50 protein-coding genes (1 of these 50 only partly in view) are annotated in these 57,671 nt (G+C 74.4%); 26 read left to right on the plus strand and 24 right to left on the minus strand.

Annotation, left to right across the window (positions count from 1 at the left end; translation table 11 throughout):
* Nucleotides 1–5 precede the first annotated feature (5 nt).
* Both OKX07_RS12605 and OKX07_RS12610 read right to left on the minus strand, forming a co-directional pair.
* Nucleotides 6–1,052: a lysylphosphatidylglycerol synthase transmembrane domain-containing protein gene (locus OKX07_RS12605; RefSeq protein WP_265628409.1), complete on the minus strand. Its 1,047-nt coding sequence runs from the start codon at nucleotides 1,050–1,052 to the stop codon at nucleotides 6–8.
* A gap of 26 nt (nucleotides 1,053–1,078) precedes the next feature.
* A complete protein-coding gene (locus tag OKX07_RS12610) occupies nucleotides 1,079–1,735 on the minus strand; it encodes an acyl-ACP--UDP-N- acetylglucosamine O-acyltransferase (RefSeq protein ID WP_322746781.1) in 657 nt (218 codons plus the stop codon).
* Nucleotides 1,736–1,908: 173 nt separating this feature from the next.
* Between OKX07_RS12610 and OKX07_RS12615 the strand changes: the two genes are divergently transcribed.
* Both OKX07_RS12615 and OKX07_RS12620 read left to right on the plus strand, forming a co-directional pair.
* On the plus strand, nucleotides 1,909–3,009 hold the full coding sequence (locus tag OKX07_RS12615) for a DegT/DnrJ/EryC1/StrS family aminotransferase (RefSeq protein WP_265628411.1): 1,101 nt from the start codon (nucleotides 1,909–1,911) through the stop codon (nucleotides 3,007–3,009).
* Nucleotides 3,006–3,980, plus strand: coding sequence for a Gfo/Idh/MocA family protein (locus OKX07_RS12620; protein ID WP_265628412.1), 975 nt, complete (start codon nucleotides 3,006–3,008; stop codon nucleotides 3,978–3,980). Before OKX07_RS12615 ends, OKX07_RS12620 begins: the two co-directional genes overlap by 4 nt.
* A 60-nt stretch (nucleotides 3,981–4,040) precedes the next feature.
* Here OKX07_RS12620 and OKX07_RS12625 read toward each other — a convergent pair whose 3' ends face one another.
* From OKX07_RS12625 to OKX07_RS12640, 4 genes are read right to left on the minus strand one after another with little or no spacing between them, the layout of a single operon-like run.
* A complete protein-coding gene (locus OKX07_RS12625; protein ID WP_265628413.1) occupies nucleotides 4,041–5,228 on the minus strand; it encodes a glycosyltransferase family 4 protein in 1,188 nt (395 codons plus the stop codon).
* A complete protein-coding gene (locus OKX07_RS12630) occupies nucleotides 5,225–5,680 on the minus strand; it encodes an acyltransferase (RefSeq protein WP_265628414.1) in 456 nt (151 codons plus the stop codon). The genes OKX07_RS12625 and OKX07_RS12630 overlap by 4 nt, the downstream gene beginning before the upstream one ends.
* On the minus strand, nucleotides 5,680–6,609 hold the full coding sequence (locus OKX07_RS12635; protein WP_265628415.1) for an NAD-dependent epimerase/dehydratase family protein: 930 nt from the start codon (nucleotides 6,607–6,609) through the stop codon (nucleotides 5,680–5,682). The genes OKX07_RS12630 and OKX07_RS12635 overlap by 1 nt, the downstream gene beginning before the upstream one ends.
* Nucleotides 6,610–6,636: 27 nt before the next feature.
* Nucleotides 6,637–7,776 (minus strand): DegT/DnrJ/EryC1/StrS family aminotransferase, encoded by a 1,140-nt coding sequence (locus OKX07_RS12640; RefSeq protein WP_265628416.1) that lies wholly within the window; start codon nucleotides 7,774–7,776, stop codon nucleotides 6,637–6,639.
* 118 nt (nucleotides 7,777–7,894) lie between these two features.
* On the opposite strand from OKX07_RS12640, the gene OKX07_RS12645 reads away from it, so the two are divergent.
* The 4 genes from OKX07_RS12645 to OKX07_RS12660 all read left to right on the plus strand — a co-directional run bounded on the left by OKX07_RS12645 (nucleotide 7,895) and on the right by OKX07_RS12660 (nucleotide 13,274).
* Entirely contained in the window at nucleotides 7,895–9,241 is a 1,347-nt protein-coding gene (locus tag OKX07_RS12645) for a hypothetical protein (protein ID WP_265628417.1), read from the plus strand.
* A gap of 106 nt (nucleotides 9,242–9,347) precedes the next feature.
* Nucleotides 9,348–10,535 carry an L-2-hydroxyglutarate oxidase gene (gene lhgO, locus OKX07_RS12650; RefSeq protein WP_265628418.1) on the plus strand — a complete coding sequence of 396 codons (1,188 nt, stop codon included), beginning with the start codon at nucleotides 9,348–9,350 and terminating at the stop codon, nucleotides 10,533–10,535.
* A gap of 88 nt (nucleotides 10,536–10,623) precedes the next feature.
* Entirely contained in the window at nucleotides 10,624–11,226 is a 603-nt protein-coding gene (locus OKX07_RS12655; protein ID WP_265628419.1) for a hypothetical protein, read from the plus strand.
* Nucleotides 11,223–13,274 carry a hypothetical protein gene (locus OKX07_RS12660; RefSeq protein ID WP_265628420.1) on the plus strand — a complete coding sequence of 684 codons (2,052 nt, stop codon included), beginning with the start codon at nucleotides 11,223–11,225 and terminating at the stop codon, nucleotides 13,272–13,274. Before OKX07_RS12655 ends, OKX07_RS12660 begins: the two co-directional genes overlap by 4 nt.
* Nucleotides 13,275–13,357: 83 nt before the next feature.
* Here OKX07_RS12660 and OKX07_RS12665 read toward each other — a convergent pair whose 3' ends face one another.
* The 4 genes from OKX07_RS12665 to OKX07_RS12680 all read right to left on the minus strand — a co-directional run bounded on the left by OKX07_RS12665 (nucleotide 13,358) and on the right by OKX07_RS12680 (nucleotide 18,940).
* A complete protein-coding gene (locus OKX07_RS12665) occupies nucleotides 13,358–15,868 on the minus strand; it encodes a glycosyltransferase (RefSeq protein WP_265628421.1) in 2,511 nt (836 codons plus the stop codon).
* The gene (locus OKX07_RS12670; protein WP_265628422.1) at nucleotides 15,865–17,070 is read right to left on the minus strand and encodes an ABC transporter ATP-binding protein; all 1,206 of its coding nucleotides are present in this window, start codon (nucleotides 17,068–17,070) and stop codon (nucleotides 15,865–15,867) included. The genes OKX07_RS12665 and OKX07_RS12670 overlap by 4 nt, the downstream gene beginning before the upstream one ends.
* Nucleotides 17,067–17,909: an ABC transporter permease gene (locus tag OKX07_RS12675; RefSeq protein WP_265628423.1), complete on the minus strand. Its 843-nt coding sequence runs from the start codon at nucleotides 17,907–17,909 to the stop codon at nucleotides 17,067–17,069. Before OKX07_RS12675 ends, OKX07_RS12670 begins: the two co-directional genes overlap by 4 nt.
* Nucleotides 17,910–18,025: 116 nt before the next feature.
* Nucleotides 18,026–18,940 (minus strand): class I SAM-dependent methyltransferase, encoded by a 915-nt coding sequence (locus OKX07_RS12680; protein WP_265628424.1) that lies wholly within the window; start codon nucleotides 18,938–18,940, stop codon nucleotides 18,026–18,028.
* Nucleotides 18,941–19,018: 78 nt separating this feature from the next.
* Between OKX07_RS12680 and OKX07_RS12685 the strand changes: the two genes are divergently transcribed.
* The 5 genes from OKX07_RS12685 to OKX07_RS12705 all read left to right on the plus strand — a co-directional run bounded on the left by OKX07_RS12685 (nucleotide 19,019) and on the right by OKX07_RS12705 (nucleotide 25,250).
* Nucleotides 19,019–20,119: a glycosyltransferase family 4 protein gene (locus OKX07_RS12685; protein ID WP_265628425.1), complete on the plus strand. Its 1,101-nt coding sequence runs from the start codon at nucleotides 19,019–19,021 to the stop codon at nucleotides 20,117–20,119.
* On the plus strand, nucleotides 20,116–21,192 hold the full coding sequence (locus tag OKX07_RS12690) for a glycosyltransferase family 2 protein (RefSeq protein WP_265628426.1): 1,077 nt from the start codon (nucleotides 20,116–20,118) through the stop codon (nucleotides 21,190–21,192). The genes OKX07_RS12685 and OKX07_RS12690 overlap by 4 nt, the downstream gene beginning before the upstream one ends.
* Before the next feature lie 108 nt (nucleotides 21,193–21,300).
* Nucleotides 21,301–22,296, plus strand: coding sequence for a dTDP-glucose 4,6-dehydratase (gene rfbB / locus OKX07_RS12695; RefSeq protein ID WP_265628427.1), 996 nt, complete (start codon nucleotides 21,301–21,303; stop codon nucleotides 22,294–22,296).
* Nucleotides 22,297–22,381: 85 nt separating this feature from the next.
* Nucleotides 22,382–23,626, plus strand: coding sequence for an LCP family protein (locus OKX07_RS12700; protein WP_265628428.1), 1,245 nt, complete (start codon nucleotides 22,382–22,384; stop codon nucleotides 23,624–23,626).
* Between the two features lie 613 nt (nucleotides 23,627–24,239).
* Nucleotides 24,240–25,250: an LCP family protein gene (locus OKX07_RS12705; protein ID WP_265628429.1), complete on the plus strand. Its 1,011-nt coding sequence runs from the start codon at nucleotides 24,240–24,242 to the stop codon at nucleotides 25,248–25,250.
* Here OKX07_RS12705 and OKX07_RS12710 read toward each other — a convergent pair.
* The 6 genes from OKX07_RS12710 to OKX07_RS12735 form a co-directional block, all read right to left on the minus strand.
* Nucleotides 25,189–26,400, minus strand: coding sequence for an acyltransferase family protein (locus OKX07_RS12710; RefSeq protein WP_265628430.1), 1,212 nt, complete (start codon nucleotides 26,398–26,400; stop codon nucleotides 25,189–25,191). The two genes, OKX07_RS12705 and OKX07_RS12710, sit on opposite strands and share 62 nt — an antisense overlap.
* Nucleotides 26,401–26,454: 54 nt before the next feature.
* Nucleotides 26,455–27,003: a 5-(carboxyamino)imidazole ribonucleotide mutase gene (gene purE, locus OKX07_RS12715; protein WP_265628431.1), complete on the minus strand. Its 549-nt coding sequence runs from the start codon at nucleotides 27,001–27,003 to the stop codon at nucleotides 26,455–26,457.
* Nucleotides 27,000–28,190, minus strand: a complete 1,191-nt coding sequence (locus tag OKX07_RS12720) for a 5-(carboxyamino)imidazole ribonucleotide synthase (RefSeq protein WP_265628432.1) — start codon at nucleotides 28,188–28,190, stop codon at nucleotides 27,000–27,002. Before OKX07_RS12720 ends, purE begins: the two co-directional genes overlap by 4 nt.
* A gap of 49 nt (nucleotides 28,191–28,239) precedes the next feature.
* Nucleotides 28,240–29,433 carry a mannose-6-phosphate isomerase, class I gene (gene manA, locus OKX07_RS12725; RefSeq protein WP_265628433.1) on the minus strand — a complete coding sequence of 398 codons (1,194 nt, stop codon included), beginning with the start codon at nucleotides 29,431–29,433 and terminating at the stop codon, nucleotides 28,240–28,242.
* Nucleotides 29,434–29,530: 97 nt separating this feature from the next.
* Complete coding sequence (locus OKX07_RS12730) at nucleotides 29,531–30,850, minus strand: ATP-binding protein (protein ID WP_265628434.1); 1,320 nt, start codon at nucleotides 30,848–30,850, stop codon at nucleotides 29,531–29,533.
* A 3-nt stretch (nucleotides 30,851–30,853) separates the two neighbouring features.
* Nucleotides 30,854–31,591, minus strand: a complete 738-nt coding sequence (locus OKX07_RS12735) for a response regulator transcription factor (protein WP_265628435.1) — start codon at nucleotides 31,589–31,591, stop codon at nucleotides 30,854–30,856.
* Nucleotides 31,592–31,753: 162 nt separating this feature from the next.
* Here OKX07_RS12735 and OKX07_RS12740 point away from each other — a divergent pair, with 162 nt between their 5' ends.
* The 5 genes from OKX07_RS12740 (at nucleotide 31,754) to OKX07_RS12760 (ending at nucleotide 41,412) form a co-directional block, all read left to right on the plus strand.
* Complete coding sequence (locus tag OKX07_RS12740) at nucleotides 31,754–33,067, plus strand: sensor histidine kinase (protein WP_265628436.1); 1,314 nt, start codon at nucleotides 31,754–31,756, stop codon at nucleotides 33,065–33,067.
* On the plus strand, nucleotides 33,064–33,798 hold the full coding sequence (locus OKX07_RS12745) for a response regulator (RefSeq protein ID WP_265628437.1): 735 nt from the start codon (nucleotides 33,064–33,066) through the stop codon (nucleotides 33,796–33,798). Before OKX07_RS12740 ends, OKX07_RS12745 begins: the two co-directional genes overlap by 4 nt.
* A 145-nt stretch (nucleotides 33,799–33,943) precedes the next feature.
* Nucleotides 33,944–34,789: an ABC transporter ATP-binding protein gene (locus OKX07_RS12750; RefSeq protein WP_265628438.1), complete on the plus strand. Its 846-nt coding sequence runs from the start codon at nucleotides 33,944–33,946 to the stop codon at nucleotides 34,787–34,789.
* Nucleotides 34,789–37,377, plus strand: a complete 2,589-nt coding sequence (locus tag OKX07_RS12755; RefSeq protein WP_265628439.1) for an ABC transporter permease — start codon at nucleotides 34,789–34,791, stop codon at nucleotides 37,375–37,377. The genes OKX07_RS12750 and OKX07_RS12755 overlap by 1 nt, the downstream gene beginning before the upstream one ends.
* A 135-nt stretch (nucleotides 37,378–37,512) precedes the next feature.
* Nucleotides 37,513–41,412, plus strand: a complete 3,900-nt coding sequence (locus OKX07_RS12760; protein WP_265628440.1) for an FtsK/SpoIIIE domain-containing protein — start codon at nucleotides 37,513–37,515, stop codon at nucleotides 41,410–41,412.
* Between the two features lie 45 nt (nucleotides 41,413–41,457).
* Here the strand turns inward: OKX07_RS12760 and OKX07_RS12765 are convergent, their stop codons facing one another.
* On the minus strand, nucleotides 41,458–41,958 hold the full coding sequence (locus OKX07_RS12765) for a hypothetical protein (protein WP_265628441.1): 501 nt from the start codon (nucleotides 41,956–41,958) through the stop codon (nucleotides 41,458–41,460).
* Nucleotides 41,959–42,470: 512 nt separating this feature from the next.
* Between OKX07_RS12765 and OKX07_RS12770 the strand changes: the two genes are divergently transcribed.
* On the plus strand, nucleotides 42,471–42,719 hold the full coding sequence (locus OKX07_RS12770; RefSeq protein WP_089803287.1) for a WhiB family transcriptional regulator: 249 nt from the start codon (nucleotides 42,471–42,473) through the stop codon (nucleotides 42,717–42,719).
* A 96-nt stretch (nucleotides 42,720–42,815) separates the two neighbouring features.
* Here the strand turns inward: OKX07_RS12770 and OKX07_RS12775 are convergent, their stop codons facing one another.
* Nucleotides 42,816–44,297 (minus strand): sensor histidine kinase, encoded by a 1,482-nt coding sequence (locus OKX07_RS12775; protein ID WP_265628442.1) that lies wholly within the window; start codon nucleotides 44,295–44,297, stop codon nucleotides 42,816–42,818.
* A gap of 121 nt (nucleotides 44,298–44,418) precedes the next feature.
* Between OKX07_RS12775 and OKX07_RS12780 the strand changes: the two genes are divergently transcribed.
* From OKX07_RS12780 to OKX07_RS12810, 7 genes are all read left to right on the plus strand, one after another.
* Nucleotides 44,419–44,952: a DUF2505 domain-containing protein gene (locus tag OKX07_RS12780; RefSeq protein ID WP_265628443.1), complete on the plus strand. Its 534-nt coding sequence runs from the start codon at nucleotides 44,419–44,421 to the stop codon at nucleotides 44,950–44,952.
* Between the two features lie 353 nt (nucleotides 44,953–45,305).
* On the plus strand, nucleotides 45,306–46,610 hold the full coding sequence (locus OKX07_RS12785) for an ABC transporter substrate-binding protein (RefSeq protein WP_265628444.1): 1,305 nt from the start codon (nucleotides 45,306–45,308) through the stop codon (nucleotides 46,608–46,610).
* Between the two features lie 93 nt (nucleotides 46,611–46,703).
* Nucleotides 46,704–47,708 (plus strand): carbohydrate ABC transporter permease, encoded by a 1,005-nt coding sequence (locus OKX07_RS12790; RefSeq protein WP_265628445.1) that lies wholly within the window; start codon nucleotides 46,704–46,706, stop codon nucleotides 47,706–47,708.
* Entirely contained in the window at nucleotides 47,705–48,613 is a 909-nt protein-coding gene (locus OKX07_RS12795) for a carbohydrate ABC transporter permease (RefSeq protein ID WP_265628446.1), read from the plus strand. Before OKX07_RS12790 ends, OKX07_RS12795 begins: the two co-directional genes overlap by 4 nt.
* A gap of 155 nt (nucleotides 48,614–48,768) precedes the next feature.
* Nucleotides 48,769–49,809, plus strand: a complete 1,041-nt coding sequence (locus OKX07_RS12800; protein WP_265628447.1) for a LacI family DNA-binding transcriptional regulator — start codon at nucleotides 48,769–48,771, stop codon at nucleotides 49,807–49,809.
* A 159-nt stretch (nucleotides 49,810–49,968) separates the two neighbouring features.
* Entirely contained in the window at nucleotides 49,969–50,436 is a 468-nt protein-coding gene (locus OKX07_RS12805) for a hypothetical protein (RefSeq protein WP_265628448.1), read from the plus strand.
* A 36-nt stretch (nucleotides 50,437–50,472) separates the two neighbouring features.
* Nucleotides 50,473–51,771, plus strand: a complete 1,299-nt coding sequence (locus tag OKX07_RS12810; RefSeq protein WP_265628449.1) for a Glu/Leu/Phe/Val family dehydrogenase — start codon at nucleotides 50,473–50,475, stop codon at nucleotides 51,769–51,771.
* 27 nt (nucleotides 51,772–51,798) lie between these two features.
* Here OKX07_RS12810 and OKX07_RS12815 read toward each other — a convergent pair whose 3' ends face one another.
* Genes OKX07_RS12815 through OKX07_RS12825 form a run of 3 tightly spaced genes read right to left on the minus strand, consistent with a single transcriptional unit; the run spans nucleotide 51,799 to nucleotide 54,240 of the window.
* Entirely contained in the window at nucleotides 51,799–52,245 is a 447-nt protein-coding gene (locus OKX07_RS12815; protein ID WP_265628450.1) for an META domain-containing protein, read from the minus strand.
* A gap of 43 nt (nucleotides 52,246–52,288) precedes the next feature.
* Complete coding sequence (gene hemQ / locus OKX07_RS12820; RefSeq protein WP_322746782.1) at nucleotides 52,289–52,999, minus strand: hydrogen peroxide-dependent heme synthase; 711 nt, start codon at nucleotides 52,997–52,999, stop codon at nucleotides 52,289–52,291.
* A gap of 44 nt (nucleotides 53,000–53,043) precedes the next feature.
* The gene (locus OKX07_RS12825; RefSeq protein WP_416220784.1) at nucleotides 53,044–54,240 is read right to left on the minus strand and encodes a ferrochelatase; all 1,197 of its coding nucleotides are present in this window, start codon (nucleotides 54,238–54,240) and stop codon (nucleotides 53,044–53,046) included.
* 244 nt (nucleotides 54,241–54,484) lie between these two features.
* On the opposite strand from OKX07_RS12825, the gene OKX07_RS12830 reads away from it, so the two are divergent.
* Nucleotides 54,485–55,366, plus strand: coding sequence for a serine/threonine-protein kinase (locus OKX07_RS12830; protein WP_265628451.1), 882 nt, complete (start codon nucleotides 54,485–54,487; stop codon nucleotides 55,364–55,366).
* Nucleotides 55,367–55,401: 35 nt separating this feature from the next.
* Here the strand turns inward: OKX07_RS12830 and OKX07_RS12835 are convergent, their stop codons facing one another.
* Nucleotides 55,402–55,926 (minus strand): flavodoxin domain-containing protein, encoded by a 525-nt coding sequence (locus OKX07_RS12835; RefSeq protein ID WP_265628452.1) that lies wholly within the window; start codon nucleotides 55,924–55,926, stop codon nucleotides 55,402–55,404.
* 100 nt (nucleotides 55,927–56,026) lie between these two features.
* Nucleotides 56,027–56,554 carry a MarR family winged helix-turn-helix transcriptional regulator gene (locus tag OKX07_RS12840; protein WP_265628453.1) on the minus strand — a complete coding sequence of 176 codons (528 nt, stop codon included), beginning with the start codon at nucleotides 56,552–56,554 and terminating at the stop codon, nucleotides 56,027–56,029.
* Nucleotides 56,555–56,830: 276 nt separating this feature from the next.
* Between OKX07_RS12840 and OKX07_RS12845 the strand changes: the two genes are divergently transcribed.
* On the plus strand, nucleotides 56,831–57,394 hold the full coding sequence (locus OKX07_RS12845; RefSeq protein WP_265628454.1) for an NYN domain-containing protein: 564 nt from the start codon (nucleotides 56,831–56,833) through the stop codon (nucleotides 57,392–57,394).
* Nucleotides 57,395–57,458: 64 nt separating this feature from the next.
* Here OKX07_RS12845 and OKX07_RS12850 read toward each other — a convergent pair whose 3' ends face one another.
* Nucleotides 57,459–57,671, minus strand: the end of a protein-coding gene (locus OKX07_RS12850; protein ID WP_265628455.1) for an alpha/beta hydrolase. It continues 621 nt past the right edge of the window; only the last 213 of its 834 coding nucleotides appear in the window; the start codon falls outside the window, past its right edge; its stop codon occupies nucleotides 57,459–57,461.

The raw sequence follows: 57,671 nt of genomic DNA on the forward strand, positions 1-57,671 counted from the left end.
GCGCGTCAGGCGGTGGCGCTCCCGGTCCCCTGGCGCAGCTCGTCGGGCACGTCGGTGGGCAGCCCGGCGGCGGCCATCCGGCGCCGCGCCACGACCGCGGTGAGCGCGGCGAGACCGGCGACGGTGAGGTCCCCGACGGTGAAGACGAGCCGCGACGCGACCGCGACCCCGGTCGCCGACCCGACGGACATCATCGTGGCGAGCGCGGCGACCAGGACCGCCTCGCGGACCCCGACGCCCGACGGCAGGAACACCGCGAACAGCCCGGCCGTGAAGCCGAGGGCGATCGCGCCGGCGCACAGCAGGAGCGCCTCCGGGCCGGGGTCGACGAGCGAGTTGGCCAGCAGCCACAGGTGCACCCCGAACAGCAGGTACGACAGCAGGGCCCAGCCCAGGGAGCGACCCACCACGCCGACGCGCAGCGTGTGGTCGAGCGGGGGCTTGCGGAGCAGCCGGAAGATCGCGGACGCGAGCCACGTCATGACCCGCGGGTGCAGGCACACCAGGCCGACGGGGAGCAGCGCGAAGAGCCAGAGCAGCTCGCGGTGCTCCCCGGCGAGCACCGGGAGGGCCGCGAGCCCCAGCACCAGCGACGCGACGACGCCGACGCCGGCGGCGAACAGGCTCGTGGCGAAGACCCGCGCGCGTGCGACACCGTGCCGCCGCCCGATCTCCATCTGCAGGAGGTACGCCCAGACGGACCCGGGCACGTACTTCCCGAGCTGGCCCACCAGGCAGATCTGCGCGCCGCGCGCGATCCCGACGCGCGGGCCGAGGTCGTCCAGGAGGGTCTGCCAGCTCATGGTGCCGGCCACGAGCCCCAGGATGACGCAGACGAACGACAGCACGGCGGCCAGGGGGTGGACCGAGACCAGGGCCTCGCGGACCTCGGTCCACTGCCGGACGACCTGCCAGCCGGCGGCGACCAGCACCAGGACGATGAGCGCCCAGCGGGCCGTCGTGATGAGGGCGGCACGGCGCGAGGCCGGCGGCACCGCGGGGTCGCCCGTGGGGGGGACGTCCGCGGGCTCGGGGCGCGCTGTCGTGGTCATCGGATCCGCTTCTCGTCCCTGCGCTCTCAGCGTGCTACCGCGTGCGCCTCGTCCCACCTCGCGAACACCTCTCTCAGCACGCCGAGCAGCTCCGGCTCCGGCGGGCGACCCAGAGCATAGGCGCGCTCAACCTCGGCGATCGCCTCCTCCGGCACGCCCTGGCGCTGCATCCCCACGACGTTCGCCCCGCGCACGCGTGCGGGGTTGCCGTACACCTTGGCGTAGGGGGCGACGTCGCGGCTGACGACCGCACCCATGCCCACCATCGCGCCCGGTCCGACGACCCTGCGCTGGTGGACGAGCGCACCGAGGCCGAGGCCGGCCCGGGCGCCCACGACGACGTGGCCGCCGAGCGCCGTGCCCGATGCGAGGGTCACGCCGTCGGCGAGCCGGCAGTCGTGGGCGACGTAGGCGCGGTTCATGAGGAAGCAGTCGTCCCCGACCTCGGTGACCGACTGCCACCCCTGGTGGATCACGACCTGCTCGCGCACCAGGGTGCGGTCACCGATGACGACGCCCCCGCCGCCGCCGCCCGTCAGCCACTGCGCGGGGTGGTCGACGCCACGCACCTCCGGCGGTGCGCCGATGGTCGCACCGGAGCCGAACCAGTTGTCGTCCCCGATCCGCACGGGACCGAGGATCACGACGTACGGGCCGATGACGTTGCCCTGACCGAGCTCCACCTCGTCACCTATCACAGCCGATGGGTGGATCGTGTTTCGGCCGTGTGTCGTCGTCGTCACGAAGGGATCGTACCCAGAACCCGTCCGGACGCCCGCAAGGCCCCTCGACGGCGGTTCTGCGGCTGGTACGGTCGTCCGCGGTCGACAGCCCCACCCACAGCACGAGGAACCCCGTGATCCCCATCTCCTCCGTCGACCTCGGCCCTGCGGTCGAGGCCGAGGTCCTCAAGGTCCTGCGCTCGGGCATGATCGCGCAGGGCCCCGTCGTCGCCGAGTTCGAGCGCCGCTTCGCCGAGCTGACGGGTGTGCGGCACGCCGTCGCCGTCAACAACGGCACCACCGCGCTCGTCGCCGCGCTGCAGGTCCTGGACCTGCAGGAGGGCGACGAGGTGCTGACGACGCCGTTCACGTTCGTCGCGACCCTCAACGCGATCCTCGAGGCCGGCGCGACCGCGACGTTCGCGGACATCGGCGAGGACGACTTCAACCTGGACGTCACAGCTGCGGCCGCCGCCGTCACCGACCGCACCGCCGTGCTCATGCCGGTGCACCTGTACGGGCAGACGGTGGACGCGGGCGCGTTCCGCGCGCTCGCCGACGGCCGCGGGCTCGCGCTCGTCGAGGACTCGGCGCAGTCGCACGGCGCCACGTTCGAGGGACGCGTCGCGGGCAGCTTCGGCGTCGGCTGCTTCTCGTTCTACGGCACCAAGAACCTCACCACGGGTGAGGGCGGCATCATCACGACCGACGACGACACGCTCGCGGACCGGCTGCGCGTGCTGCGCAACCAGGGCATGCGGGCGCGGTACCAGTACGAGGTCGCGGGCCACAACTACCGCCTGACGGACCTGCAGGCCGCGGTCGTCCTGCCGCAGCTCGACCGCTACGCCGCGACGGTCGCGCGGCGCCGGGCGAACGCCGCCCGGCTCGCCGCGGGCCTGGCCGACGTGCCCGGGCTCGTCGTGCCGCGCGAGCTGCCGGGGCGCGGACACGTCTGGCACCAGTTCACGGTCCGGCTCACGCCGGACGCCCCCGTCGACCGCGACGAGTTCGTGGCCCGCCTCACCGAGGCCGGCATCGGCAACGGCATCTACTACCCGCGCCTGGTCTTCGACTACGACTGCTACCGCGACCACCCGCGCGTGCGCGTCGGGGACGTCCCGGTCGCGGAGCGCATCGTCCGCGAGGTCGTCTCCCTGCCGGTCCACCCGAAGGTGACCGACGCGGACGTCGACACGATCGTCACCGCCGTCCGCAGCATCCTGGGGGCATGACCATGGCCGCGCCGCTCGCCGTCCTGCTCGTCGGTGCCGGGTCGATGGGCTCGCTGCACGCACGCGTCACGTCGCAGAACGAGGGCACGCGCCTCGTGACCGTCGTCGACCCGCGCGCCGAGATCGGCGCAGCCCTGGCGGAGCGCCTCGGCGCGTCGTGGCGCCCGGAGCTCGGCTCGCTCGACGGGATCGACGCCGTGATCGTCGCGGCGGCGACCGAGGCGCACGGCCCCCTGGCCCGGCAGGTGCTCGAGGCCGGTGTGCCGCTCCTCGTCGAGAAGCCGGTGACCCCGACGCTGGACGAGACGCGCGCGGTCCTCGACCTCTCGCGAGAGCGCGGCGTGCCGATGATGTGCGGGCTGCTCGAGCGGTACAACCCCGCCGTCGTCACCGCGCGGTCGATCGTCCAGGCCCCGGTGCACGTCACCGCGACGCGCCACTCCCCCTACGCCCCGCGCATCCGCACCGGCGTGGCGTGGGACCTCCTGGTCCACGACGTCGACCTCGCCATGCAGTTCCTGCCCGGGGACGTCGACCAGGTCGAGGCGGTCGTCGGGCAGTTCCACCCGTCGTCGCTCCCGGGCGCGGAGGACGTCGTGCAGGCGTCGTTGAAGTTCTCCCAGGGCGGTGTCGCGTCGGTGTCGGCGAGCCGCGTCGGGCAGAAGAAGGTCCGCGAGCTCGTGATCCACGAGCTCGACCGCATGGTCGAGATCGACCTGCTGCGGCGCGGCGTGACGGTGTACCACCACGTCGCCGCCGAGGCGTCCGACGAGGGCCGCGGGTACCGCCAGCAGACGGTCATCGAGATCCCCGAGATGACGACGTCGCGGGAGCCGCTCGCGGCCCAGCTCGACCGGTTCGTCGCCCTCGTGCGCGGCGAGGTCGACGCGGACGCCGAGCGCGACTCGATCCTGCCGTCGCACTCGGTCGTCGCGCGGGTCAAGGAGGCGGCGGCCGCCGTCCCGGCGTGACGTCGGTGCGCTGAGCCGCCTGCGGCCCCGACCCGCCCACGGGTCGGGGCCGCGGCCGTCTCAGCGTCGACGCGCCGCGAGCCGCTCGAGCACCTCGAGGTGCTGGTCGACCACGTGCGCGAGCTCGAAGCTCTCGCGCACCACCTGCTGCGCCGCGGCCCCGACCCGGCGCGCGTGCTCCGGGTCCGTCAGCGCCTCGACGAGGGCGGCGGCCAGCGCGTCGACGTCCCCGGGCGTCGTGACGTACAGGTGCTCACGGTCGCCGAGCGGGACGGTCGGGAAGTTGTCGGCACGCCCGGGCGCGACGACCGGGACGCCGGCGGCCATCGCCTCCAGGGTCGCCGTGCCGAGGCCGATGCCCTGCTCGTGGGACTCGACGTCGGCCGCCGCGAGCAGGTCGGGGACCGCGCTCTTGGGCACCGCCCCGACGGTCATCACGTGCTCGCGCACACCGAGCTCGTCGGCCCGGCGCTCGAAGGCGTCGTAGTAGACGCGCCCCACCACCGCGAGCCGCACGTCGGGGACCTTCTCGAGCACCGCGGGCAGCGCCTCGACGAGCGCGACCCGGTCCCGCAGCGGGATGACGTGGCCGAGCGAGAGCACCAGCGGGGTCGCGTCGTCGAGCCCCAGCCGCTCCCTGCCGCTCGCGCGGTCACCCCCGACCGTCCAGTCGGCGTCGACGCCCACCGGGATGTACTCGAGCCCGGCGGTCGCCCCCCGGTAGCGCGCCTTGACGTACTCGTCCATCAGGGCGTCCATCACGACCAGGTGGGGACGGTGGACGCGCATCGTGGGGTAGACCATGAGCGCGTCCAGGCCGCGGAACACCCCGTGGTAGTGCGCCTGCGGGTTCTCCAGCCGGGTGTGCACGCTGAGCAGCGTCCGCACCCCGCGGTGCCGCGCCCAGGCCCCGGTCGCCCACGTCAGGTCGAAGAACTGCCCGTGCTGGTGCACCACGTCGGGCGCGAACCTGTCGAGCAGGCGCCACAGCCGGCGGAACAGGCTCGGGCGCGTCGCGAACGAGATGTCGAAGCTCACCGCGAACCGTGACTCGGGCAGGGCGACGGCCGGCAGCCGCACGATCGTGAGGCCGTCGCGGTGCTCGACGGGCGGTGCGTCGCCGTACGCCGCGGTGACCACGAGCACGTCGTGGCCGCGTGCGGCGTACGCGCGGGCGAGGGCGTCCGACAGGTGCGAGCTGCCCCCCACCCGCGGGGGGTAGAAGTTGTTGACGACGACGATCCTCACGCGCCGCCCTCCGGGACGAACTCGGGCCGCGTGCCCGGTGCACCGAGCTCGACGCGGGCGACGACCCGCGCCGGCACGCCCGCGACGACCGTGCGCGCGGGGACGTCGCGCGTGACGACCGCACCGGCGGCCACGACCGCCTCGTCCCCGATGGTGACGCCCATGTTCACCACCGCGTTGGCACCGAGGAAGACCCGGTCGCCGATCGTGACGGGGGCGCGCTCGACCGTCGGCCACGCCCTGCCGGACACGCAGCGGCGGGCGCTCGAGTGCGTGTACACCTGCACGCCTGCGGCGATGTCGCAGCCGGCGCCGATCGTCAGCCCGCCCGAGCCGTCGATGACGGTGAACGCGCCGATCCAGGTGCCCTCGCCGATCGTCGGCTCGCCGACGATCCAGGCGTGCTCGTGGTACGGGTTGGGCGGCAGGGCGCCGGGGGTGCGGCCCGTCATCAGCCGCCGTTCCGGATGAGGTCGGTCATGCCGTCGCGCACCGTGATGGACGACTCGAAGCCGAGGACGTCCTTCGCGCGCTGCACGTCGGCCGCACGACGCGACACGAGCACGTCGCGCGGGTTGAAGATCGGCTCGACGTCCGCGCCCACGGCGTCGATGAGGATGCGCGCCAGGTCCGCGATGGACGTGTCGATGCCGGTGCCGATGTTGACGGGCACGTTGGCCTGCTCCGACGTCAGGGCGAGGACCGCGGCGCGCGCGATGTCGTGCACGTGGATGAAGTCCATCGACTGCTCACCCTTGCCGTCGATGACGGGGGGCTCGCCCTGGCGCAGCCGGTTGACGAAGTGGTTGATGACCGACGTGTAGTACGCGGTCGTCTTCTGGCCGGGACCGTAGACGTTGAAGTACCGCAGCGCGATCCACGACAGGCCGGCGCGACGCTGGTAGAACCCGAGCAGGTCCTCGCCCGCGCGCTTGGAGATGCAGTAGGGCGTGAGCGGCGCGAGCCGGTCGTCCTCGTGCATCGGCAGCCGCTCGGGGTCCCCGTACACCGACGCGCTCGACGCGAAGACGAGCCGCTCCACGCCGTGGTCGGCGGCGGCCGCGAACACGTTGTGGTTGCCGATCATGTTGATGTCCATGGACTCGTACGGGTCGGACTGGCTCTTGTTGATCGACACCGCCGCGAAGTGGATGACGTGGCTGCAGCCCTTCATCGCCTGGTGGACGGCGCCCCCGTACCGCACGTCCTGGTCGATCAGCTCGACGTCACCTGTGGCCGCCAGGCGCGCCACGGCATCCCGGTCGCCCCGGAACATGTTGTCGAAGATGCGGACCTTGTACCCCTGCTCCAGGAGCATGGGCACGACGTGCAGCCCGATGAACCCGGCGCCGCCGGTGAAGAAGACGGTCTTGTCAGCCATGTGGATGCTCCTCGGTTGCCACCGCGCTCAGCGGCGGTGTGCGGGGTCGGTGACGACGTCGCGCACGGTGGCGGCGACGCGCTCGACCTGGTCGTCGGTCAGGTTGGCGTGCATGGGGACGGCGAGGTGCCGCTGGAAGAGGTCGGCCGAGACGGGCAGCTGCTGGCCCCCGCCGTACACCGGCTGCAGGTGGGACGCGTACGTCCCGAAGTTGCACTGCACGCCGCGGGCGCGCAGCGCGACCGCGACCGCGCCCCGGTCGAGCGAGGCGTCGAGCGTCAGCACGTAGGACTGCCAGGGGTGCTCACGGTCGGGCAGCGCGACCGGCAGCGTGACGAGCGGGAGGTCGCCCAGCAGCTCGGCGTACCCGGCGGCGGCGCGGCGCCGCGCGGCCAGCAGCGCGGGCAGCCGGCGGAGCTGGACGCGCATGATCGCGGCCGAGATGTCGGAGAGCCGGTAGTTGTAGCCGGCCTCGTCGAACGACGGCACCGGGAGGTCCGCCGACCCCTCGCGGCTCAGCGCGGGCTCGATCCCGTAGGTGTGCAGCTTGCGGGCGTGCGCCGCCAGGTCGGCACGGTCGGTGGTGAACGCGCCGCCCTCCCCCGCGGTGATCCCCTTGCGGCCGTGGAACGAGAACGTCGCGACGTCCGCGAGCGAGCCGGCGGGACGCCCCCGGTACGTCGCGCCCGCCGAGCACGCGGCGTCCTCCATCAGCCACAGCCCGTGCCGGTCGGCGATGGCGCGCAGCTCGTCGTAGTCCGCGGGCTGACCGAACACGTCGACGGCCAGGATCCCGACGGTGCGCGGGGTGATCGCGGCCTCGACGGCGGCCGGGTCGGCGCTCCAGATGTCGGGGCGGACGTCCGCGAACACCGGCACGCCCCCGGACCAGAGCACGGAGTGACCCGTGGCGGGGAACGTGTAGTCGCCGACGACGACCTCGTCGCCCGGCCGGACCCCCAGCACCTCGAGCCCGAGGTGCAGCGCGGAGCCGCAGTTGGAGGTCGCCAGAGCGTGCTGCGTCCCGGCGACGTGGGTGAACTCCTCCTCGAACGCCCGGCACGAGGGTCCTGCTCCGGAGAGCCAGCCCGAGGCGAACACCTCCGCGACGGCCTGCAGCTCTTCTTCCCCGACGGTGGGTTGGCCCAGTGCGACGACGTCAGACATACCTCTCCCAGGACGAGTAGCCGGTACAGCATAGGTGAGCCGCACCGACCCGGTGCCCGGCTAGCATGCTGCGTCGGACCAGCGCGCGCTGGACGACGTCCGGACCACGAAGGACACGATGACCACCGACATCGGCACGGCGACGGAGCCGGAGCCCACCGACGGATCCGTCCGCCGACGGTTCGTCCGCCACCCCGTGGTGCAGGCGCTGCTCGTCCTGGTGTGCGCGACGGTGGTGGCCGCACCGTTCCTCGCGGACCGGATCCGCGACACGCCGGGCATCAGTCCGCAGGACGAGCTGTCCTACATCGACACGCTCGTCCGGACCCAGGACGGTCAGCTCCTCATGCGGCAGGGCGCGACGCTCGCGCCCGAGACCCTGCAGGAGCTCGGCTGCCGCGGGGTGGACCAGTCCGCGCTCGTGCCCAACGCGAAGGTCTGCGCCGGCGCCCCCTCGGACATCGAGTTCTACAACACCGCGGACATCGACCCCCCGCTCTACCACTGGACGGTGGCGGCGCTCGCCCACGTCCCGTACGGCCTCGGTCTCACCGAGAACATGATCACGGCGGCCCGCCTCCTCGGGATCCTGTGGTGCGCGCTGACGATGACGCTCGTCTTCTTCCTCGCCCGTCACCTCGGCGCCCCCGTCGGCGCCGCCGCCGCGGCCGGCCTCGCCCCGTTGTGGCTGTCGATCACGAACATCCAGTTCCAGTACGTCACCCCGCACTCCACCGGTGCCCTCGTCGGCGCCGTCGTGGCGTTCGTCGTCGCGCTGCGGCTGCGGGACCGCGTGCCGTGGTGGGTCGTGTCGCTCGCGGGCCTGCTCGCGGGGACGGTCAAGCTGACGAACCTCGTCGTCGTCATGGCGGGCTGCGCGGCCTTCCTGGTCGCCTGGCTCTGGCGGACGCCGGACGGGGCACCGCGGCCCCGCCGCCGGCTGCTCGACATCCTCAACCTCGCCGGCTGCGCGCTCGCCGTGACGCTGGTCTGGGTCGTGGTCCGCGGCCTCCTGCGCCTCAACGACGACGAGCCGTACGAAGAGGCGCTGGTGGACAGCCTCACGCCCGCGCAGGTCCTCGAGAACGTCGGCGTCTTCATGCAGCCCCTGAGCTACGGCCCGTCGCGTGGCTTCGCCCAGCTGCTGGCCATCGCGATGTTCGGCGGCGCCGTGTGGGTCGCGGCCTCGTCCTCGATGCCGCTGTACAAGCGGCAGCTCGCGGCGGGTCTCGCCCTCGCCGGCGCCCTGGCACCCGTCGCCCTGGTCCTCATGAACTTCGTCGTCACGAGCTACTACGTGCCGACCCAGGGCCGGTACGGCCTGTCGCTCGTGCCGCTCGGGCTCGCCCTCGCCGCGTCGCTCGTGCGCCCGGGTCAACGGTGGCTGCAGGGGACGATCCTCGGCCTGAGCGTCGTGTGCCTCGCGCTCGCCTGGTACCAGACCCCGTCGCTCCTGGGGTCCTGACAGGGGCCGGGAGTCCCGTCGGGGCGCGACGCACCGCCCGTAGAGTGCACTCTGCGCCGCGGCCCGGCGCCCGTCCGTCTCGAACCTCGTCACCCTCAGGAGCACCGTGGCACGCGTCGTCGTCGTCGGAACGGGGATCGTCGGCCTCGCGGTGGCGGCCCGCCTCGCCGAGCGGGGCGACGAGGTCGTCGTGCTCGAGAAGGAGGACCGCCTCGCGACCCACCAGACGGGTCGCAACTCCGGCGTGATCCACTCGGGCATCTACTACGCCCCCGGCAGCCTCAAGGCGCGCCTCGGCCGGGCCGGTGCGGCCTCGATGCGGCGGTTCGCGCTGGACCACGGGGTCGCCGTCCAGCAGACCGGCAAGCTCATCGTCGCGACGGCCGAGGCCGAGGTCCCGCGCCTGCGCGCGCTGCAGGCGCGTGCGGCGGCCAACGAGGTCGAGGCCTCGCTGCTCGACGCGGCGGGCGCCCGCGAGCACGAGCCCCACGTCGCCGCGGTCGCCGCCCTGCACGTCCCGATCACCGGGATCGTCGACTACCCGGGGGTGTGCGACGCGCTCGCCGGCATCGTCACGGGTCGGTCCGGCACCGTCAGGACCGGTGTCCGCGTGCTGCGCGCGCGCACGACGCCGGGTCGCGTGGTGGTCGAGACGACCACCGGCGAGGTGTCCGCCGACGCGTTCGTGAACTGCGCGGGCCTGCACAGCGACCGCCTCGCCGCCGCGTCGGGGCTGCGCCCGCAGGCGAGGATCGTGCCGTTCCGTGGCGAGTACTTCGAGCTGGCGGAGCACCGGACGCACCTCGTCCGTGGCCTGATCTACCCCGTGCCGGATCCCCGCTTCCCCTTCCTCGGCGTGCACCTGACGCGGATGATCGGCGGCGGCGTCCACGCGGGACCGAACGCCGTGCTCGCCCTCGCGCGCGAGGGCTACCGCTGGCGGGACGTCTCGCCCACGGACGTCGCCGACGCGATCGGCTACCCGGGGCTGTGGCGCCTCGGTGCGCGCAACGTGGTCCCGGGCGCGGGCGAGCTGCTGCGCTCGCTGTCCCGGCGCCGGTTCGCCGCGAGCCTGGCGCGGCTCGTGCCGGGCATCGAGGCCGCCGACCTCGAGCCCGCCCCGGCCGGCGTGCGCGCCCAGGCCCTGCGCCCGGACGGCGGCCTGGTCGACGACTTCCTCGTCCAGACGGCCCCGCGCCAGGTCCACGTCCTGAACGCACCCTCGCCCGCGGCGACGGCGGCCCTCGAGATCGCGGCGCACCTCGAGCGCGAGCTCGACGCGGCACTCGGCTGACCGGCGGCGACACACCGGCCGGACGCCCCGGGGGCGCGCGACGCCGGGGTTAGCGTGAGGAGCCACCCTCCGCACGGACCGAGAGACCATGACCGCGCTGCTGCCACGGACCACCCGCCTGCCCTCCCCGCCCGCCGAGCGCCGCCGCACCGGCCACCGCGCCGTCCCGGCCGTGCTCCTCGTGGCGGCCGGCCTGGTGCTGGGTGCCTGCACGACCGGAACCCCGTCGGCGACGGCCCCACCCACGTCGGGCGGCCCGACGTCCTCGGCGACGCCGAGCGCCACCGGCACGCCGTCCGGGGGCCCGTCCCCGAGCGCGTCGGCCGACGCCCCGGCGACGGACGACCCGGGGACCGACCCCGCGCCGACCCCTGACGAGCCCGCTCCGCCGGCCGCGACCGTCGACGTCGTCGTGACCTTCTCCGGCTGGAACGCGCTGACGTCGGCGGCCGAGGTCGGCGCCTACGCCGCGACGCTGTCCCCCGGGACGTGCACGCTGCGGCTGACGGGGCCCGGGGGCGCCACCGCCGAGGTCACGGCCGCCACCTTCGCCGACGCGACCACGGTCAGCTGCAGCGGTCTGGCCGTGCCGCGTGAGCAGCTGTCGAGCGGCACCTGGACGGGCGTCGTCGAGTACGTCGGCCCGAATGCCTCAGGTCGGACCGATGTCCCGCCGATGGACATCCCATGACAGATCGCCGTCGTCGCGCCCCCCGACTCGTCCTGGCTCTCGCGGCGCTCGTGACGGGCGCAGCCCTCGGCCTCGCCGGGGCGTCGGGCGCGACCGCGGCCGACCTGTCCCAGTTCCAGCCCGGGTTCATCATCTCCGACGCGGTGTTCGTCGACAGCGGCGCGATGAGCGCGGCCGCGGTGCAGTCGTTCCTCGATGCCCGCGCGCCCAGCTGCCGCCCGGGCAACGACGGCACGCCCTGCCTGCGCACCGCGCGCTTCGACACGTGGACCCGCCCCGCCGACGACCGCTGCCGCGGCACCTACACGGGCGCCGGCAACGAGTCGGCGGCCGACGTGATCGTCAAGGTCGCGCAGGCCTGCGGCATCAACCCCCGGGTCCTGCTCGTGATGCTGCAGAAGGAGCAGGGGCTCGTGACGGCCTCCGGCGGCTCGCTCACGCCGTCGCGCTACCAGAAGGCCATGGGCTTCGGCTGCCCCGACACGGCGCCCTGCGACACCCGCTACTACGGCTTCTACAACCAGCTGTACCAGGCGGCCTGGCAGCTCAACAACTACGCGCTCAACCCGACCCGCTACGCGCACCGCGCCGGCGTGGTCAACAACGTCCGGTTCCACCCCAACGCCGCGTGCGGCACCGCGCCCGTGCTGATCCGGAACCAGGCGACCGCGAGCCTGTACAACTACACGCCCTACCAGCCGAACACGGCCGCCCTCGCGGCGGGGTACGGCACGGGCGACGGGTGCTCGTCGTACGGCAACCGCAACTTCTGGAACTACTTCACCGACTGGTTCGGCCGGCCCGACGGCGCCGACCCCATCGGGGTCGTCGAGTCCGTGACCGCCACGAACACCGGGGTGACGGTGTCCGGGTGGACGCTCGACCCGGACACGTCGGCGTCGACCGAGGTGCACCTGTACGTGGACGGTGCGGGGACGGCGGCGATGGCCGACAAGTCCCGGCCGGACGTCGCGGCCGCCTACGGCAAGGGCGACCGGCACGGATTCCTCGTGACCGTCCCCGCGGCACCGGGACCCCGGTCGGTCTGCACGTTCGGCATCTCGTCCGGCCCCGGGAACAACACGCTCCTCGACTGCCGTACGGTCGTCGTCCCCGACGCCGTGCCGATCGGTGCCGTGACCTCCGTGACCGCCGGCACCGACTCCCTCACCATCGCCGGCTGGACGCTCGACCCCGACACTGCCGCGGCCACGGAGGCACACCTCTACGTCGACGGCGTGGGCGTCGCGGTGCGCGCGGACCGGCCCGTCGGCGGCCTGAACGCCGCGTACGGCAAGGGCGACAACCACGGGTTCTCGCACACTGTGAAGGTCAAGGCCGGGGCGCGCAGCATCTGCGTCTACGGGATCAACACGTCCGCCGGGGGGCACACCCTGCTCGACTGCCGGACGGTCGTCGTCGGCGCGTCGCGACCCCCGATCGGCTCGTTCGACGGCGTCAGCGTCACCGGGTCGCGCGCCACCATCTGGGGCTGGACGCTCGACCCCGACACGAAGGACCCCACCGAGGCGCACGTCTACGTCGACGGTGTCGGCGTGGCCGTCCGGGCCGACCGGAGCCGGCCCGACGTCGCCGCGGCGTACGGCACCACCGCGACGCGCGGGTTCAGCGACACCCGGACGCTCGCGCCCGGGAAGCACCAGGTCTGTGCCCACGCCATCGACACCGCCGGCGGCGCGAACACCCTGCTCGGGTGCCGCACGTTCGTCGTGGCGAACGCCGCCCCGCTGGGCTTCATCGACGTGCTCCAGGTCGACGGCCCGACGATGACCGTCAGCGGCTGGACGTGGGACCCCGACACGGCGAACCCCAACGAGGTGCACGTCTACGTCGACGGGGTCGGCGTGGCGCTGTCGGCGGACCTGTCGCGCCCGGACGTCGCCGCCGCCTACCAGACCGCACCGCAGCGCGGCTACACGCACAGCAGGACCCTGGCCCCGGGCCAGCACAGCATCTGCGTGTACTCGATCGACACCGCCGGCGGGGCCCACACGCTCCTCGGTTGCCGCTCCTTCACCACGTCCTGACGCCGCGAGGGGGACCCGAGGCCGGTGCCTCGGGTCCCCCTCGCGCGGCGTCGTACGCCGCCTCAGCGGCCGGAGCCGCCGCCTCAGCGCCCGGGGCCGCCGCCCGTGATCCGGCGGACGCGCCCTGCCGCCCGCCGGGCGACCTCGCGCACACCGCCCTGCGACATGTACTCGCGCAGCAGGTGGACGTCGCCGCGCACGGAGATCGGCGGCGGCGGCGCGACGTACATGGCCGTGGTGACGGGTCCGAGGCGGCCCGTCAGGTCGGCCGCGCGCCGGGGGGCGCGGCAGAAGTCGACGAGCGGCTGCAGCACCCGCTCCCAGCGGTAGGACTCCGCGAAGGCACGGACGTTCGCCTGCACGGCGTCGATGGCCTCCCTGTCGTACAGCATCTGCTCGAGGGCCTCGACCAGGGCGTCGACGTCCTGCGGCGGCACGACACGGCCGAGGTCGTGGGCGCGGATCAGCTCGCCGAACGTGTCGCCGCCGGTCGCCACGATGGGCAGCGACGTCCACAGGTAGTCGAGGATGCGCGTCCGGAAGCTGAAGGCCGTCTCGATGTGCTCGAAGTGCGTCGAGACACCGACGTCGGCGTCGAGGAGGTAGTCGGCCCGCTCCTCGTAGGGCACCCAGCCCTCGTTGAAGAACACGTGCTTGTCGACCAGGCCGAGCTCGGCGGCCAGCTCCCGCGTGCGCCACGCGATCTTCATCTCCGGCACGCCCGGGTTGGGGTGCTTGAGGCCCATGAAGTACAGCCGGACCTCGGGGTGCTCCCGGCGCAGCACGTCGACGGCACGGATGAGGGTCAGCGGGTCGAACCAGTTGTAGATCCCGCCACCCCACAGGATGACCTTGTCGTCGACGGAGATGCCCTCGGTGGCGCCCTTGATGGCGTGCCGCTTCTGGACCGGGTCCGTGTCGGCGATGCCGAACGGCACCACGGACAGCAGGGAGCGCAGCGACTCGTCCTCGTCGTACACCGCGGGGTTGATGCGCCCCTGGGCGGCGAGCTGCCCGAGCCAGAAGTCACGCTGCTTCTCCGAGGCGCACAGCATGAGGTCGGCACGCGCGATCTGCTCGTTGAGCGCCCGCGTCGTCTCCCGGACCGCCATCTCGCGGCCGCCGGGACCCTGGTCCTTCGCCTGCTCGAGCTGCTCGAGGTGCATGGGGTCGTAGATGTCCGCGACGACGATCTTGTCGCTCGTCTTCAGCCACGGGGCACCCTCGAGCAGGAAGCCCTGGAAGATGATGACGTCGGCCCACCCGGTCGCCTCGATGAGCTTCTTGCCGTACAGGTACTCGGCGGTGAAGCCCTCGGGCTCGATCCAGCTCCCGCTCGTGGACGCCAGCCGTACCTCGTGCTCCGCGCTGAGGGTCCGCGCGATCTCCCAGGCCCGGATCGCGGGGCCCGCCATCGTGGTCTTGAGCGGCTCCCCCGTGACGACGAGCACGCGGCGGCGGGTCGCGAAGCGCGACGCCACGTCGAACGCCTCGACGAGGACGCGGTGCGCCTCGAGGTAGCTGTCGATCGCGTACGCGGGCTCCATCGCCTGCCGGAACAGCGGGAACAGGTCGGTGTCCGGACGCCGGCGGCGCGTCTGCAGGTCCTTGCGGCTCTGGGCGAGCGACTCGAGCTGCTCGACGAAGTAGTCGATCGCGTACGGCCCGGTCAGGGCCATCTTCGACAGCTCGAGCGTGCCGACGTCGTCGTTGCCCGGGGAGCGCTGCAGGTCCAGGGTCGAGGTGTCGACGTCCGCCCGCGCGAACGACCGGCGGACCGCGAGGGCCATCGCCGCAGGCAGGGCGCGCGCCAGCGACTCGTCGTCGAGGTTCTTGTACATCGACATGAGCGCGTTGCGCTCGAGAAGGTACGTCTCGCGGAAGTTGCCGAACTTCTTCATGGTGACGTGGTGCTTGTGGTACGCCACCGAGCCCGGGACGTACCGCACCCGGTACCCCAGCAGGTTGAGCCGCCACCCGAGGTCGACGTCCTCGTAGAACATGAAGAACCGCTCGTCGAAGCCACCGACCTCGCGGAACAGGTCGGTGCGCATGAACATCGCCGCGCCCGTGCCGAAGAGCACGTCCTTCGCCGTGTCCCACTCGCCCGTGTCGAGCTTCTCGACCTCGCGCTTGTAGCCCATGCCGAACCAGGTCAGGGACCCGTCGACGTAGTCGATCCGCTCGCCCTCCCAGTCGAGGACCTTGCACGCGACGGCGCCGATCCCGCGGTCCGCGGCGAGCACGTCGACGGCCGCCCGGACCCAGTCGCGGTGCGGGCGGGCGTCGTTGTTGAGGAACGCGACGTACTCGCCGGTCGCGTGCCGGACCCCGAGGTTGCAGCCGCCGGCGAACCCCGTGTTGCCGCCCGCGGCGACGACCAGGGCGTCGGGGACCGCCGACCGGATCGCCTCGACGCTGCCGTCCTGCGAGTCGTTGTCGACGACCACGAGCTGGAGCTGCTCGCGGGGCCAGTCGACGTCGTCGAACGCGCGCAGCGCGGTGATCGTGTCCTGGGCACCCTTGTAGTTCACCAGGACGACGGTCACCACGCCGGGACGGATCTCCCCCGTACGGCCGCTCTTGCTGCTCACGCGCTCTCCCTCGTCCACGTCGCCCCCATCGCCACGATCCCGCCCGACTCGCGCGGCGACCCGGCTTCCACGTCGAACCGCACGACCTTGCGGCGCAGGTCGTACGTGTGCTGCGTCGTCCAGTCCACGACCGACGCGATGACGTCGAACGTGCCCGGCTGCAGCGGCAGCGCCGGCACGACGCAGTCCACGGTGCCCTTGCCGGACACCGCGTCGATCTCCAGGCCGCCGTCCCGCGTGTGGTACGCCCAGACGTAGACCCCCTCGAGGGTCTCGACGGCCAGGCCGAAGACGGGCTTGTCGACCCGCTCGTGCGCGTCGTAGTGCAGCCGGACGCGCATCGGGTCGCCGGTGCGGACCGTGGTGACCGGCTGGCCGTCGCCGTCGAGGAGCTCGACGCGCTCGACCGTCACCTCGCCCGAGCCGTGCCGACCGGTCTCGTGCTCGGGCTGCTCGCCCTGCACGCTGCGCTCGACGTGCGTCGAGTCGACGTACTCGTCCACGAGCGACGTCGCGGGGCCCGACTGCACGAGGCGGCCGTGGTCGAGCCACGCCGCGTGGTCGCACATCGTGCGCATCGTGCCCATCGCGTGGCTGACGATGACGACCGTCTTGCCGGCGGCGCGGAACTCCGCGAACTTCTCCATGCACTTGGCCTGGAAGTTCGCGTCACCGACGGCGAGGACCTCGTCGACCAGCAGGATGTCCGGGTCCACGTTGATCGCCACGGAGAACCCCAGCCGCACGTACATGCCGGACGAGTAGTTCTTCACGGGCTGGTCGATGAACGTCTCGATGCCGGCGAAGTCGACGATGCCGTCGAACTTGCGGTCGATCTCCCGCTTGCCGAGGCCCAGGATCGAGCCGTTGAGGTACACGTTCTCGCGTCCCGTGAGCTCGGGGTGGAAGCCCGAACCGAGCTCGAGGAGCGCCGCGACGGAGCCGCCGACCGCGATCGTCCCCTCGTCGGGGACGAGGATCCGGGCCAGGCACTTGAGCAGCGTCGACTTGCCCGACCCGTTCTCCCCGATGAGCCCGAAGGTGGAGCCCTGCGGGATCGAGAAGCCCACGTCGCGCAGGGCCCAGAACTCGTCGTACTTGGCCCGGCGGCCGCGCATGAGCGACGCCTTGAGCGACTGGTTGCGCTCCCGGTACATGCGGAAGCGCTTGGAGACGCCGTCGACCTCGATGATCTCGCTCACAGCTCCTCCGCCATCCGCGGCTCGAAGCGGTGGAAGACCCGCCACCCGATGAACAGGACGACGACGGCCGACGCCACGCACCAGATCATGTCCGTCTGGGACGGCCACGTCTCCTCGTACAGCACGGAGCGGAACGCCTGCGTGAAGTGGAGCATGGGGTTGAGCTCCCAGAAGGACACCAGGGGGAAGGAGAGGTCGTACTGCGCGAGCCGGGCGTTGAGGTCCTTCTCGGCCTCCGCCACCAGCCTCAGGGGGTAGATGATCGGCGTGGCGTACAGCCAGATCTGCATCAGGATGGCCACGAAGTGCTCGGTGTCGCGGAAGTAGACGTTCGCGACCGACAGCATCAGCGCGAACCCCAGCGCCATCGCGGTGAGCAGCACCATGAGGACCACGACCATCGGCAGCCAGGGGAACACCATCTGGCCGAACAGGGTCAGGGCGACGACCAGCACCCCCAGCTCGATCGCCGTGGTCACGTTGAGGGCGAACACGCTCGAGGCGACGAGCACCTCCCGCGGGAAGAAGACCTTCTTCACCAGGTTGGCGTTCGCCACGATCGAGTTCAGGCCCGTCATCAGCGCCGAGGAGAAGAACGTCCACGGGATCAGGGCGCACATGAGCCACAGCGCGAAGACGTGCAGGCCCGTGCGGCTCGGTTCGATCGGGACCCGCATGAAGACGCCGAAGACGACCGTGTAGACGGCCATGGTGGCGATGGGGTTGATCAGGGACCACAGGTTGCCGAGGGCGGTGCGCTTGTAGCGCCCTTTGACCTCGCGCATCGTGAGGTTCACCAGGAGCTCGCGCGTGCGGCGCGTACGCGTGGCGTCCCTCACGCCGTGGTCACCTGCGCGCACATGCCGACGGGCCCGGGACGTGGCCCCGGGGTCAGGGGACGATGCATGGGCCCGATCCTAGGCGACGTGGCGACGCCTGACGCTCACCCCGTGCCTCAGGACGGCCGTCGCAGCCGCCCGTACAGGCGGCGCGGAGCGCGCAGCGCCCGCATCGCGCGCGTCGCGTACAGCGCCTCGACCTCGGTCTCGGCGTGCTCGGCGCGCCGCTGCGCCTCCGCGACGGACCGGTGCTCGGCCTTCAGCAGGTCACGGGTCCTGTCCGCCTCGGCGCGGGCGGAGTCCCGCTCGAGCACCAGTGCGTCGACCTGCGACCGGAGCCGGGCGACGGCGCCGTCACGGTCGTCGAGGACGGCCCGCAGGACGAACTGGTAGACGTCCGCGTCCGGCTGGCGGCGCACCCACTCCAGGGCGCCGTCCGGCAGTGCGGTCGTGTCGACGGGGATCTCGGTCGCCAGGGCGTCGGCGTGGGTCGGCCACAGGTCGATGACCGCGAGCCCGGCGTCGCTGAGGAGACGCAGCAGCGTGACGCGTGTGAAGAACGTCACGTGCGTCCGGTCCAGCAGGCCGCGGTCCTGGTACTCCCAGCCGCCCTGGAGCAGGGACAGCCGGATCGACCCGTGCGCGACGTTCGGCACGGAGACGACGACGCTGCCGCCGGGACGCAGCAGGCCGACGCTGCTGCGCAGCAGGCGCAACGGGTCGCGCAGGTGCTCCAGCACGTCGCCGAACACGATCACGTCGAAGCTGGCCGGGCCGAACGTCTCGAGCAGGTCGGCCTGCTCCAGGTCGACGACGTGCACCGCGTCGAGGACGTGCGCCGCCTTCTCGACGGCTGCCTGGTCGATGTCGACGCCGACGACCTCGCAGCCGCGGCGCTTGAGCACCTCCCCCAGGTACCCCGTGGCGCAGCCGACGTCGAGGACGCGCTTGCCGGGACCCACGAGACGGACGAGGTATGCATGGGAGTTGTCCTCGAGTGCCTCGTCGACGACGGTGTCATACGTGGGCATGGTGGCCTTCCTCGGTAGGAGCAGTCGATGGTACCGAAGCGGGGAGTCCCTGGATGTCACCCGTGAGAGCATCACCGCGTGCGCATCACGCTCGACGGGACCCCCTTGCTCGGCCGACGCACCGGGATCGGGACCTACGTGGCGCGCGTGCTCGACGCGCTCCCGGCCGCAGCGCGACGCGCCGACGTCGACGTGAGCCTCGAGGTCATGACCTGGAGCCTGCGCGGCGGCCGCGTCCGCACCCTGCCCGACGGCGTGCGCCAGGTCGGCCCCCCCGTGCCGGCGCGCGTGCTGCGCGAGGCCTGGGCGCGCTGGGACGTCCCGCCGGTCGAGGCGCTCGTGGGGGGCACGTCGCTCGTCCACGGCACGAACTTCGTCTCGCCCCCGACGCGGCGGGCGCGCGAGGTGGTCACGGTGCACGACCTCGCGTACGTGCACCTGCCCCAGACCGTCAGCCCGGACGCCGCGCGGTACCGCACGCTCGTGCCGCGCGCGCTGGGTCGCGGCGCGCAGGTGGTCGTGCCGTCCGCCGCCACCGCCGCCGCGGTGCGTGACCACTACGCGCTCGAGCAGGACCGCGTCAGCGTGACCCCGCTCGGCGTCGACCCCGGCTGGGCCGACGCGCGACCGCCGGGGGCCGCGTGGCGCGAGCGGCGCACGATCCCGGAGCGGTACGTGCTGTTCGTCGGCACCCTCGAGCCGCGCAAGAACCTCCCCCGGCTCCTGCAGGCGCACCGCGCGCTGCGACGGGACGTCCCGGACGCGCCGACGCTCGTGCTCGCCGGCCAGGCCGGGGCCGGCGCGTCGCTCGGGGACACGACGGACGTCGTCCGCACGGGGTGGCTCGAGGACGACGAGCTGCGCGCGCTGGTGGCGGGGGCGCAGGCCGTCCTGCTCCCGTCGCTCGACGAGGGGTTCGGGCTGCCGGTGCTCGAGGCTTTCGCCGCGGGCAGGCCCGTGCTCGCGGGCGACGTGCCGGCGCTGCGCGAGGTCGGCGGGGGGCACGCGACGTACGCCGACCCGCGGGACGTCGAGGCCCTGGCCGCCGGGCTCGAGCGGGTCCTGACCTCGCCCGACGACGCACCGGCGCAGGACGCGCGCCGGGCATGGGCCGCGCGGTTCACCTGGGACGCGACCGCCGACGCGACCCTGGCCGTCTACCGCCGGGCGCTGTCGTGAGCGCACCGGCACCCGAGCCCGACGTCACCGTCGTCACGGTGACCTACGACGCGGCAGGTCTGGTGCGGACCTGCCTGGACAGCCTGGCGGCGCAGCGGCTCGACGGGGTGCGCATGGCGGTCGTCGTCGTCGACAACGCCTCGTCCGACGGCACCGCCGAGGTCGTCGCCGACGAGTACCCCGAGGTGCGGCTCGTCCGGTCCGCGCGCAACCTCGGGTTCGCGGGGGGCAACAACCTCGCGCTGCGACAGGTCCGGTCCCCCTACGTCGTCCTGGTCAACAACGACGCCGTGATCGCCCCCGACGCGGTGTGGGCGCTGGTCCGGGCGATGGACGCGGCCCCCGACGACGTCGCGGCGATGGCGGCGACCGTGCTGCTCGCGGCCCGGTTCCGCGCCGCCGGCCCGGACGAGCAGGACGCGCCGGGCGCGGTGCAGGGGCCCGACGGTCGCTGGGTGCCCGACCCGGCCGGCGACGTGCGGCTGGTGAACTCGACCGGCAACGAGGTGCGCACCGACGGGTTCGGCCAGGACCGGGGGTGGCTCGCCGACGCCGCGCGGCACCGACCCGCGCGGGACGTGTTCGGCTTCTCCGGCGCCGCGGCGGTGCTGCGGACGTCCGCGCTGCGGGACGTCGGGCTCTTCGACGAGTCGTTCTTCATGTACTACGAGGACACGGACCTGTCGTGGCGCCTGCGCCTCGCCGGCTACCGGGTCGAGCACTGTGCTGACGCCGTCGTCGAGCACGTGCACGCCGCGTCGTCCGGGGAGGGCAGCGAGCTCTTCCGCTTCCACGACGCGCGCAACCGGTTGGCGATGCTGACCAAGGACGCGTCCGCCGGGCTCGCGCTGACGGCGGTCGTGCGGTTCGCCGCGACGACCGCGTCGCTCGCGATCCGCCGCCGCCGCTGGGACCTCGCCCGCACGCGCTCGCGTGCGCTGGGGTCGTACGTGCGCATGCTGCCCGGCCTGGTCCGCGAGCGGCACCGGATCGGGCGCGCCGCGCGGCTGCCCCGCGCCCGCGTCGAGGAGCTGTTCGTCGCCGCCGGCGAGGGGTACGCGTACCGGTCCTGACGCGGCGCTCCGCGGCGGCGGCGCACGACCTCGCCCGGCCACGACCGTGCGCGGTAGCGTGTGGCGCTGCCACGTCCCGTCCCCCAGCCTCCCGAAGGATCGAAGTCCATGCGCATGCTCGTCACCGGCGGAGCCGGTTTCATCGGCTCGAACTTCGTGCACCAGACGGTGCGGGAACGGCCCGACGTGCACGTGACGGTGCTGGACGCCCTCACCTACGCCGGCGACGAGCGCAGCCTCGACCCGGTCGACGGCCAGGTCGTCTTCGCCAAGGGCGACATCGCGGACCCCGACATCGTCGACCAGCTCGTCCGCGACACCGACCTCGTCGTGCACTTCGCCGCCGAGTCGCACAACGACAACTCGCTGCACGACCCGTGGCCGTTCGTGCGGACCAACGTCATCGGCACCTACCAGCTGCTCGAGGCCGTGCGCCGGTACGACGTGCGCTACCACCACGTGTCGACGGACGAGGTCTACGGCGACCTCGAGCTCGACGACCCGGCCAAGTTCACGCCCGACACCCCGTACAACCCGTCGAGCCCGTACTCGTCGACCAAGGCCGCGTCCGACCTGCTGGTGCGCGCCTGGGCCCGGAGCTTCGGCGTGCGGGCGACGATCTCGAACTGCTCGAACAACTACGGGCCGTTCCAGCACGTGGAGAAGTTCATCCCGCGTCAGATCACCAACGTGATCGACGGCGTGCGCCCCAAGCTCTACGGCACCGGGGAGAACGTGCGCGACTGGATCCACGTCGAGGACCACAACTCCGCGGTCTGGTCGATCATCGAGAAGGGCCGCCTCGGTGAGACGTACCTCATCGGCGCCGACGGCGAGAAGGACAACAAGACGGTGATCGAGCTCATCCTCGAGCTCATGGGCCAGGCCCCCGACGCGTACGACCACGTCAACGACCGCCCCGGCCACGACATGCGGTACGCGATCGACGCGACCAAGCTGCGCACCGAGCTGGGCTGGGAGCCGCGGTACACGACGTTCCACGACGGGCTCGCCGCGACGATCGACTGGTACCGCGCGCACGAGGCGTGGTGGCGCCCGCAGAAGGACGCCACCGAGGCGAAGTACGCGGTGCTGGGGCGCTGACCAGGCCGGCCATCTCCACAGATCCTCCACCACGCCCCTGCCCCACTCCCCCGCATCGCGCATCGCGCTCTCCTACGATCGAGCCGTGACCACCCGCCACGCCGCACCGCGGCGCCTCCGTGCGCCGCGGCACGCCCGCAACCAGCACTCCCACGGCGTGCTGCGCGGCGTCGCCCTCGCGGTGACGAGCGTCCTGGTGTTCGGTGCGGCCGGCGGTGCGGCGTTCGCGGCACGTCTCACCAACAACGTCGACGGGCTCGACCTCGGCGGACTGGTGGACGCGGCGCCCACGCCGACGGATGCTCCGGACCCCGCGGACGCGAACGCCGGACGGGCCGTCAACGTGCTCGTCCTGGGCTCCGACCAGCGCGACGGCGTGAACGCCGACATCGGGGGCGAGGACAAGGGGATGCGCTCCGACACCACGATCGTCGTGCACGTGTCGGCAGACCGCACCCGCGTCGAGATGGTGTCGATCCCGCGCGACTCGCTGGTCGACATCCCGTCGTGCACCATGACGAACGGCGGCACGACGCGTGAGCAGCGCAACGTCATGTTCAACACCGCGTTCGCGATCGGGTGGGACAACGGCGAGGACCTCGCGTCGGCTGCCGCCTGCGCGGCGAACGCGGTGCAGGCCAACACGGGGATCGCGATCAACAACGTCGTCGTGGTCGACTTCGCCGGCTTCCAGAACATGATCAACGCGATCGGCGGGGTGCCGATGTGCGTCGCCGAGGACGTCTACGACGAGTACACGGGCCTGGACCTGACGGCGGGTCAGCACGTGCTCGACGGCGCGACGGCGCTGCAGTACGCGCGCGCCCGGCACGGCACCACGTTCGACGGCTCGGACACCATGCGGGCCGGGCGTCAGCAGCGGCTCGTCGCCAACGTCGCCAACGAGGTGCTCTCGAAGAACCTGCTCACCGACGCCGGGCAGCTGATGCAGTTCCTCAGCGCCGCCACGCAGTCGGTGACGACCGACCTCGGGCTCGTCGACCTCACCGGCCTCGCCTTCAGCCTGCGCGGCGTCGACCGTGCGAACATCACCTTCATGACCGTGCCGTGGGCGCCCGCACGCAGCGACCCGAACCGCGTGGAGTGGACCTCCGAGGCGGACGCGCTGTGGGCCAACATCGCGAGCGACATCCCGATGCTCGGTGTGCCGGAGGAGCCGGCCGCACCCCCCGCGCCTCCTGCAGGCACCGACCCGGCCGTCCCGGAGGCCCCCGTCGAGCCACCGGTGCCGACGGAGCCGACCCCGACGGAGACCAAGACGCCCGGCGTCGACCCGTTCACGGCGGCCGACGCCTCGACGAGCTGCTGAGCGCGCCCGTGCCTGCCCGCCGGGACGACGTACCCACGCCTCCGAGCTTCAGCCCCGACGGCGACCGCGCACGACCCGGCGCCGACGGCGCCCGTGTCGTCGGCGGGCCGGGTCCCCGCCCGCCCGCACCGGCGCGTGTCGTCCGGCGCGAGCCACCCGCGGCCGGCGGGGCGCCCCGCCCGGCGAGCGAGCCGCGTCCCGCTCCGGCCCGGTCGACCGGGGTCCCCGCCCGACGGGCTCCCGGCCGGCAGCGCCCCGCCCGACCTCCGCCGCCGCCGCGCCGGCAGGCTCCCGCACGCCGGCACCCCACCCGCCCGCGGCTCGCACGTCGGCCTCGCGCCCGCCGGCACCCCACCCGCCCGCGGCTCGCACGTCGGCCTCGCGCCCGCCGGCCACCCGCCCACCGGCCACCCGTCCGCCGGCCACCCGTCCGCCGGCCACCGGGTCAGAGCCGGGCACGGGAGCACCGGCCTCGATCGCCCCCGCCGGCCGGCCGCGTCCCGCGGACCCGGCCGCCTCCGCGCCGCGCTCGACGGCACCCCGGCAGGCAGGCCCGCGTCCCGCGGGCGTCCGCGCCGCCGCGGGCGTCCGCACCGCCGCGGGCGCTCCCACCGTGCCGCGGAGCGGGGAGCCCGACACCGGCACCCCCGGCGCCGGCACCCCCGGCGGGTGGCGCCCCCGGCGGGCGCGCATCGCGGGGATCGTCGCCGTCCTCGTCCTCGTCGCGCTCGTGGCGTGGCCCGTCGGGCTGCTGATCTGGGCGAACGGGCTGCTGCAGCACACCCCGGCCCTGTCCGGCGCGGCCGGGACGGACGGCACCACCTACCTGCTGGCAGGATCCGACGCCCGCGGCGAGGAGGGCGGGATCGCCGAGGACGGCACCGAGGGCCACCGCACGGACACGATCCTGCTGCTGCACGTCCCCGCGAGCGGGCCGACCGCGCTCGTCTCGCTGCCGCGCGACACGTACGTGGACGTGCCCGGCCACGGGGGGTCGAAGCTCAACTCGGCGTTCGCCTGGGGCGGTGCACCGTTGCTGGTGCAGACCGTGGAGGGCCTGACCGGGCTCACCGTGGACCACTACGCCGAGATCGGCATGGGCGGCGTCGCCCACCTCGTCGACGCCGTCGGCGGGGTCAACCTCTGCTACGACGGCGACGTGGACGACCCGGACTCCGGCATGGTGTGGACCGCCGGGTGCCACGACGTCGACGGCACGGCGGCTCTCGCGTTCGCGCGCATGCGCAAGGCGGACCTGCTGGGTGACGTGGGGCGGGCGCAGCGGCAGCGGCAGCTCATCGGCGCCGTCATGGGGAAGGTCAGCCCGCGCTCGCTCGTGCTGAACCCCGGGGCCCAGGTCGCCCTCGTGGGGGCCGGTACGGGTGCGCTGACGTTCGACGAGGACGCGGGGGTGCTCGACGTCGCCCGCCTCGCGATGGCGTTCCGCGACGCCAACGGCGAGGGCGGGATCACGGGCACGCCGCCGATCGCGAGCATGGACCACCGGCCGGGCGACATCGGCTCCACGGTGCTGCTCGACCCGGACCTGGCGCCGGGCTTCTTCACGTCGATCCGGGACGGCTCCCTGCCGCCGGGACCGGTGGGTGGGGTCCCGGGGGCGTAGCCTCCGCCGCGTCCAGCACCCGGGGTCCCGCGTTGACGCGGTCCAGCAGCCGGTCGCGCGCACGCGTGAGCGCGCGCTCGGTGCGGCGGCGCAGCGCCGGTGCGTACGGCGCCTCGACGGCCCGGTGGACGCACCACGCCAGCGCGAACGACGCGGCGACGGCGGCGAGCACCGCGACCGCTGCCGGGACGTGGTCGACGACCAGCGAGATCACCCACAGGCCCCAGTACTGGTGGACGAGGTACACGGGGTACGTCAGGGCGGCCGCCGCGACGACCCACGGCCGGTCGAGCGCCGGCAGCGGCACGAACGCGGCGAGCGCCACCAGCACGACGCACGACGCGAGCGCGATCCCGAGGCCGACGTGCGACGGGCTCACCCCGGTCACGCGCTCGAGCCCCGACACCGTGGGGGGCACGCGGATCGCGACCGCGAGCGCGGTGTTCACGGCGACGACCAGCCAGGGCAGCACCGCGTGCCCCTCGCGGCGCAGCACGTACAGCGCCATGCCGGCGGCGAACAGCGGGGCGTAGTCGCTGACGAGGAGGTGCGCGAGGTCGTCGGCGCCCGCGCGCTCGACGAGCAGCGCGAGGACGGGCCACACCAGCGCCACCGCCAGGACGCGGCGGCGGGTGACGCCGACGAGGACGAGCACACCGACGAGCAGGTAGAACCGCAGCTCGGTCCACAGCGTCCAGTACACGCCGTCGACGTGCTCGACGCCGACGAGCGACTGCAGCATCGTGAGGTTCACGGCCACCTGCCCGACCGTGACCTCCTTGCCCTCGGGCCACACCACGAGCAGCAGGAAGCCGGTGAGGAGCACCGCCACCCAGTACGACGGGTACAGGCGGCCGATGCGGGACGCGACGACGGCGGCCGTGGTGCGTCCCCAGGCCGTCATGAGGATGACGAAGCCGGAGATGACGAAGAAGAGCTCGGGACCGAGCGACCCGTAGGAGGCCCAGGCGGCGACGGCGGGCGCGATCAGCGCGTCCTGGTCCTGGCCCCACGCCGACGAGCGCCGCGCCGTGAAGTGGTAGACGAGCACGCCCACCGCGGCGGCCAGGCGCAGCGCGTCGATCGCGACGAGACGCGACGCCGGGCCGGCGACGACGGTCGGGTCGGGCGCCGGGGGCTCGGGGGGCACCCGCCGACCGTAGGTCGCGCCGCGGTGCGCCGCAGGTCGAGCGACCGGCGGTCGTCAGGCGGTGAACCCCGTGGGCGGGGCGCTCGCCCGGGCGCGCAGGCGCTCGCCCTTGGCGTCCGCCTGCTCCCGCAGCCCGTCCTGGAACGCGAGCATCGCGCTCCGCAGCCGTGCGGCCTGCGCGCCCTCGCCGGACGCGAGGATGCGCACCGCGAGCAGCCCGGCGTTGCGCGCACCGCCGACGGACACGGTCGCCACGGGCACGCCCGCGGGCATCTGCACGATCGACAGCAGGGAGTCCATGCCGTCGAGGTGCGCGAGCGGCACGGGCACGCCCACGACGGGCAGCGGCGTGACGGCGGCGAGCATGCCCGGCAGGTGGGCCGCTCCCCCGGCACCGGCGACGATCACGCGCAGTCCTCGGTCGGCGGCCGCGCGACCGTACGCGACCATCTTGTCGGGCTGCCGGTGCGCGGAGACGACGTCGACCTCGACGGGCACCCCGAACTCCGCGAGCGCGTCGGCCGCGGCCTGCATGACGGGCCAGTCGGAGTCCGACCCCATGACGATGCCGACGACGGGGCCGCCGGTCGGGGAGCTGCTCATCTCGTGCCTCCGTCGTCGATGGTCTCGCCGCGCAGCCGCGCCGCAGCGGCGCGCGCCCGGGCACGGACGTCGTCCAGGTCGTCCCCGGACACGGTGACGTGACCGAGCTTGCGGCCCGGGCGCACCGCCTTGCCGTACAGGTGCACCTTGGCGCCGGGGTCCGCGCCGAGCACGGCGGGCAGCGCGTCGGTCGGGTCGTCGAGCGTGCTGCCCAGGACGTTGGCCATGACGGTCCACCGTGCCACGGGGGTGACGGCGCCGAGCGGCAGGTCGAGCACCGCCCGCAGGTGCTGCTCGAACTGGCTGGTCACCGCGCCGTCGATCGTCCAGTGCCCGGAGTTGTGGGGCCGCATCGCGAGCTCGTTGACGAGCACGCGCGGCGCGCCGCCGTCCGGGTCCGGCACCTCGAACAGCTCGACCGCGAGGACCCCCGTGACGCCCAGACCGTCGGCGACGGTGCGGGCGACCTGCTCGGCCTGCGCCGCGGTCGCCGGGTCGAGCGCGGGCGCCGGGGCGACGACCTCGGCGCACACGCCGTCGCGCTGCACCGACTCCGCCACCGGCCACACCGCGGTGCGCCCGGACGGCGTGCGCGCGACCAGGACCGCGAGCTCACGCGTGAACGGCACCAGCTCCTCGACCAGCAGCGCGGGACCGGTCCCGGCCGCGGCGTCGGCGCACCAGGCCAGGACGTCGTCGGGCAGGGCGCCCGACCGCACGACGCGCACCCCCTTGCCGTCGTAGCCGCCCCGCGTGGTCTTGACCACCGCCGTGCCACCGGTCGTCGCCCGGAACTCCTCGAGGGCCGCGAGGTCGGCGACCGGTGCCCACCGGGGGCAGGGGACCCCGAGCGCGCCGAGCCGCCGGCGCATGACGGCCTTGTCCTGCGCGTGCACGAGCGCGGCGGGGCCGGGGTGCACCGGCACGCCACGCGCGGTCACGGCGTCGAGGACCGCGGCGGGGACGTGCTCGTGCTCGAAGGTCAGGACGTCGGCCCCGTCGACGAGCGCGAGGACCGCGGCGACGTCGGACGCCGCCCCGACCGGCGCGTCCGCGACGGCCTGCGCGGCGGGGGCGTCGGGGGCCTCGGCGAGCACCCGCAGGTGCAGGCCGAGCGCGGTCGCGGGGCCGGCCATCATGCGGGCCAGCTGCCCGCCGCCGACGACGGCCACGATCGGAGGTGTCACGGGCGCCGAGCCTAGCCGGTGACGCGCACCCGTCCGGGACCGGCTCGCCTCACGGGACGGAGGCCTGGACCAGGCGTCCGCGGCCCGTGACGGACAGCGCGCCGTCGGCCGCGGCGACGAACCCGGCCTGGCCTGCCGCGAGCGCGATCTCCGCGCCCGTCGACGCGCGCAGCCGCACCTCGCCCTCGAGGCACAGCACGACGCGCGGGCCGGTGCTCGGCAGGCGGCACGGTCCCGACCCGGTCACGCGGGTCACCGAGAGCTCGAAGTCGTCGACCGGGACGTAGTAGACGTCGGTCGCGTCGTAGACGTGCTCGGGGGCGATCCGGATCGGGGGGGCGGCGACGCAGTCGACCGCGCGCAGCAGCTCGGGGACGTCGACGTGCTTCGACGTCAGGCCCGCCCGCAGGACGTTGTCGGAGTTCGCCATGATCTCGACGGCGAAGCCGCCCAGGTAGGCGTGCACCGCGCCGGCGGGCACGAACAGCGCCTCACCGGGACGCAGCGTCACCGGGTTGAGCAGGACCGCGGTGACGGCTCCGGGGTCGCCGGGGTAGGCGCGCTCCAGGAGGTCGACCGCCCGGTCGGTCCGCGGTGACGGCGAGCCCGTCCGCAGCCGCTCGCGGAACTCGTCCGCGAGCTCGGCGACCTCCGTCGGCGTCGGGCGGGTCGTCTCGCCCACGAGCCGTGTGAAGGCCTCCTGCACGCCGGACGGGCTGGGGTCGGCGGTCACGGTCTTGTGCAGGTGGCGCGCGACGGGGTGCTCGAGCCCTCGCAGGATCTCGGCGGTGCGCCGCGGCGCGCGGAAGCCGACGAGCGCCTCGAACGTCGACAGCGCGTAGACCAGCTCGGGCTTGTGGTTGCGGTCCCGGTACGAGCGCTGCGGGTGGTCCAGCGCGACCCCGCGCTCGTCCTCGCGCTCGTACCCGTCGCGGGCCAGGTCGACGCTGGGGTGCACCTGCAGGGACAGCGGGCGGGCCGCGGCGATCAGCTTGAGCAGGAACGGCAGCTGCGTGCCGAACCGGGAGGCGACGTCGGCGCCCAGGAACGGGCCCGGGTCGCGCGTGATCGCGGTGTGCAACGACTCGTGGCCCGGTCCCGACAGCCGCGAGGACGACGACGGGTGGCCGCCGTACCACGCCTCGGCGACCGGCCGGTCGTCCGAGGGCAGACCCAGGAGGTCGGGGATGGCGGTCGAGGACCCCCAGTCGTACGGCTGGAACGTCGGCTCGAGACCCTGCACGCTTTCCTCCCCGACCCGGTGGGGCACCGGCTCCCGGTCGGCAGCCTAACCGGCAGATGAACATCCCATGACCGGTTTGGACGTTTTCATCCCCTGCTCACCACCAGCGCTCGCGGCGCACCGAGATCACCGCGCCACGCGGCAGCACGACGTCCGGCCGCAGGGATGCCGGGACCCCGGACAGGAACAGCGCGAACACGGCCGGTCGACGCTGCGCGAGCTCCAGGCGCCCGCCGTCGGCGTTCGCCAGGTTGCGGGCGAGCGCGAGCCCCAGCCCGGTGCCCGCGCCCGACGTCACGTCGCGCTCGAAGATGCGCGGGGCGATGTCGTCGGGCACGCCCGGCCCCTCGTCGCCGACCTCGACGACCACGGCGCGCGACGACCCGCCCGCGCGCGAGCGCACGGTCGTGGTGCCGGCGCCGTGCTTGAGGGAGTTCTCGATGAGCGTCGCGAGGACCTGGGCGAGCGCACCGGGCGTGGCCAGGACCTGGGTGGACGGGTCGACGTCGACGACCAGGCGCCGACCCGCCGCGGCGAACGTCGGTGCCCACTCCTCCTCCTGCTGGTGCACGACCTCCTGCAGCAGGACCGCCTCGGTCGTGCCGCCCTGGGCCCGCCTCGACCCGGCCAGCAGGTCGTCGACGACGCGCACGAGCCGCTCGACCTGCTCGAGCGCGATCCGGGCCTCCTCGCGCACCTCTTCCTCGCCGGCGGCCAGCATGATCTCCTCGAGCCGCATCGACAGCGCGGTCAGCGGCGTCCGGAGCTGGTGCGAGGCGTCGGACGCGAACTGCCGCTCGGCTGCGAGGCGGCCCGCCATCCGGTCCGCGCTGCGGGCGAGCTCGGCGGCCACGAGGTCGATCTCCTCGACGCCGGACGGTTCGAGCTGGGGACGGACCTGACCCGACCCGAGCTGCTCCGCGGACGCCGCGAGGTAGACCAGCGGTGCGGCCAGCCGGTTCGCCTGCCAGATCGCCATCGCGATGCCCGCCGCGAACGCCACGACGGCGGCGACGACCACCAGGCCGATGACCTGCGTGGACAGCCAGAAGACGTCCCACCACGGGACGTAGAGCAGCACGGTGGCGGCGGTGTCCGTCGTGGTCTGGACCGTGACGCGGCGTTCGTCGACCGTCGGCCCGGCGCGGTACGTCTCGCCGTCGGGGGTGCGGACCACGACCGTCGCCCCGAGCTCGCCGTCACCGCCCACGTAGGGCTCGAGCATGCGGTCGGACAGCGCGATCTCCTGCTCGACCCGGAAGTCGACGGTGCGCGCCACCGACTCGGCCCGGATCTCCAGGCCGCGCAGCTCGTTCTCGCGGACGAGCTGCGCACCCAGGAACGCGAGCGGGAACCCCAGCAGGACGACCGCGACCGTGACGGCGGCGATCGTCGCCTGCAGGACGCGACGGCGCACGCGTCAGACCCGGTCGAGCGGACCCGCGGCCGCGGCGGGCGCAGCGGACGCGGCGTCGGCGGCGCTCCCGGTCTCGAACCGGAACCCCATGCCCCGCACCGTGGTGATGTACCGCGGGGCGTTGGCGTCGTCACCGAGCTTGCGGCGCAGCCACGACACGTGCATGTCCAGCGTCTTGGTCGACCCCGTCGGGTCCGAGCCCCAGACCTCACGCATCAGCGTCTCGCGCGCGACGACCGTGCCCGCCGCTGCGACGAGCACGCGCAGCAGGTCGAACTCCTTGGCGGTCAGGTGCAGCTCGCGCTCCCCCTGGAACGCACGGTGGGCCGCGACGTCGACGCGGACGTTCTGCGCGTGCAGCTCGTCCTCGTCGGCCGGGTCGCCGACCGTGCGCCGCAGCAGCGCCCGCACCCGGGCGAGGAGCTCGGCCAGCCGGAACGGCTTGGTGACGTAGTCGTCGGCGCCGGCGTCGAGGCCGACGACGAGGTCGACCTCGTCGGCGCGCGCCGTGAGGACCAGCACGGGCGTCGTCAGGCCCATGCTGCGGATCGCGCGGGCGACGTCGAGGCCGTCCATGTCGGGCAGGCCCAGGTCGAGGACCACGAGGTCCGCGGTGGAGGCGCCGTCGATCGCTCCTTGACCCGTACCTTGCACGCGCACGTCGTAACCTTCACGCCCGAGCGCCCGCGCCAAAGGCTCGGCAATCGCGGGGTCGTCCTCCGCCAGCAGCACCTGGGTCATCGGGCCATGTTAGGTCACGAACTCCCCCACCCCGCCAGACCTCGGACCCGTCGTGTCGCGATCGTTGCCTGCGCCGTGTGCGCCCCGGGGTGGACACGGACCGGTGCACGGCTCCGACCGCGGGTGCACGCCGCGCCGCGCGCCCGCGCCTACGCTCGGGGGATGTCGTGGTGGGACCGGATGTGGCAGTGGGAGGACACCCACCGGCAGGGCGTGGACGTGACCCTCACGGTCCTGCTGACCCTCGTGCTCGTCCCGGTGTCCATCGCGGCGATGGGCAGCACCGCGTCGGGGCTGCGCGCCCCCGTGCTCGCGCTGTGCGTGCTCGGCGTCGTCGCACCCCTGGCCTGGCGACGCACCCGCCCCGCCGCCTCGATCGCGATCGTCTACACCTGCGCGCTGCTGCACGTGCTGGGCGGGCAGCCGCTGCTGCCCGTCGACGTCGTCGTCCCGTTCGCGCTCTACTCGGTGGCGCTGCACGGGCCGCGGTGGGCCCACCGTGTGGGCCTCGCCGGGGCGATCGTCGGCTCGCTGCTCGTGGCCGCGGTCCTGGCGCTGCCCTTCGACCTGCTCGGGGCCGCCCTGGTGGCCCTGCTGATCTCCAGCATCTTCCTCGTCGCCTGGGCGTTCGGGCTCGTGCGGCGCAGCCGACGCGACCACCTCGAGGCGCTCGTCGACCGCACGCACCGGCTGGAGGTCGAGCGGGACCAGCAGGCGATCATCGCGACGGCCGCCGAGCGCTCCCGCATCGCGCGCGAGATGCACGACATCGTCGCCCACAGCCTGTCGGTGATCATCGCGCAGGCCGACGGGGGCCGGTACGCCTCGGCGCAGGACCCCGACGCCGCGACGCGGTCGCTCGGCACGATCGCCGAGACGGGCCGTGCCGCGCTCACCGACATGCGCCGCCTGCTGGGCGTCCTGCGCGAGGCGCCGGGGGCCGGTGCGCCCGGCTCCGCGCCGGGCGTCCTGCGCGCGACGTCCCACGCCGCCACGACCACGGGCACCGTCGCGACGACGTCCCCGCAGCCGGCGGTCGAGGACGTCGAGCACCTCGTCGCCCAGGTGCGCGCCAGCGGGCTGCGCGTGTCGTCCGTGCGCCTGGGCACGCCCCGCAACCTGCCCCCGGGTGCCGGGCTGACGGTGTACCGCATCGCGCAGGAGTCGTTGACGAACGTCCTCAAGCACGCCGGCCCCGACCCGGGGGTCACCGTCCTGCTGCAGTGGCTGCCGACCTCCGTGGTCCTCGAGGTGAGCGACGACGGGCGCGGCGCGGCCGCCGACGCCGACGGGCTCGGTCAGGGGCTCGTGGGGATGCGCGAGCGCGCCGCGATGTTCGGCGGCACGGTGACGGCCGGGCCGCGCCCCGGCGGCGGGTTCCGCGTCCGCGCCACCCTGCCGACGCCCGGCGCCGACGCGGCCGCGGGGACCCCGCCGCGGACCGACACCCGACCTGCGGGAGGATCGTCCTCGTGAGCACCCCTACCCCCGACCCCGGCGCGACCATCCGCGTCGCCCTCGTCGACGACCAGCAGCTCGTCCGTGCCGGCTTCCGCATGGTCATCGACTCGCAGCCCGACCTGCAGGTCGTGGTCGAGGCCGGCGACGGCGCGCAGGCGGTCCGTGCCCTCGACCCCGCGGCGCGCACCGCCACGGGGCACGTCGACATCGTGCTCATGGACGTGCGCATGCCGACCATGGACGGCCTCGAGGCGACCGAGCGGATCGTGTCGCGCGCGACACCCGAGGCGCCCGCCCCGAAGGTCATCGTCCTGACGACGTTCGACCTCGACGAGTACGTGCTGGCGGCGATCCGTGCCGGCGCGAGCGGGTTCCTGCTGAAGGACGCACCACCGGAGGAGATGCTCGCCGCGATCCGCACGGTGCACCGCGGCGACGCCGTCATCGCGCCGTCGAGCACCCGCAGGCTCCTCGAGCACCTGGTCACGGCCCTGCCCGACGACGAGCCCTCCGCGGCCGGGTTCCCCGCGCGCCAGGCGGTCGAGCAGCTCACGGACCGCGAGCGCGAGGTCCTGGTGCTCATGGCGCGCGGCCGCTCGAACACCGAGATCGGGCAGGACCTGTTCGTCGCCGAGGCGACCGTCAAGACGCACGTCGGTCGCATCCTGGCCAAGCTGGGCGCGCGCGACCGCGTGCAGGCGGTCGTCGTCGCGTACGAGGCCGGCCTGGTCCGCCCGGGGTCCTGAGCCGGACCCACCCGGGGGCGGCGTGACCCCCGGGGCGCGTGCGGCCACGGGATGACCCGCCCGGCGGCGGGACCCACCCACGGCGGGACGCGTCGCGGCGGGGCGGGGGCGAGGCTGGGGGCACACCCCGAGACAGGAGCACCCGTTGGACACCACCGCCCCCCGCACCCCCGACCGGGCACCGGTCGACGACCCGGCACCCGCGTCCCGCGCCCGCGCGCTGACCAAGGTGTACGGGTCCGGCCCTGCCGCGGTCCGCGCGCTCGACGGGGTCGACGTGGACTTCGCGTCCGGTGCGTTCACCGCGATCATGGGCCCGTCCGGCTCGGGCAAGTCGACGCTCATGCACCTGCTCGCCGGCCTCGACGACGCGACGTCGGGCACGGTGCACCTCGGGTCGACGGAGATCACGTCGCTCGACGACGACGCGTTGACGCGGCTGCGCCGTGACCGCGTCGGCTTCGTCTTCCAGTCCTTCAACCTGCTGCCCATGCTCACCGCGGAGCAGAACGTGGTGCTGCCCCTGGACCTGGCGGGCCGCGCCCCGGACCAGGCCTGGTTCGACACGCTGGTCACGACCCTGGGCCTGCGGGACCGCCTGACGCACCGCCCGAGCGAGCTGTCCGGCGGGCAGCAGCAGCGCGTCGCGATCGCCCGGGCGCTCATCGCCCAGCCCGAGGTCGTCTTCGCCGACGAGCCGACCGGCAACCTCGACTCGCGCTCTGGCGCCGAGGTGCTCAGCTTCCTGCGCCGCTCGGTGCGCGAGCTGGGGCGCACGATCATCATGGTCACGCACGACCCGACGGCGGCCGCGTACGCGGACCGCGTGCTGCTGCTGGCCGACGGGCGCATCGCCGGCGACATCGCCGACCCGACGCCGGAGTCGGTGCTCGCGGGCCTGGAGGGTCTGCGGGTCCTCGAGGCGCCGGCGGGCACCCCGACGGGCGCGGTCCCGGTCGTCGGCGCGACGAGCACGGGGGGTCTGCGCTGATGCTGCGGCTCACCCTCGCCCAGATGCGGCGCAGCCTGCCCCGGCTGCTCGCGGCGGGCCTGGCCATCCTGCTCGGCTCGGCGTTCCTCACCGCGACGCTCACCGCCGGCGACGTCATCACGCGCGGCGGGTACGACGCGGTCACGGCGTCCTACGGCGACGCCGACCTCGTCGTCATGCCGATCGACGGCGCGCTGTCGGACGTCCTGGAGACCACGCGAGGGACGCCGGGGGTGGCGAGCGCCGACCCCTTCCTGGTGGGATGGGGTTCGTTCGAGAGCGGCCGCCGCAGCGTGTCCCAGACGCTCGTGCCCGTGCCCTCCGACTCGTCGCTCGGCTCGCTCGAGGTCGTCGAGGGCCGCGCGCCCGCGGCGCAGGACGAGGTGGCGCTGCCCGCGACGTCGGCGGAACGCCTCGGCGTCGGAGTGGGTGACACGATCCAGGCCACGTGGACGGTCTGGCCGGACGAGGTGCCGGACGAGGGGTCCACCGACTCCCCCGCGGCACCCGACGAGGGCGTCGCGGCGGACAACTCCGACGGCGACCCCATGACGACGGACGACGGTGGGTCGACCGCCACCGAGATGTCGCAGGACGTGCAGCTCGTCGGGATCGTCGAGGACCCGCGGGGCGCGTGGTCGCGCTACGGCGGGGCGGGGCTGGCGACCACCGACGCGGTCGTGAGCTGGTCGGGTGCGCCGGACCTCGACGGCCTCGGCGTGCAGAGCATGCTCGTGGCCGTCGACGGGGACGTCGAGACCGTGCGCGCCGCGCTGACGCAGGCGCTGGCCGGTTCCGAGGTCGTGACCCGCGACGAGGCCGCGGCGGTCGCCGTCGAGGAGTTCGGCAGCGGCAACCTCATCGTGATGCTCGTGCTCGGCTTCGCGGCGGTCGCCCTGCTCGTCGCCGCGCTGGTCATCGCGAACACCTTCCAGGTGATCGTCGCGCAGCGCACACGGATGCTGGCGCTGCTGCGCTGCGTGGGGGCCCGGCGCAGCCAGCTGCGCAGCTCGGTCCTGCTGGAGGCCGGGATCCTCGGTCTCGCGGCGGGCCTGGCGGGCGTCGTGGTCGGGCTGGCCCTCGTGCAGGTCGCCCTCAGCGTGTTGGCACGCACGCAGGACGGCGTGCCGCTGCCCACGGTCGTGCAGCCCACGATCGGCAACGTCCTGATCCCCGTGCTGGTCGCCGCCGCGGTGACCGTCGGGGCCGCCCTGGTGCCGGCGCGCGCGGCGACCCGGGTGTCACCCGTGGCCGCGCTGCGCCCCGCCGACGCACCGACCGTGCACGCCCGGCCCGGCAGGGTCCGCCTCGCGTTCTCCCTGCTCCTGGTGGTCGGTGGGGTCGCGGCCCTCGTCGGTGGCGTCGCGCTGGCACGGGCGGGTGTCGCGGTGGACGCCATGCTGCCGCTCGCCGTCAGCGTCCTGGGGGGTGCGACGTCCTTCGTCGGGCTGCTCGTGGGGGCGCCGCTGTGGATCCCGAACGTCGTGTCGGCCGTGGGCCGGCCCGTCGCCAGGATCAGCACGAGCGCCCGGCTCGCCGCCGCCAACACGGTGCGCAACCCGCGCCGGACGTCGGCGACGAGCACCGCGCTGGTCATCGGCGTCACGCTCGTCGTGATGATGAGCACGGGCGCCGTCTCGGCGCAGGAGTCGCTGGCCCGCGAGATGGACGAGCGGGGACCGGTGGACCTGGTCGTCGTGAGCGCGCAGAGCGAGCCGCTCGCGCAGGGCATCGGCGAGGACGTCGCCGCGCTCGACGCGGTCGAGACGGTCGTCCCGGCGCGGTCCGCCCTCGTCGAGAACGCCCAGGGCGACGTCGTCGACGTGCTGGTCGTCGACCCGGCGGACGCGGGGGTCGTGCGCGACGACGTCGCGGCGGACGCGCTGGTGGCGGGGCGCAGCGTCGTGCCGGACTGGTGGTCGGGCGAGGTGACCCGCATGGACGTCGTCGGGGAGGAGACCGCCGAGCTCGAGGTGCTCCCGCGCGCGTCCGACCTGACGCTGCTGACGACTCAGGCGGCCGACGCGTTGGGGCTGCCCGACACCGGGACCGCGCTGCTGGTCCGGCTGCGGGCCGACGCCGACGCCATGGTCGCGCTGCAGGACGTCCAGGACGTCGTGGCGAGCGACTCGGTGCAGGTCACCAGCGCCGCGGCGCAGCGGCAGGGCGACGAGCAGGTCATCGACGTGATGCTCGCCATCGTCATCGGCCTGCTGGGGGTGGCCGTGGTCATCGCCCTGATCGGCGTCGCGAACACGCTGTCGCTGTCGGTGATCGAGCGTCGCCGCGAGTCCGCGACGCTGCGGGCGGTGGGCCTGTCCCGCCGTGGCCTGCGGTGGATGCTGGCGACCGAGGGCATGCTCATCGCCGGCGTCGGCGCGCTGATCGGCACGGTGCTGGGCCTGCTGTACGGCTGGGCGGGCGCGGCCACGGTGTTCGGGACGCTCGGCGACGTGCGCCTGACCGTCCCGTGGCTGCACGTGGGGGCGGTGCTGGTCGTGGCGCTGCTCGCGGGCCTGGTGGCCTCGGCGCTGCCGGCGCGTGCCGCGGCGCGGACCCCCCCGGTCGCGGCGCTCGGCGTCGACTGAACCACGGCCGCGGTCCGGCGCGGAGGAGGGCCCGCCGTACCGTCGAGCCGACCACAGCCCCGGGGCCGGGAGGTGTCACGCACACCTCCCGGCCCCGGGTCGTCGTCGGCGTCCCCCGGGGCCGATGCTCACCGGGTGCGGCTCACGATCCCCTCCCCCGTCCTGCCCGGGCGCGACGTCGACGTCGACGTCGCGCCGGGTCTGCCCGCCGGCGAGCTGCGGCGCCGGCTGGCGCTGCTCACCGGCGACGCACGGTGGGCCGCACCGGGCACGCCCCTGCAGGTCGGGGGCGTCGAGCTCGACGACGCCCATCCCGCCGGCGCCCCGCCCCTGCTCCCCGGCGCCCACCTCGGGTCCGCACCGCACGACGACGTCGTCGCGGTCGCGCACACGGGAGCCACGCACCTCGCGGTGCGGACCGGCCCGGACGCCGGACGCCTCGTGCTCCTGCCCGACGGTGCTCGCGTGCAGGTGGACGTCGACCCGCCGGGCATCGAGCCGGCGGACCGGGCGGCGCCGACCGGGCCCGCTCGCCCGGGCACCCGCGTCGAGGTCCGTCGGCGCGGGCGACGCGTGCGGGTCCGCGTCGTCCGCGGCCGCGGCACCCTGACCCCACCCCCGCACGGCCGCGCCCGGCGGCTCGACGGCGCCCGGTGGCTCGGCGGCGCCCGGTGGCTCGGGCGCGGGGCGGCGGCCGGGCGCACGGTCGGACGACGCCCGCGCAGGTGGCCGACGGACGCCCCGCTGCAGGTCGGGCGGACGACGCTGCTGCTGCGGGTCGCCCCGCCCCGGTCGGGCGTGCCGTCGCGACGGTGGCGACGGGTGCCGCCGTGGGCCTGGGCCGCCGCCGCGTCGTCCGCCGGCGCCGTCGTCCTGGCGGTCGTCCTGCGCCAGCCCGTGCTGCTGCTCACCGCGGTGACGGGCCTGGTGGGGCTGCTCGGGTCGGCGGGCGGTCGCGTACCCGACGGGGACCCGGCCGCCGGCCCGTCGGGCGGCGCCCCATCCGGCGTCGCGCCGGCCGGCGCGGAGGGCGGCGCCGCGGACGTGCCGTGCGACGTGGCCGCGCTCCGCCTCACCACGGCGCAGCGCCTGCTCGACCGGGCGGGGCCGGTCCCCGGCACCGACGCGCCGTGGCCGGTCGACGGCACCCTGGCGCTGGCGGGCCCCCGCGAGGAGGCGCTCGGCGCCGCGCGGGCGCTGGTCCTGCGCACGCTCGGCGCCGGGACTCCGACCCGGCTGGTCCTGCGCGCGGACGCCGCGACCCGGTGGCAGTGGACCCGGTGGTGGGACCCGACCGACCGCCTGCCCGGGCCCACGGAGGGCGACGTGCTCGTCGTCGTCGACGGCCCCGCCCCGGACCTCGGGGCGTGGCGCGTCGCGACCCCGGGCGCGCGCCTCCTGCTCGTGGTCCCCCCGGACACGCCCGTGCCGGCGTGGGTGTCGACCGTCCTGCGCCCGGGTCACGGCGGGGCGGAGGACGACGTCGAGGTGGTCGGGGCGCGGGTCGCCGACGCGCAGGCGCGCGCGGCTGCGGCCCTGACGTGGGTGCTCGCGACGCGGGAGGGCGCGGGGGCTCGCACCCTGCCCCGCGACGTGGCCCTCGGCGGCCTGCCCAGGGTCCCCGCGCCCGACCCGGACGCGGTCGCCACGGCGTGGCGGCAGCCGGCGCCGCGCACGCTCGCGGCGCCGATCGGCGTCGGGCCGGACGGGCGGGCCGTCGTCCTGGACCTCGTGCGCGACGGGCCGCACGCGCTCGTCGCCGGCACGACCGGGGCGGGCAAGTCCGAGCTGCTCCGGACGCTCGTGCTCGCGCTGGCGCTCGCTCAGCCGCCGCGCAGGCTCGCGGTGCTCCTGGTCGACTTCAAGGGTGGGACGGGCCTGGGCCCGCTCGCGGGGCTGCCGCACGTCGTCGACCACGTCCACGACCTCGACGTCGCGGCGGCGCGGCGCACGCTCGTCGGCCTGCGTGCCGAGCTGCGCCGCCGCGAGCGCCTGCTGGCAGCGGCGGGCCGGACCGACGTCGCCGACCTCGACCCCGCGGACGCGGCCACCCCGGCACGCCTGCTCGTGGTCGTCGACGAGCTGCGCGCCCTGGTCGACGACCTCCCGGACGCCGCGGCCACGCTCGCGCGGCTCGCCGCGCAGGGCCGGGCGCTCGGCGTGCACCTCGTCCTGGCCACGCAGCGGCCCGGCGGCGCCGTGCCCGCCGACCTGCGGGCGAACCTCGGTCTGCGGATCGCGTTGCGCGTCGCCGACGAGGACGACTCGCGCGACGTCGTCGGTACCGCGGACGCCGCTCACCTCGACGTCGCGGTGCCCGGCCGCGCTCTCCTGCGCATCGGCTCCCGGCCGGTCGTGCCCGTGCAGGTGGCGCACGCGCGGCGGCACCGCGCTCCCACGACGGTCCGGCTCGTCCCGGCCCCGGCGCCCCCCGAGCCGTGGCGAGCGGCACCCGCGCCGCAGGACGACGACGTCGGCGCCTGGGTCGCCGCGTGCGTCGGCGCCGCGCGGGGCCTGCCGGGCACGGGGGTGCCCTGGCTGCCCGCCCTGCCGGACCGGGTGCCCGCGGACGACGTCGGCGCGCCCGCGGGCCCGGCCGGGCTGCTGGTCGCCGTCGCCGACGTGCCCGCCGAGCAGCGCCGCACGGAGGTCCGCTGGTGCCCGGCCGACGGACCGCTGCTCGTGCTCGGCGGACCGCGCTCGGGACGCTCCACGACCCTGCTGACCGTCGGGACGCACGCGCTGCACGCCGGCCTGCACGTGCATGCCGTGGGCCTGCCGGCCGCCGCGCTCGCCCACCTGCACGGCACGGCCGCGCGGTCCGTCGGCACGACCCTCCCGCGTGACGACGCGCACCGCGCGCTGCTCCTGCTGGACCGCCTCGCATCACGGCGCGAGGCGCAGGGCCCCGCCGACGTGCTGCTCGTCGACGGCCTGGACGCGCTCCTCGACGTGCTCGCGGCGCACGCCCGCGGCGTGGGCGTCGACCTGCTCACCGGGCTGCTGCGGCACCCGCCGGCGGGTGTGCACGTCGCGGCGGCCGGCCCGGTGGTGCCGGCACTGACGCGGCTGCTGGGCACGTTCGGGCTGCGGCTGGTGCTCCCCGTGCCCGACCCCGGGCTCGACGCCCAGGCCGGTGTGCCCGCCGCGCTCGTCGGCCCGCGCACGGTCCCGGGACGAGCCGTGGTGTGCGTGCCCGACGGCGCGCACGTGAGCCAGGTCGTGCTGCCCTCGGACGCGACCGCGCGACCGCACGGCGACGTCGGGGTACCGGGGCCGGCGCGGATCGGCGTGCTGCCCGCGCGATCGGAGGCCCCCCGGCACGCCGGTCCACGCGGGGGCGCCGGGGCTCCCGGCATCCACCCGGTCCTGCTGGGCGTCGGGGGCGACGGCCCGGGGCCCGTCGCCGTGGCACCGGCTCGCCCGCTCGTCGTCGCCGGCCCCCCGGGCTCGGGCCGGACCGCCACGCTGCGCACGCTCGCGGACCAGTGGGCCGCGGCGGGCCGCCGCGTGCTGCTCCTGACCCCGACGCCCGACGTGCACGCGCAGGTGGCCGGGTGCCGCGAGGGCGTGGTGCTCGTGGTGGCCCCGGACCGGGGCGCCGCCGCGCTCGACGGCCTCGACGGCCTCGACGGCGAGGGAGGGCAGGGTGCCGGCCCGGCCGTCCTCCTCGTCGACGACGTCGACCTGGTCGAGCGGACGGACCCGCAGCTCACCGACCGGCTCGAGCGCACGCTGCGCGCCGCGGCGGGCGGGATGCTGCCGATCGTGCTCGCCACGACGACGGAGCACGCCGCCACGAGCTTCCGCGGCCCCGTCGCCGCTGCGCTGCGGTCCCGCCAGGTGCTCGTGCTGGACCCCCACGGCCCGGCAGCGGCCGATCTGCTGGGTCCCGGGGCGGCGCTGCAGTGCGACCCCTGGCACCGCCCGCCGGGCCGCGGCGTGCTGCGGCAGGACCGCACGCTGCTGCGCGTCCAGGTGCACGCGCCCGACGCCCCCGTCCGCCGGGAGGCCGACGCGGCACGACGGGCGTGACCCGCCCGTCACGAGGTCGGTCGGCCCCGCGGGTCCGCCCGCCCGTCAGGGCGCGGTGGTGCGCCCGCCCGCCGTCGCGGCGACGACGCGCGGGCTGAGCACGGCGACCACCACGACCAGCGCGACGACCATCGGGGCGAGCGCCCGCGCGCCTCCGCCGGCACCCCACCAGGTCGCGGCCGTCACCACGACGAAGATCTGCGCGGTCAGGACGGGCCCCCGACCCCAGCGGCGGCCCGACCACAGACCGCGGACCGCTGCAGCCAGCAGGGCCGCCGCGCCGAGCGCCACCACGACGAGGAACACTCCCTGGCCGACGTCGGCGCCGCGGGCGAGCGCGACCACGCCGGCGACCGCGAAGGCGACCAGCGCCGCGACCTCGAGGAGCACGACCGTGCACGCCACGACGAGCATCGTCGGTCGCGGCGCGGGGTCGGGACCCGCGGGCGCGCCGCCGCGACCGGTCCCACCCCCGCCGTCGGGGCGCGGGGCGCGGGACGGGCCGGCTCCGGGGGCGGGCTCGCGGCCGGCGGGCGTACGGGGCATGGCTCGACCCTAGGACCCGACCGCGCGGGCGACTGGGTCACCTCCCGCGTGACACGCCCGGATCCCGTGCCGCATACCAGAACCCGGGACCCGGTACGACCACGCCGAGACCCCCGGTGTCCAGGGACGATGGCACCGGGTCAGGCGTGAGGCTCGTCACGCCACGCCCTCGGTGCCGGCCCGGGACGGCCCGCCGACCGGCCCGCGACGGTCAGGGCACAGTGATCTCCCAGGTCAGAGGCATTGTGGCGAGCGGGAGGCGCTGACCTGGACGTTCGGGTCCGATGCCCGCCCGGCCGGACCCGCGACGGCGGCGCACCACGCGGCGGGCCGGGCCTCGATGTGATCAACACCTCAGTCGTTACCGACATGAAACGCTGCCGTAACTCTTGTGCGCGGACGGATCGGGTGTGACTCTTGGTCCAGCACGTTCCCCCCCCACCACTGATTCCATGCGCCGTTGCGCGCGCTCGTCCGGGCGCGCAGTCAGGCGTGTGCAAGGAGAGCCCCCCATGGATTGGCGCCACCGCGCAGCCTGCCTCGACGAGGACCCCGAGCTGTTCTTCCCCATCGGGAACACCGGCCCGGCTCTGCAGCAGATCGAGGAGGCCAAGGCCGTCTGCCGACGCTGCGACGTCGTCGACACCTGCCTCAAGTGGGCGATCGAGACCGGCCAGGACGCCGGCGTCTGGGGCGGCCTGTCCGAGGACGAGCGCCGCGCGCTCAAGCGCCGTACGGCTCGCCAGCGCCGGGCCAGCTGACCCTCGACGCACCCCGAGGACGCGCGTCGTCGCGCGACCTCGACCACCCGACAGGGCCGACCGTTCGCGGCGGCCCTGTCGTCGTGCCCGGCACCGTCACGCCACGGTCGCCGCGTCCCGCCCCGAGCGCAGCACGGCCTCGATGACCACGGACGTGCCGCCCCCCTCGCGGACACCCCACGCGATCGAGCCGCCGAGCTCGTTGCACACCAGCGTCTGCACGATCTGCGTGCCCAGCCCCGTCCCGGCGCCCTTGGTCTCCGGCAGGCCCGCGCCGTCGTCGGCGACCTCGACGCGCAGGTTGGTGCCGTCGCGCTCCACGACGACCTCGACGGTGCCCTGGTCCCGACCGGCGAGACCGTGCTCCACCGCGTTCGTCACCAGCTCGGTGAGCACGAGCGCCAGCGCAGTCGCGTCCTCGGCCGGGACGGCGCCGAACGAACCTCGGACGACGGTGCGCACGTGCGCACCGGCCGTCGCGACGTCGGCCGCCAGGCGCAGGCTGCGCCCGACGAGGTCGTCGAACGGGACGCTCTCGTCGAGGGTCTGCGAGAGCGTCTCGTGCACCAGCGCGATCGTCGCGACGCGGCGCATCGCCTCGCTCAGCGCCTCACGGGCCTCGGGCGAGTCCATGCGGCGCGACTGCAGACGCAGCAGCGCCGCGACCGTCTGCAGGTTGTTCTTGACCCGGTGGTGGATCTCCCGGATCGTCGCGTCCTTGGTGATCAGCTCGCGCTCGCGACGCCGCAGCTCCGAGACGTCACGGCACAGCAGCACCGCGCCCATGCGCTGGCCGCGGTCCGTCAGCGGGACCGCGCGCAGCGACAGCGCGACGCCCCGGGCCTCGACGTCGACCCGCCACGGCGCGCGGCCCATGAGCACGAGCGGCATCGACTCGTCGACCGTCGCGTTCTGCTCGATGAGGTCCGACGTCACCTCGATCAGCGACCGCCCCACGAGGTCGCCCAGAGCACCGAGGCGGTGGAAGCACGACAGCGCGTTCGGGCTCGCATAGAGCACCTCGCCCTCGCCGTTCATCCGCACGAGCCCGTCGCCCACCCGGGGCGCACCGCGGCGCGGTCCGGTCGGCGCGTCGGGGGCCGGGAACTCGCCGCGGGCGACCATGGCCACCAGGTCGTCGGCGGCCTCGACGTAGTTCAGCTCGAGGCGCGACGGGGTGCGCGCCCCGCCGAGGTTCGTCTGCCGGGCCAGGACGGCGATCGAGCGTCCGCCACGCACGACGGGCACCGCCTCCTCGCGCACGGCGTACGAGCCGAACCAGCGCGGCTCGCGCGAACGCTGCGGAGCCTGCTCCTCGAGGGCCCGGCGCAGCTGGGAGACCTGCCCCTCCGGCGGGCGCGAGCCGACGACGTCGTCGTAGTGCACCGTGGCGCCGGTCGACGGCCGGCACTGCGCGACCGCGATGAAGTCGCCGTCGGCGGTCGGCAGCCACAGCACCAGGTCCGCGAACGCGAGGTCGGAGACCACCTGCCAGTCCCCGACCAGCAGGTGCAGCCACTCCAGGTCGGGGGCATCGAGCGCCCCGTGACGGGTGACGAGGTCGCTGAGCGTGGACACAGGCCCAGGGTACGCAGCGGACGACTACGCTCGGGACGACGGGTCGCCCCGCGGGCGGACCATCCGTCGCAGGTCCGCGCGGCCGCTCGGACCGCAGGTACGCCCGCCCCGGGGGTCCGCAGTGGAGCTGCACGTCACGATCGACCTGCCCACCGACGCACGCGCCGCGGCCCGGCTCCTGGCCGACCCGGACTACGTGCACGCCAAGGTGCGCGCCTCGGGCGCCGTCGAGCAGCACGTCGACGTGACCGGCTCCGTCGACGACGCGTTCACGGTGACGACGCGGCGCGCGATGCCGACCACGCAGATCCCCGCGCACCTGCGCGGGTTCGTCGGCGACCGGATCGACGTGCGCCAGGTCGAGGCGTGGGAGGCCCCGGACGCCGACGGCTCGCGCTCCGGCACGGTGGTCGTCGAGATCGCGGGTGCCCCCGTGCGGGTGACGGGCCGGACCACGCTGGTGGACGTCGGGCCCGGTGCTGCGCGCGTGACCTACGACGGCGAGGTCCGTGCCGCGGTGCCGTTGTTCGCGGCCGCGGTCGAGGAGGCCGCCGGCGGTGCCGTGCGGGCCGCCCTGCGTGACGAGGAGGCGGTCGCCGCGCGGTGGCTCGCGGGCGTGCGCGAGGCGGCGGCCGACCCGGAGCCGGAGCCCTGATGACCGCCACCGACGGGGGACACGGATCACCCGGTCGGCGCACAGGACAAAGTGGGCACGTCGTAACAATTGGATAACGTGGGAGGCGTGGGAAATCACGCTGACCTGCGCCGATGGTGCTGTGGGACCGCTACCACCCGGGGGTCGGGGGCCGGCCTCCTTGACACCCGCCCATGTCCGGGACGAAGGTGTCCCGCAGTGCGTGGGAACGCTCCCGCGATGATCGAGGGATCGCATCCACGACGGGGCCCGACAGCCCCAACGCGCGACGCCCCACCCAGCCGTCACGGCTGCAGGCGACGCACGGACAAGATGTACGGCGACGTAGCCGTCCGACTGACAAGGGAGTCATTGTGCGCAAGACCACACGCAAGGCGTGGGCGCTCGCAGCAGGTGTGACGAGCATCGCCCTCGTCGCGACCGCCTGCTCCTCGAGCGACGACGCAGGCGAGGGTGACGAGACCGCGGACGGCGGGAGCGTCACGCTCACGGTCGCCACCTTCAACGAGTTCGGCTACACCGACGAGATGTTCGACCGCTACGAGGCGGAGAACCCCGGCGTCACGATCGAGCAGAAGGTCGCCGCGACCTCGAACGAGGCCCGCGAGAACCTCAACACGCGTCTCGCGGCGGGCTCCGGCACGTCCGACATCGAGGCCATCGAGGTCGACTGGCTGCCCGAGCTGCTGGCGTACCCGGACTACTTCGAGGACCTGGCGTCCCCCGACGTCGAGGGCCGCTGGCTGGACTGGAAGCAGGCCCAGGCCACGACGGCGGACGGCAAGCTCATCGGCTACGGCACGGACATCGGCCCGCAGGGCATCGCCTACCGCGCCGACCTGTTCGAGGCAGCCGGTCTGCCGTCGGACCGCGAGGCCGTCGCCGAGCTCTTCGGCGGCGACGCCGCCACGTGGGAGGGCTTCTTCGAGGTCGGCAAGACGTACGCCGCAGCCTCGGGCGGCAAGGCGTTCTTCGACTCGGCCAGCGCCATCTACCAGGGCATGGTCAACCAGGAGGAGGCGGCCTACGAGGACCCCGAGACCGGTGACGTGATCGCGCTGGACAACCCGCGCGTGAAGGAGATGTACGACCAGGTGACGGCCGCCGCGCGGACCGACAACCTGTCGGCGCACTTCGCCCAGTGGAGCGACGACTGGACGAACTCGTTCCAGACGGACGGCTTCGCCGTCATGCTGGCCCCGGGCTGGATGCTCGGTGTCATCGAGGGCAACGCGGCCGGCGTCACCGGCTGGGACCTGGCCGACGTCTACCCCGGTGGTGCCGGCAACTGGGGCGGCTCGTTCCTGACCGTCCCCTCGCAGGGTGCCAACACCGAGGCCGCCACCAAGCTGGCCGCGTGGCTGACCGCCCCCGAGCAGCAGATCGAGGCGTTCACCAACAAGGGCACGTTCCCGAGCCAGGTCGAGGCGCTCGAGTCCGACGAGATCAAGTCGGCGACCAACGAGTTCTTCAACAACGCCCCGACCGGTGAGATCCTCGCCAACCGCGCGGAGGGCATCGTCGCCCCGTTCAAGGGTCCGCAGTACTTCACGATCCAGGACGCGGTCGCCAGCGCGCTCAACGAGGTCGACGTCAACGGCGCCGACCCCGCCGCTCAGTGGGACAGCGTCGTGCAGGTCGTCCAGGGTCTCGGCTGACCTGACCTGACCTGAACGTGCGGGGCCGGGTCGGTGGTGACCGCCACCGACCCGGCCCCGCACGCGTCACCCCTGAGCTTCCGGAGGACCCCCATGGCCACCTCGACCACGCAGCCGCGCGCCGGGCGCCAGCTGCCCGACTCCCCGCGCGACCCGCGCCGCGTCGGCTTCAGCCAGACGCTGGGCCGCTGGGACGTCAAGGTCTCGCCCTACCTGTACATCTCCCCCTTCTTCCTGCTGTTCGCGCTCACCGGCCTGTTCCCGCTGGCCTACACGGCGTACGTCTCCGTGCACGACTGGCACCTGCTGGGCGGCCAGGGTGAGTTCGTCGGCTTCGAGAACTTCGCGTTCGTCTTCCAGGAGCCGAACTTCTGGAAGGGGCTGCGCAACACCTTCAGCATCTTCCTGCTGTCGACGATCCCCCAGCTCATGGTCGCGATCGTCCTCGCGGCGCTGCTCGACGCGAACCTGCGGGCCAAGACATTCTGGCGCATGGGCGTGCTGGTGCCCTACGTCATCGCCCCCGTCGCCGTCTCGCTGATCTTCGGCAAGGTCTTCGCCGACCAGTCGGGTCTGGCGAACGCGATGCTCGGCATCATCGGGATCGACCCGATCAAGTGGCACGGTGACGTGCTGCCGTCCCACCTCGCCGTCGCGACGATGGTCAACTTCCGGTGGACCGGCTACAACACGCTGATCCTCCTGGCGGCCATGCAGGCCGTCCCGCGCGACCTGTACGAGGCTGCGGTCATCGACGGGGCGACCCGCCTGCGGCAGTTCCTCTCGATCACGATCCCGCAGATCCGGCCCACCCTCATCTTCGTGGTCATCACGTCGACCATCGGCGGCCTGCAGATCTTCGACGAGCCGCGCATGTTCGACCAGCTCGGCCAGGGCGGCGGCGACCGGCAGTGGATGACCGTGACGATGTACATCTACGAGCTCGGCTTCGGCAACTCCAAGAGCTTCGGCCGAGCAGCCGCGGTCGCCTGGGTCCTGTTCCTCATCATCCTCGCCGTCGGCATGCTCAACTTCTGGCTCACCCGCCGCATCGCGTCCGAGTCGACACCGACGGCACGAAAGAAGGTCAAGCGATGAGCGCGCCCTCGGTCCCCTACATCCGGCAGACCGCCGGTGCCGGCGCCGCCCGGGCGGCCAAGCGCTCGCGCGGACACGGCTCGGAGCGACGCCCGGGCTGGGTGACGTACCTGCTGCTCACGGCCTCGGTCGCGATCTTCACCCTGCCGATCTACTACGCGTTCCTGCTCGCCAGCTCGGACGCCTCGACGATCGCGCAGAACCCGATCCCGTCGTTGATCCCGCAGGGGAACTTCTTCGAGAACGTCAACCGGGTGCTGACCTCGGACATCAACTTCTGGAAGGCGCTGACCAACTCGGTCATCGTCGCAGTCGTCACGTCCGCGTCGGTCGTGCTGTTCTCGACGCTCGCCGGGTTCGCGTTCGCGAAGCTCCGGTTCCGTGGGCGCAACGGGTTGCTGCTGTTCGTCATCGCCACGACGGCCGTGCCGACGCAGCTCGGCATCGTCCCGCTGTTCATCGTCATGGCCGAGCTGGGCTGGCTCAGCAAGCTGATCGCGGTCATCGTGCCCGGTCTGGTCACGGCGTTCGGCGTGTTCTGGATGACGCAGTACCTGGAGTCGGCACTGCCCTACGAGCTGATCGAGGCGGCCCGTGTCGACGGTGCGTCGATGATCCGCACGTTCTGGAGCATCGCCCTGCCGGCGGCACGTCCCGCCGCCGTCATGCTCGGGCTGTTCGCCTTCGTCGGATCCTGGACGAACTTCTTCTGGCCGTTCATCGTCCTCGGCTCGACGAACCCGACGCTGCCCGTGGCGCTGCAGCTCCTGCAGGCGTCCTACTTCAAGGACATGTCGTTGATCATGGCGGGCGTGGTGCTGTCCGCCATCCCGCTGCTGGTGCTCTTCGTGGTCGCGGGTCGGCAGCTCGTCGCCGGCATCATGGCCGGCGCCGTCAAGGGCTGATCCCGCTCGACGTGCCCTGGTCGGGCGGCCGACACCCGGCCGCCCGACCAGGGACGGAGCAGGTCCAGAGGTAGCCTCGCGTCGTGCGGCACCCGGACCATGGCCAGGAGAACGTCCACGCTGCCCTGGTGCAGCCTCAGAGGGGATGACCAACGGTGGTCGAGAACTTCTCCACGCGTGCTGACCTGCTGCGCCCCGCCGCACCCACGCTCGAACAGGTGGCCGAGCGCGCCGGGGTGTCGCGTTCGACGGCCTCCCGCGCGATCAACGGGGGTCTGCGCGTCTCCCCCGAGGCCCTGTCCGCCGTCGAGGCCGCCGTCGCCGATCTCGGGTACACCCCGAACCGCGCCGCACGCTCCCTCGTCACACGCCGCACCGACTCGATCGCCCTCGTCGTGCCCGAGCCGGACGAGCGGGTCCTGTCCGACCCGTTCTTCGCCGGCACGCTGAACGGGCTCAGCACGTCGTTGGCCGACTCCGACATCCAGGTCGTGCTCGTGATCGCGCGCCCCGGTGAGAGCGAGCGGACGATCCGCTACCTGCGCAACGGTCACGTCGACGGGGCGATCGTCGTCTCGCACCACCGCGACGACGAGCTCGACCGGGCGCTGCTCGCGTCCCGCGTGCCCAACGTCTTCGTGGGTCGGCCGTTGTCCGCACCGGACCAGGACGTCCAGTACGTCGACACCGACAACACCGAGGGCGGGCGCATCGCCACCCAGCACCTCATCGACCGCGGCTGCCGGCGCGTCGCGACGATCGCCGGGCCGCAGGACATGTCGGCGGGCATCGACCGGCTCGCCGGGTGGCGGCTGGCGATGGAGGCCTCCGGGCTGGACCAGTCGGCGGTCGTGCACGGCGACTTCACGATCACCTCCGGCGCCCACGCCGCGCGGGACCTGATCACGCGGTTCCCGGACGTCGACGGCATCTTCATCGCCTCCGACCTCATGGCCACGGGCGCGCTCGGCGTCCTCGCCGAGCTGGGCCGCGACGTCCCGGGTGACGTCGCGATCGTCGGCTACGACAACCTCGGGGTCGCGGCGTCGACCACGCCCCCGCTGACGAGCGTCATCCAGCCGGTCGTCGCGATGGCCCGCGCCGCCGGCGCCCGGCTGCTCGGCCAGCTGCACGGCGCACCCAACAGCGAGCCGCTGATCTTCGCGCCCGAGCTGGTGATTCGCGCCTCCGCGTGACCCCCGGCTTCGACGTCTGACCGACGGAAGAACGCACGGTGACCGAGTGCTGACGCGCCTTGACACGCCGCGTCCGGTCACGCCAAGGTGGTCGCGGGCGCCGCACAACGACGTGCGGCGCCCCCGCCTCGTCCGGGCGGTGCCCCGAGAGGAGCCCCCATGCGTCGCAGCACCATCACCGAGCACGCCGCTGCGCCGCTGAGCCGCCACGAGCGCTCCCGCACCGCCCGTCGTCGGCGTACCCGCCGCCGGGTGGGCGCCTTGCTGGCCGTCGTCGTCACGGTCGCGACCGCGCTGCCCGCCGCCGCGGCGATCGACGACCAGACCCCGGCGGGACCGACGGTCCTGCAGGACACGGACGGCACCGGGACGCTCCCCGGCGGCGGCACCCGACCGCAGGCCACGATCGAGGACGAGGACGCGTGGTGCTCCTACCTGTCCTCCTCCTACCTGTCATTCCCCTCCCCGTGGTCCGCACGCGTCATCAACTGCCGCGACAGCGACCTGTTCGTCGCGCCCGTGTACTCCGACGGCGGCCTCGGCATGTGCGTGCTCGTGCCCGCGCGTCACAGCCGGCACCTGGGCGGCAGCATCACCCGATGGGTCACCGACATCCGGTACTGCTGACGGGTGGCGCGGCGTCTGCCGTGCCAGGGTGAGGTCATGGGCGACCACCCTTCCCCCCCGACCACCGCCGGCACGACCAGCCACGTCGACGCGTCGTCGGCGCCGCTCGCCACCGCGCAGCAACAGCTGTCGCGCGCGGTCGAGATCCTCGGCTACGACGCCGGCCTGCACGAGGTGCTCGCGACCCCGCGGCGCGAGCTGCGGGTCGCCGTCCCGCTGCGCCGCGACGACGGGCGCGTCCAGGTGTTCACCGGGTACCGCGTGCAGCACAACATCTCCCGCGGTCCTGGCAAGGGCGGGCTGCGCTACGCCCCCGGCGTCGACATCGACGAGGTCCGCGCCCTGGCGATGTGGATGACCTGGAAGTGCGCGGTCGTCGACGTGCCGTACGGCGGCGCGAAGGGCGGGGTGACGATCGACCCGCACACGCACTCGGCGGCCGAGCTCGAACGCGTGACGCGCCGCTACACCAGCGAGATCATGCCGATGATCGGGCCCGAGCGGGACATCATGGCGCCCGACATCGGCACGAACGAGCAGACGATGGCCTGGGTCATGGACACCTACTCGGTCAACCGCGGGTTCACGATCCCCGCGGTCACGACCGGCAAGCCGCTGGCGGTCGGCGGGTCGCTGGGCCGTCCCACGGCGACGTCGCAGGGCGTCGTGCACACGGCGCGCGCCACGCTGCGCGCCGAGGGTGTCGAGCTGGCCGAGGTCAGCGCGGCCGTGCAGGGCTTCGGCAAGGTCGGGTCGCACGCGGCGCGGCTGCTGCACGACGCCGGCACCCGCGTCGTGGCGGTCAGCGACGAGCACGGCGGCGTGCGGCGGGACGACGGCCTCGACGTGCCGGCCCTGCTCGAGCACGTCGCCCGCACCGGCGAGGTCGCGGGGTTCGCGGACGCCGACCCGGTCAGCAACGCGGACCTGCTGGCGCTCGACGTCGACCTGCTGGTGCCCGCGGCCGTCGAGGGGGTCCTCGACGGCGAGACCGCGGGACGCGTCAAGGCGCGGTGGGTCGTCGAGGGCGCCAACGGTCCGACCACGAGCGAGGGTGACCGCATCCTCGCGGAGCGCGGCGTCGTCGTGGTCCCCGACGTCCTGGCCAACGCCGGCGGCGTGGTCGTCAGCTACTTCGAGTGGGTGCAGGCGAACCAGGCGTACTGGTGGACCGAGCAGGAGATCGAGGAGCGTCTCGAGCGGCGGATGCTGGCGAGCCACGAGGCCGTCGCCGGCCTGGCGCGGGCGGAGTCGGTGACGCTGCGTGAGGCGGCGATGACGATCGGCGTCCGGCGCGTGGCGGAGGCGCACCTGATCCGCGGCCTGTACCCCTGAGGGCGCACGCCGCCGGCACGACCCTCGTCAGTGCAGCGCGTGGGGGCCCGCGTCGACCGGGGCCGCATCACCGGAGGCGGGCGCCCGCACCAGCTCGGCCGCTCGACCACCCGGCGTGCGCAGGGTCAACGTGCCGTCCTGCGACGCCACGACCCCGCCGTCCTGCAGCAGCCCCAGCACCGCGCGCTCGGTCGTCGTCGCCTCCGGCGGGCCGGCCATGAGCGTCGCGACCACCGGACCGAACGACAGCGTCGACCCCTCGAGGCGCCAGGTGCCGCGGACCCGGTTGACGCCGGCGTAGCCGAACACCATGCCGTCACCGTCGAAGGTCAGCCACGGCGGTCCCTGCAGCCCGTCGGCGAGGTCGGTGCCGTCGACGCGCACCACCCGCCACGTCCCGTGCAGCCACGGGGCGTCCGGGACGGCACCCGTGGGGTCGGCGGTGGTCGGCTCGTCGTGCCCGTCGTCGCGCATGCTCGATGATGGCACCCCCGTGACGGCGCGGGCGACAGGTGCGTCAGGCGCGCGGCAGCCGCTGCACCCAGTCGGCCAGCTCGACGCGCGGGCCCGTGTAGAACGGGACCTCCTCGCGCACGTGCAGCCGGGCCTGCGTGGCGCGCAGGTCGCGCATGAGGTCGACGATGCGGTGCAGCTCGCCGGCCTCGAACGCCAGGAGCCACTCGTAGTCGCCGAGCGCGAACGACGACACCGTGTTGGCGCGCACGTCGGCGTAGTCCCGCGCCGCCGCACCGTGCTCGTGCAGCATGCGGCGACGGTCCTCGTCGGGCAGGACGTACCACTCGTAGGACCGGACGAAGGGGTAGAGGCACAGGTAGTCGCCCGCGGGCTCCCCCGCCATGAACGCCGGCACGTGCGCCCGGTTGAACTCGGCCGGCCGGTGCAGCCCGACGACCGACCACACGGGGGTCAGGTGCGCGCCCAGGGCGCTGGCCCGCAGCCGGTGGTAGGCGCCCTGCACCTGCTCGACCGTCTCCGCGTGCCACCACACCATGAGGTCCGCGTCGGCGCGCAGGCCGGCGACGTCGTACCAGCCGCGCACGACGAGCCCGTCGTCGGACCCGACCGCGCGCTCCGCGTCGGCGACGACCGCGGCGCGCGCGTCGGCGTCGGCCGGCACGGGGCCGTCGACGGCGAAGACGGACCACATCGTGTAGCGGATGGTGGCGTTGAGCGCGGCTGCATCGGGGGCGGTCGGTGGCGTGGTCACGGGGGCTCCGTCGGCTGGGGTGGGCAGGTGCGGGGTCGGCACGGTCACGAGGCGGGGTCCGTCGAGCACGCGGCCAGGCGCCCGGAGTCCTCACCGGCGCGCATGCGGCAGCAGCCGGGGGCGCACACCGAACGGAACGCCGGCAGCTCCCCCGTGGTCGCCTGGGCAGGTCGCGGCAGGCCGGCGTCGTCGGCGCGGGCGATCGCGGCGCGCTCCAGCAGCAGGTCGACCAGGCCGCTGACGAACGCGTCCCGCACGCCGACCGAGTCCGCGCGCACGGCGGTCATGCCCAGCTCCTGCGCCGTCTCCAGCGCCTCGGTGTCCAGGTCGAACGCCACCTCCATGTGGTCGGAGACGAAGCCGACCGGCGACAGCACGACCGACGTCGTGCCCGCCGCGGCGAGGACGGCGAGGTGGTCGTTGACGTCGGGCTCGAGCCACGGCTGGCTGGGCGGGCCGGAGCGCGAGCAGAACGCCAGGTCCCACTCGACCGTCCGGCCGAGTCGCTGCGACGCCGCCGCGGCGACGGTGCGTGCGACGTCGAGGTGCTGCTCGCGGTACGACGCGCCGGCGACGACCGACGCCTCCTCCATCGTGTCCGGGATCGAGTGCGTCACGAACACGAGCCGCGGCCAGGCGGCGTCGGCCGCGACACCCGCGTAGGCCTCGACGACGGCGTCGACGTTCGCGCGCACGAAGCCCGGGTGGTTGAAGTAGGAGCGCACCTTGTCGACGACGAGCGGGTGCGACCCCTCGGGGGCACCGACCTGGCCGGCGAGGTCGCCCAGCGCGGTCCAGAGGTTCTCGCGGTACTGCCGGCAGCCCGAGTAGGACGAGTACGCGGAGGTGACCAGGGCCACGGCCCGGCGGGCGCCGGCGGCGTACGCCTCGGCCAGCGCGTCGCGCGTGTACGGCTCCCAGTTGCGGTTGCCCCACACGACGGGGACGTCGAGCCCCCGGCTGCTCAGCTCGGCCTGCACCGCGGCGCGCAGCGCGAGGTTCTGCTCGTTGATGGGGCTGCGGCCACCGAAGTGGTGGTAGTGCTCGGCGACCTCGGCGAGGCGCGCGTCCGGGATGTTCTTGCCCGCGGTCACGTTGCGCAGGAACGGCAGCACGTCGTCGGGGCCGTTCGGCCCGCCGAAGGAGAACAGCAGGACGGCGTCGTACGGGTCCAGCCCGGCCGCTCCGGCCAGGGGGACGGCCGTCCGGTCGGTGGCGGGGGGCGTCGAGGGCGTCGTCACGGGAAGCACCGTCCGATCATCCCATCGAGCCCGCCGGCCGCCCGTCGGCGGTGGCGCCGGGCGGCGTGACGTTGTCACGACACCGTGTCACCTCGTCGGGATCGGCGTGACCGTTCCGGTGCGCGTGCCGTCACCCGGACGGGTGCCTCCGGGTGCGTGCGGCCCGGCGCCGCTCTACCGTCGTCCTGGCGCGACACCTGCGCGCCGGAGTCCCAGGAACCGGAGCCCGATCGATGAGCGAGCCGTGACACGTGCCGGTCGGCACGCGGCGCCTGAGCTGGCGCACCGCTACGTGCTCGGCGAACGGTTGGGCGAGGGCGGCTCGGCCGAGGTCCTGCGGGCCGTCGACACGCGGCTCGACCGGCCCGTCGCCGTCAAGCTGTTCCGGCTCACCGGTGCGGACGCCGCCCAGGTGCGGCGCTACGCCCAGGAGGCCCGCGTGCTGGCCGACCTGTCCCACCCGTCCCTGGTGGCGCTGCTCGACGTCGGCGCCGACGTCATGCCCGGCACGGGTCCCGTCGCGTTCCTCGTCATGGAGCTCGTGGAGGGGCGCACCCTGCGCGACCTCGTCGCCGACGGACCCCTGGACGCCGTGACGACCGCCGACGTCGGGCACCAGCTCGCGCAGGGTCTGGCGCACGCCCACCGCGCAGGTGTCGTGCACCGCGACGTCAAGCCGTCGAACGTGCTGGTCGCGGACACGACGCCGACGTCGGGCCGCCGTGACGCCCCGACCCTGCCGGTCGTCCTCGCGGACTTCGGCATCGCTGCCTCCGAGGCGTCGCTGCAGGCAGCCCGCCCGGACGACCGCGCGACAGCCGGGTACCAGAGCCCCGAGCAGGCGCTGGGTGCGTCGGCCGGGCCCTCGAGCGACGTGTACTCCCTCGGTCTCGTGCTGCTCGAGTGCCTCACGGCCCGGCGCGCGTACCCGGGCGACCCGCTGACGGCTTCCCTCGCCCGCCTGCTGCACGGCCCGCAGATCGCCGACGACGTCGACCGCGACTTCGCGGTGCTGCTGCGCGCGATGACGGCGTCCGACCCCGCGCAGCGCCCCACGATGGTCGCGGTGTCCGCCGAGCTGCGAGGGCTGCGTCGCCAGCGCGAGCGGACGCTGCGCGTCTCCTGAGCCCACCCTCGGCCCCCTGAGCACCCCAGGAGTCGTCAGGGGCGGTGCGCCGCCAGCGGCACCGTGGCGGGCAGGGAGTCGAGCGCGTCGGCGATCTCGTCGGCCCAGGCCGCGACGGCCCCCATGTCGCGGTGGTCCCCCTCGCGCGCCCGACCGCCGGCGATGATGGCGCGCTCGGTGAACGAGAGCACCGAGCGGTCGAGGCGGCCGCGGAAGCTGCGGTGCCCCCGCGCGCCGACGCGGTCGCACAGCGCCGCGACCTCCAGGGGCGAGTTGGCCGAGTTGGCGGGCTGCGTGGCGAGGCCGGACGAGAACGTCCACACGAGCCGCCCGCGCAGGTCGTCGGCGCACCGGTCGGCGAGGTCGCGCGCAGCGGGCAGCCAGTGGGCGGTGTACACCGCGGAACCCAGGAGGACCGCGCCGTAGCCCGTCACGCCTGCGACCTCCTCGGGGGCGCGGAGGTCCACCTCGTGCCCGCGGCCGCGCAACCGGGCCGCCGCCACCTCACCGATCTCCCAGGTGCCCTGGTGGCGCGACGCCACCGCCAGGAGGATGCGCATCGTCGCTCCTTCGCCGTCCGTCGCCCGGGCCCGGTGCCCGTCGCTCCCCCATCGTCGCCGAGGGGTCGGCGGATCTCCTGGGCCCGAGGTCCCCGCCGGGTCAGCTGCCAGGCGGCTCGTCGTCGTCGGTCGTCCTGCCTGGTGCCGGCAGGTCCTGCTGGGCGAGGCGCAGCTTGGTGCACAGGTGCTCCAGCGTGGCGAGCTCGTCGGGGTCGAGCGCGCCGCCCACGAGGGCGTCGATCGAGTGCGCGTGCCGTCGGCCGATCTCGCGCTGGCGGGACGCGCCGAGGTCGGTCAGGTGCACGGCCCGGCCGCGGCGGTCGCCCTCGACCGGTCCGCGACGCACCAGCCCGTCGGCCTCGAGGCGGTCGACGAGGCGGGACAGGCTGGGCTGCGTCAGCAGGCTCGACCCGGCGAGCTCGCGCAGCCGCAGGGCGTGCTGCGGCGCGCGGGACAGGGTGTAGAGCACGTCGTACTCGCGCATGCTCGTGCCGCCCCAGACGTCGTCGCGGGCGAACCTGCGCACGAGCGTGACCTGCGCGCGGAACAGCGCCTCCCACGCGTCGACGGAGGCCCGCACGGCGTGTCCGGCGGCGACGGGCCCGGGTCCGGTGTCGTCCTCGACCATCAACGGTTCACCCCTTGCGCGGCCCCCGCCGGTCGCCGCATCCTCGTCACCGTCGCACCTCGACGTCGGGGAGATCATGTCATCACGGACCACCGCGACCGGCGTCCGGTGGCCGCTCCTCGCCGCGCCGAGCACCGTCACCCTGGGCGGCGCCACCTGCACGGCGGCCCGCGCGGGGCATGAGCGGGGCGTCGCGGGGGCCGCGCCCCGCGGCGTCCTGGCGGAGGGTCCGGTGGCACGTGCCACCGGGCCCTCGGTCACGTCTACCCTGGGGCGATGACCGAGACGGGCACGACGTACCTCCTGGTGGACGGCGAGAACATCGACGCCACGCTCGGCTCCTCGATCCTGGGCGGACGACCCACGCCGGAGCAACGGCCGCGCTGGGAGCGCGTCCTGAGCTTCGCCCAGCAGACGTGGCAGCAGCCGGTGAAGGCGCTGTTCTTCCTCAACGCGTCGAACGGCACGCTGCCGATGTCGTTCGTGCAGGCGCTCACCGCGATCGGCTTCGTGCCGATCCCGCTGTCGGGCGAGACGTACGAGAAGGTCGTCGACATCGGCATCAAGCGCACGCTCGACGCGATCGCGGGCCGCGAGGGCGACGTGCTGCTGGCGAGCCACGACGGCGACTTCGCGCCCGAGGTCGCGACGCTGGTCGACGGCGGCCGCCGGGTCGGTCTGCTGGCTTTCCGGGAGTTCACGAGCCAGTCGCTGGCCGGCCTGACCGCGCGCGGCCTGCAGACCTTCGACCTCGAGACGGACGTCGCGGCGTTCAACGTGCAGCTGCCGCGCCTGCGGATCATCCCGCTGGAGGAGTTCGACCCGCTGCGCTACCTCTGAGACGACGACGGCCGCACCCCGCAGGGGGCGCGGCCGTCGGTCGGGCGGGGCGGAACGGTCTCCCTCAGCCCGCGGCGGGTGTGAAGCCCTGCGTCAGCGCCTCGTCGATCGTCGTCCGCACGTGGTCGGCGTGGACGCCGTCGGCCGCCATGAACTCGACCCCGTGGGCGGTGCCCGAGACCTGGATGACGATCGAGGTCTTGTCGTTGCGCACGACCAGCGCGCTGTCGGCAGCCGGCACCTGCGGGTCGTCGGTCGAGGAGAAGACCTGCAGCGG

The sequence above is a fragment of the Cellulomonas sp. S1-8 genome, assembly GCF_026184235.1.
Lineage (GTDB): Bacteria > Actinomycetota > Actinomycetes > Actinomycetales > Cellulomonadaceae > Cellulomonas.

What these genes read in the sequence shown, in the direction of transcription:
- OKX07_RS12810 (WP_265628449.1), top strand. Translation starts at nt 50,473, where the DNA reads ATGGGCGACCACCCTTCCCCCCCGACCACCGCCGGCACGACCAGCCAC.
- OKX07_RS12640 (WP_265628416.1), bottom strand. Translation starts at nt 7,776, where the DNA reads ATGTCTGACGTCGTCGCACTGGGCCAACCCACCGTCGGGGAAGAAGAG.
- OKX07_RS12835 (WP_265628452.1), bottom strand. Translation starts at nt 55,926, where the DNA reads ATGCGCATCCTCCTGGCGGTGGCGTCGCGCCACCAGGGCACCTGGGAG.
- OKX07_RS12620 (WP_265628412.1), top strand. Translation starts at nt 3,006, where the DNA reads ATGACCATGGCCGCGCCGCTCGCCGTCCTGCTCGTCGGTGCCGGGTCG.
- OKX07_RS12805 (WP_265628448.1), top strand. Translation starts at nt 49,969, where the DNA reads ATGCGTCGCAGCACCATCACCGAGCACGCCGCTGCGCCGCTGAGCCGC.
- OKX07_RS12765 (WP_265628441.1), bottom strand. Translation starts at nt 41,958, where the DNA reads ATGCCCCGTACGCCCGCCGGCCGCGAGCCCGCCCCCGGAGCCGGCCCG.
- OKX07_RS12815 (WP_265628450.1), bottom strand. Translation starts at nt 52,245, where the DNA reads ATGCGCGACGACGGGCACGACGAGCCGACCACCGCCGACCCCACGGGT.
- OKX07_RS12680 (WP_265628424.1), bottom strand. Translation starts at nt 18,940, where the DNA reads ATGCCCACGTATGACACCGTCGTCGACGAGGCACTCGAGGACAACTCC.
- rfbB (WP_265628427.1), top strand. Translation starts at nt 21,301, where the DNA reads ATGCGCATGCTCGTCACCGGCGGAGCCGGTTTCATCGGCTCGAACTTC.
- purE (WP_265628431.1), bottom strand. Translation starts at nt 27,003, where the DNA reads ATGAGCAGCTCCCCGACCGGCGGCCCCGTCGTCGGCATCGTCATGGGG.
- OKX07_RS12795 (WP_265628446.1), top strand. Translation starts at nt 47,705, where the DNA reads ATGAGCGCGCCCTCGGTCCCCTACATCCGGCAGACCGCCGGTGCCGGC.
- OKX07_RS12840 (WP_265628453.1), bottom strand. Translation starts at nt 56,554, where the DNA reads ATGGTCGAGGACGACACCGGACCCGGGCCCGTCGCCGCCGGACACGCC.
- OKX07_RS12635 (WP_265628415.1), bottom strand. Translation starts at nt 6,609, where the DNA reads ATGGCTGACAAGACCGTCTTCTTCACCGGCGGCGCCGGGTTCATCGGG.
- OKX07_RS12790 (WP_265628445.1), top strand. Translation starts at nt 46,704, where the DNA reads ATGGCCACCTCGACCACGCAGCCGCGCGCCGGGCGCCAGCTGCCCGAC.
- OKX07_RS12845 (WP_265628454.1), top strand. Translation starts at nt 56,831, where the DNA reads ATGACCGAGACGGGCACGACGTACCTCCTGGTGGACGGCGAGAACATC.
- OKX07_RS12735 (WP_265628435.1), bottom strand. Translation starts at nt 31,591, where the DNA reads ATGACCCAGGTGCTGCTGGCGGAGGACGACCCCGCGATTGCCGAGCCT.
- OKX07_RS12605 (WP_265628409.1), bottom strand. Translation starts at nt 1,052, where the DNA reads ATGACCACGACAGCGCGCCCCGAGCCCGCGGACGTCCCCCCCACGGGC.
- OKX07_RS12630 (WP_265628414.1), bottom strand. Translation starts at nt 5,680, where the DNA reads ATGACGGGCCGCACCCCCGGCGCCCTGCCGCCCAACCCGTACCACGAG.
- OKX07_RS12660 (WP_265628420.1), top strand. Translation starts at nt 11,223, where the DNA reads ATGACAGATCGCCGTCGTCGCGCCCCCCGACTCGTCCTGGCTCTCGCG.
- OKX07_RS12740 (WP_265628436.1), top strand. Translation starts at nt 31,754, where the DNA reads ATGTCGTGGTGGGACCGGATGTGGCAGTGGGAGGACACCCACCGGCAG.
- OKX07_RS12770 (WP_089803287.1), top strand. Translation starts at nt 42,471, where the DNA reads ATGGATTGGCGCCACCGCGCAGCCTGCCTCGACGAGGACCCCGAGCTG.
- OKX07_RS12655 (WP_265628419.1), top strand. Translation starts at nt 10,624, where the DNA reads ATGACCGCGCTGCTGCCACGGACCACCCGCCTGCCCTCCCCGCCCGCC.
- OKX07_RS12645 (WP_265628417.1), top strand. Translation starts at nt 7,895, where the DNA reads ATGACCACCGACATCGGCACGGCGACGGAGCCGGAGCCCACCGACGGA.
- OKX07_RS12755 (WP_265628439.1), top strand. Translation starts at nt 34,789, where the DNA reads ATGCTGCGGCTCACCCTCGCCCAGATGCGGCGCAGCCTGCCCCGGCTG.